The sequence below is a fragment of the Comamonas sp. Z1 genome (assembly GCF_008121555.1).
Classification (GTDB): Bacteria; Pseudomonadota; Gammaproteobacteria; order Burkholderiales; family Burkholderiaceae_C; genus Comamonas; species Comamonas thiooxydans.
The window spans coordinates 1-54,698 of record NZ_VOQT01000025.1; the positions used below are offsets into that span (position 1 = coordinate 1).

At 57.6% G+C, this 54,698-nt stretch carries 46 protein-coding genes and 2 pseudogenes; 25 read left to right on the forward strand and 23 right to left on the reverse strand.

The features are described from left to right. The 6 genes from FSY45_RS24975 to FSY45_RS25000 form a co-directional block, all read left to right on the forward strand. On the forward strand, positions 1-98 hold a 98-nt coding region (locus FSY45_RS24975; RefSeq protein ID WP_148748431.1), incomplete at its 5' end, for an IS3 family transposase. Between the two features lie 67 nt (positions 99-165). Then, on the forward strand, positions 166-1,077 hold the full coding sequence (locus FSY45_RS24980; RefSeq protein WP_046462324.1) for a LysR family transcriptional regulator: 912 nt from the start codon (positions 166-168) through the stop codon (positions 1,075-1,077). Positions 1,078-1,579: 502 nt separating this feature from the next. After that, positions 1,580-2,278, forward strand: a complete 699-nt coding sequence (locus tag FSY45_RS24985) for a hypothetical protein (protein WP_003070020.1) — start codon at positions 1,580-1,582, stop codon at positions 2,276-2,278. A 283-nt stretch (positions 2,279-2,561) separates the two neighbouring features. After that, positions 2,562-3,017 carry a hypothetical protein gene (locus FSY45_RS24990; RefSeq protein ID WP_046462325.1) on the forward strand — a complete coding sequence of 152 codons (456 nt, stop codon included), beginning with the start codon at positions 2,562-2,564 and terminating at the stop codon, positions 3,015-3,017. Between the two features lie 505 nt (positions 3,018-3,522). Then, positions 3,523-3,963, forward strand: a complete 441-nt coding sequence (locus FSY45_RS24995) for a hypothetical protein (protein ID WP_046462326.1) — start codon at positions 3,523-3,525, stop codon at positions 3,961-3,963. Positions 3,964-4,418: 455 nt separating this feature from the next. Continuing rightward, positions 4,419-4,955 (forward strand): AAA family ATPase, encoded by a 537-nt coding sequence (locus FSY45_RS25000; protein WP_046462327.1) that lies wholly within the window; start codon positions 4,419-4,421, stop codon positions 4,953-4,955. Between the two features lie 131 nt (positions 4,956-5,086). Here FSY45_RS25000 and FSY45_RS25005 read toward each other — a convergent pair whose 3' ends face one another. From FSY45_RS25005 to FSY45_RS25015, 3 genes are all read right to left on the reverse strand, one after another. Beyond that, the gene (locus FSY45_RS25005; RefSeq protein WP_223305750.1) at positions 5,087-5,512 is read right to left on the reverse strand and encodes a GNAT family N-acetyltransferase; all 426 of its coding nucleotides are present in this window, start codon (positions 5,510-5,512) and stop codon (positions 5,087-5,089) included. 93 nt (positions 5,513-5,605) lie between these two features. After that, the gene (locus tag FSY45_RS25010) at positions 5,606-6,643 is read right to left on the reverse strand and encodes an LLM class oxidoreductase (protein ID WP_046462329.1); all 1,038 of its coding nucleotides are present in this window, start codon (positions 6,641-6,643) and stop codon (positions 5,606-5,608) included. 23 nt (positions 6,644-6,666) lie between these two features. Continuing rightward, the gene (locus tag FSY45_RS25015) at positions 6,667-7,290 is read right to left on the reverse strand and encodes a glutathione S-transferase family protein (RefSeq protein ID WP_046462330.1); all 624 of its coding nucleotides are present in this window, start codon (positions 7,288-7,290) and stop codon (positions 6,667-6,669) included. Between the two features lie 118 nt (positions 7,291-7,408). Here FSY45_RS25015 and FSY45_RS25020 point away from each other — a divergent pair, with 118 nt between their 5' ends. The 3 genes from FSY45_RS25020 to FSY45_RS25030 all read left to right on the forward strand — a co-directional run bounded on the left by FSY45_RS25020 (position 7,409) and on the right by FSY45_RS25030 (position 10,770). Then, positions 7,409-8,293, forward strand: a complete 885-nt coding sequence (locus FSY45_RS25020; protein ID WP_046462331.1) for a LysR substrate-binding domain-containing protein — start codon at positions 7,409-7,411, stop codon at positions 8,291-8,293. An 879-nt stretch (positions 8,294-9,172) separates the two neighbouring features. Next, a complete protein-coding gene (locus FSY45_RS25025) occupies positions 9,173-9,844 on the forward strand; it encodes a response regulator transcription factor (RefSeq protein WP_052951111.1) in 672 nt (223 codons plus the stop codon). 44 nt (positions 9,845-9,888) lie between these two features. Next, complete coding sequence (locus FSY45_RS25030; RefSeq protein WP_046462333.1) at positions 9,889-10,770, forward strand: sensor histidine kinase; 882 nt, start codon at positions 9,889-9,891, stop codon at positions 10,768-10,770. 201 nt (positions 10,771-10,971) lie between these two features. Here the strand turns inward: FSY45_RS25030 and FSY45_RS25035 are convergent, their stop codons facing one another. Then, positions 10,972-11,619 (reverse strand): response regulator transcription factor, encoded by a 648-nt coding sequence (locus FSY45_RS25035; RefSeq protein ID WP_034363443.1) that lies wholly within the window; start codon positions 11,617-11,619, stop codon positions 10,972-10,974. Between the two features lie 430 nt (positions 11,620-12,049). Here FSY45_RS25035 and FSY45_RS25040 point away from each other — a divergent pair, with 430 nt between their 5' ends. The 3 genes from FSY45_RS25040 to FSY45_RS25050 all read left to right on the forward strand — a co-directional run bounded on the left by FSY45_RS25040 (position 12,050) and on the right by FSY45_RS25050 (position 16,295). Then, entirely contained in the window at positions 12,050-12,619 is a 570-nt protein-coding gene (locus FSY45_RS25040; protein WP_100086441.1) for a fimbrial protein, read from the forward strand. A 63-nt stretch (positions 12,620-12,682) separates the two neighbouring features. Beyond that, entirely contained in the window at positions 12,683-13,441 is a 759-nt protein-coding gene (locus tag FSY45_RS25045) for a molecular chaperone (RefSeq protein ID WP_052951109.1), read from the forward strand. Between the two features lie 136 nt (positions 13,442-13,577). Beyond that, positions 13,578-16,295, forward strand: coding sequence for a fimbria/pilus outer membrane usher protein (locus tag FSY45_RS25050; RefSeq protein ID WP_080944548.1), 2,718 nt, complete (start codon positions 13,578-13,580; stop codon positions 16,293-16,295). Positions 16,296-16,957: 662 nt separating this feature from the next. Here the strand turns inward: FSY45_RS25050 and fdhE are convergent. The 10 genes and pseudogenes from fdhE to FSY45_RS25095 all read right to left on the reverse strand — a co-directional run bounded on the left by fdhE (position 16,958) and on the right by FSY45_RS25095 (position 30,637). Continuing rightward, positions 16,958-17,917: a formate dehydrogenase accessory protein FdhE gene (fdhE, locus tag FSY45_RS25055; protein WP_046462334.1), complete on the reverse strand. Its 960-nt coding sequence runs from the start codon at positions 17,915-17,917 to the stop codon at positions 16,958-16,960. Beyond that, entirely contained in the window at positions 17,914-18,573 is a 660-nt protein-coding gene (locus FSY45_RS25060; RefSeq protein ID WP_046462335.1) for a formate dehydrogenase subunit gamma, read from the reverse strand. Before FSY45_RS25060 ends, fdhE begins: the two co-directional genes overlap by 4 nt. Beyond that, the gene (gene fdxH / locus FSY45_RS25065; protein ID WP_046462336.1) at positions 18,570-19,481 is read right to left on the reverse strand and encodes a formate dehydrogenase subunit beta; all 912 of its coding nucleotides are present in this window, start codon (positions 19,479-19,481) and stop codon (positions 18,570-18,572) included. The genes FSY45_RS25060 and fdxH overlap by 4 nt, the downstream gene beginning before the upstream one ends. A gap of 11 nt (positions 19,482-19,492) precedes the next feature. Next, positions 19,493-22,300, reverse strand: a pseudogene (gene fdnG, locus FSY45_RS25070) (formate dehydrogenase-N subunit alpha); the annotation flags it as partial. 55 nt (positions 22,301-22,355) lie between these two features. After that, positions 22,356-23,288 (reverse strand): IS5 family transposase, encoded by a 933-nt coding sequence (locus FSY45_RS25075; protein WP_046462337.1) that lies wholly within the window; start codon positions 23,286-23,288, stop codon positions 22,356-22,358. A gap of 144 nt (positions 23,289-23,432) precedes the next feature. Then, on the reverse strand, positions 23,433-24,956 hold the full coding sequence (locus FSY45_RS25080) for a VWA domain-containing protein (RefSeq protein ID WP_080944550.1): 1,524 nt from the start codon (positions 24,954-24,956) through the stop codon (positions 23,433-23,435). Then, the gene (locus FSY45_RS25085; RefSeq protein WP_080944551.1) at positions 24,953-26,593 is read right to left on the reverse strand and encodes an AAA family ATPase; all 1,641 of its coding nucleotides are present in this window, start codon (positions 26,591-26,593) and stop codon (positions 24,953-24,955) included. The genes FSY45_RS25080 and FSY45_RS25085 overlap by 4 nt, the downstream gene beginning before the upstream one ends. Positions 26,594-26,824: 231 nt before the next feature. Beyond that, positions 26,825-27,361, reverse strand: a complete 537-nt coding sequence (locus tag FSY45_RS25090) for a HEPN domain-containing protein (protein WP_046462338.1) — start codon at positions 27,359-27,361, stop codon at positions 26,825-26,827. A 300-nt stretch (positions 27,362-27,661) separates the two neighbouring features. Further along, a pseudogene (locus FSY45_RS28550) lies at positions 27,662-27,775 on the reverse strand (IS30 family transposase); the annotation flags it as partial. 48 nt (positions 27,776-27,823) lie between these two features. After that, complete coding sequence (locus tag FSY45_RS25095) at positions 27,824-30,637, reverse strand: transporter substrate-binding domain-containing protein (protein WP_223305751.1); 2,814 nt, start codon at positions 30,635-30,637, stop codon at positions 27,824-27,826. Between the two features lie 81 nt (positions 30,638-30,718). Between FSY45_RS25095 and FSY45_RS25100 the strand changes: the two genes are divergently transcribed. The 6 genes from FSY45_RS25100 (at position 30,719) to FSY45_RS25120 (ending at position 40,079) form a co-directional block, all read left to right on the forward strand. Next, a complete protein-coding gene (locus FSY45_RS25100; protein WP_131667145.1) occupies positions 30,719-31,018 on the forward strand; it encodes a hypothetical protein in 300 nt (99 codons plus the stop codon). A gap of 457 nt (positions 31,019-31,475) precedes the next feature. Next, positions 31,476-34,307 carry an ATP-binding protein gene (locus tag FSY45_RS25105; RefSeq protein WP_046462339.1) on the forward strand — a complete coding sequence of 944 codons (2,832 nt, stop codon included), beginning with the start codon at positions 31,476-31,478 and terminating at the stop codon, positions 34,305-34,307. 2 nt (positions 34,308-34,309) lie between these two features. Next, a complete protein-coding gene (locus FSY45_RS25110) occupies positions 34,310-35,527 on the forward strand; it encodes an EAL domain-containing protein (RefSeq protein ID WP_046462340.1) in 1,218 nt (405 codons plus the stop codon). 31 nt (positions 35,528-35,558) lie between these two features. Then, on the forward strand, positions 35,559-38,573 hold the full coding sequence (locus FSY45_RS25115) for a response regulator (protein WP_223305752.1): 3,015 nt from the start codon (positions 35,559-35,561) through the stop codon (positions 38,571-38,573). Then, a complete protein-coding gene (locus tag FSY45_RS28425; RefSeq protein WP_046462341.1) occupies positions 38,570-38,821 on the forward strand; it encodes an Hpt domain-containing protein in 252 nt (83 codons plus the stop codon). The genes FSY45_RS25115 and FSY45_RS28425 overlap by 4 nt, the downstream gene beginning before the upstream one ends. Before the next feature lie 310 nt (positions 38,822-39,131). Further along, positions 39,132-40,079, forward strand: coding sequence for a bifunctional helix-turn-helix transcriptional regulator/GNAT family N-acetyltransferase (locus tag FSY45_RS25120; protein WP_046462342.1), 948 nt, complete (start codon positions 39,132-39,134; stop codon positions 40,077-40,079). A gap of 244 nt (positions 40,080-40,323) precedes the next feature. Here the strand turns inward: FSY45_RS25120 and FSY45_RS25125 are convergent, their stop codons facing one another. Beyond that, positions 40,324-40,956: a LysE family translocator gene (locus FSY45_RS25125; protein WP_003062274.1), complete on the reverse strand. Its 633-nt coding sequence runs from the start codon at positions 40,954-40,956 to the stop codon at positions 40,324-40,326. Between the two features lie 81 nt (positions 40,957-41,037). Next, positions 41,038-41,976, reverse strand: a complete 939-nt coding sequence (locus tag FSY45_RS25130; protein ID WP_046462343.1) for a DMT family transporter — start codon at positions 41,974-41,976, stop codon at positions 41,038-41,040. 51 nt (positions 41,977-42,027) lie between these two features. Between FSY45_RS25130 and FSY45_RS25135 the strand changes: the two genes are divergently transcribed. Continuing rightward, positions 42,028-42,912, forward strand: coding sequence for a LysR family transcriptional regulator (locus FSY45_RS25135; protein ID WP_148748523.1), 885 nt, complete (start codon positions 42,028-42,030; stop codon positions 42,910-42,912). Positions 42,913-43,080: 168 nt separating this feature from the next. Here FSY45_RS25135 and FSY45_RS25140 read toward each other — a convergent pair whose 3' ends face one another. Beyond that, positions 43,081-43,314, reverse strand: a complete 234-nt coding sequence (locus tag FSY45_RS25140; RefSeq protein ID WP_003062279.1) for a hypothetical protein — start codon at positions 43,312-43,314, stop codon at positions 43,081-43,083. Positions 43,315-43,482: 168 nt separating this feature from the next. Between FSY45_RS25140 and FSY45_RS25145 the strand changes: the two genes are divergently transcribed. The 3 genes from FSY45_RS25145 (at position 43,483) to FSY45_RS25155 (ending at position 46,873) form a co-directional block, all read left to right on the forward strand. Further along, the gene (locus FSY45_RS25145; RefSeq protein ID WP_187427614.1) at positions 43,483-44,883 is read left to right on the forward strand and encodes a PLP-dependent aminotransferase family protein; all 1,401 of its coding nucleotides are present in this window, start codon (positions 43,483-43,485) and stop codon (positions 44,881-44,883) included. A 420-nt stretch (positions 44,884-45,303) separates the two neighbouring features. Beyond that, complete coding sequence (hchA, locus tag FSY45_RS25150; RefSeq protein ID WP_046462344.1) at positions 45,304-46,152, forward strand: glyoxalase III HchA; 849 nt, start codon at positions 45,304-45,306, stop codon at positions 46,150-46,152. Position 46,153: 1 nt separating this feature from the next. Further along, a complete protein-coding gene (locus tag FSY45_RS25155; protein WP_046462345.1) occupies positions 46,154-46,873 on the forward strand; it encodes a PA1136 family autoinducer-binding transcriptional regulator in 720 nt (239 codons plus the stop codon). A gap of 116 nt (positions 46,874-46,989) precedes the next feature. Here FSY45_RS25155 and blaOXA read toward each other — a convergent pair whose 3' ends face one another. From blaOXA to FSY45_RS25170, 3 genes are all read right to left on the reverse strand, one after another. After that, positions 46,990-47,790 (reverse strand): class D beta-lactamase, encoded by an 801-nt coding sequence (blaOXA, locus tag FSY45_RS25160; RefSeq protein ID WP_034361410.1) that lies wholly within the window; start codon positions 47,788-47,790, stop codon positions 46,990-46,992. 199 nt (positions 47,791-47,989) lie between these two features. Continuing rightward, complete coding sequence (locus FSY45_RS25165; RefSeq protein ID WP_034396586.1) at positions 47,990-48,406, reverse strand: VOC family protein; 417 nt, start codon at positions 48,404-48,406, stop codon at positions 47,990-47,992. Between the two features lie 271 nt (positions 48,407-48,677). Beyond that, the gene (locus FSY45_RS25170) at positions 48,678-49,199 is read right to left on the reverse strand and encodes a DMT family transporter (protein ID WP_003062292.1); all 522 of its coding nucleotides are present in this window, start codon (positions 49,197-49,199) and stop codon (positions 48,678-48,680) included. A gap of 96 nt (positions 49,200-49,295) precedes the next feature. On the opposite strand from FSY45_RS25170, the gene FSY45_RS25175 reads away from it, so the two are divergent. The 3 genes from FSY45_RS25175 to FSY45_RS25185 all read left to right on the forward strand — a co-directional run bounded on the left by FSY45_RS25175 (position 49,296) and on the right by FSY45_RS25185 (position 51,117). Next, positions 49,296-50,219 carry a LysR family transcriptional regulator gene (locus FSY45_RS25175; protein ID WP_046462346.1) on the forward strand — a complete coding sequence of 308 codons (924 nt, stop codon included), beginning with the start codon at positions 49,296-49,298 and terminating at the stop codon, positions 50,217-50,219. A gap of 75 nt (positions 50,220-50,294) precedes the next feature. Further along, a complete protein-coding gene (locus tag FSY45_RS25180; RefSeq protein ID WP_046462367.1) occupies positions 50,295-50,636 on the forward strand; it encodes a hypothetical protein in 342 nt (113 codons plus the stop codon). Between the two features lie 148 nt (positions 50,637-50,784). Further along, the gene (locus FSY45_RS25185) at positions 50,785-51,117 is read left to right on the forward strand and encodes a hypothetical protein (RefSeq protein ID WP_003062303.1); all 333 of its coding nucleotides are present in this window, start codon (positions 50,785-50,787) and stop codon (positions 51,115-51,117) included. A gap of 219 nt (positions 51,118-51,336) precedes the next feature. On the opposite strand, the gene FSY45_RS25190 is transcribed toward FSY45_RS25185, so the two are convergent. The 3 genes from FSY45_RS25190 to FSY45_RS25205 form a co-directional block, all read right to left on the reverse strand. Continuing rightward, on the reverse strand, positions 51,337-51,579 hold the full coding sequence (locus tag FSY45_RS25190; RefSeq protein ID WP_232096786.1) for a molybdopterin-binding protein: 243 nt from the start codon (positions 51,577-51,579) through the stop codon (positions 51,337-51,339). A 429-nt stretch (positions 51,580-52,008) separates the two neighbouring features. Further along, a complete protein-coding gene (locus FSY45_RS25200; protein ID WP_131667147.1) occupies positions 52,009-52,704 on the reverse strand; it encodes a hypothetical protein in 696 nt (231 codons plus the stop codon). 45 nt (positions 52,705-52,749) lie between these two features. After that, on the reverse strand, positions 52,750-53,037 hold the full coding sequence (locus FSY45_RS25205; protein WP_046462347.1) for a hypothetical protein: 288 nt from the start codon (positions 53,035-53,037) through the stop codon (positions 52,750-52,752). Positions 53,038-54,698: the final 1,661 nt, after the last annotated feature.

A 54,698-nucleotide genomic window follows, 5' to 3' on the forward strand; every position in this document is an offset into this window, starting at 1 on the left:
ATACTTACATTCGTTGGTACAACGAAAAACGTATCAAGGTATCTCTGGGACGTTTAAGCCCTGTGGAATACCGGAACAAACTTGGCCTAGCCGCATAAAACCAGTCCAAGTTTTTATCCGCACCTCCGGCGGGTCAGTTATGCGTGGAAATTAACACACTCTGCTTTGCGTCGTCTCGATCTCAATCTGCTGCTGGTCTTTGAAGCCCTGTTTCGCCACCGCAGTGTCGTTGCGGCAGCCGATGAGCTGGCCATCAGCCCTTCGGCGTGCAGCCATGCTCTGGCCCGACTGCGGGAGGCATTGGGTGACGAGCTGTTTTTTCGCACAGGCAGCAGCATGCAACCCACACCACGAGCCACCGAGATGGCGGAGGGAATTGCGCTGGCACTGCATACGCTTTCGGATCAGCTGGGCGACCCTGCAGCCTTCGCTCCTGGCAGCAGCACTCAGTCATTCACTTTCGCTGCGACCGACTTCACCACCTTTGCTTTGATGCCTGCGTTGATCTCCAGGATCGAGCATGAGGCTCCTCATGTGCGCCTGCGCGTGGTCCATTCGCGCCATCGGGATGCCTACAGCGACCTGGTGCAAGAAGGAGCCCATTTCGTCATGGGTTTTTCAGACGAATTCAGCCCCGTGCAAGAAGGCGTGGAGGTCTTGCAAGGACATACCGATGCCTATGTCGTCGTTGCACGCAAAGGTCATCCTCGCATCGGCAAGAGGCTCTCCATGCCGCAATATCTGGCGGAACGCCATGTCGTCGTGAAACCCTGGCAGGAAGAGAAAGGCGTCATAGACTCCGCTTTGAGCAAGGGCGGGTGGACTCGCGAGATTGCGATAGAGCTGCCCAGTGTCATGGCCGCGCCTTTTATCGTGGCGAATTCAGATTTGCTCATCACCCTGCCCCGCCTGGCGGCACTGCAGTTGGAGGCATCGGCAGCGATTGCGATCTTCAAAGCACCTTTTGAGGTGCCGTCATACACCCTGAACGTGTATTTTCAGCACCGGCATCTGAACAGTCCATGGCATCGCTGGATGCGCGCTCGTCTCGAGAGCGTATTGCGCCCAAAAGGGTGACTAAAGCGTGTGAGCGATTGACCGTTTTTGGGTCGAAAGCTGCTCTAGATTTCTGGCGGATCTCGGCCATGAGCAGACCTTTGAACGCTTTGTCTCCGCCGACTGCTAAAGGCCGGCTACAGCCGCTGAGATTTGGCAAGTCTGTGGCCGCTACCTCAGATACCAGACGTTGGCCTGCTACCTGGCCAGACGTCCGCTGTGCGCCTCAAACCGGAAACTGGCTGGACGCAGTGCACAAGACAATTGAACGACAGCTCTCGTGAACTGCGAACTGGTGCTGCCGACCCAGAGGAGACAGTCACCCTTCAACCGCAAAGCGGTCCATCGCTTGCCCAAGCCCATGGCATTCAGTGATGCTGACGGTTCCGTTAAATGGAAAACATGGGCGACGGTAACGGCCAAAACTATCCATAGATGCTGCCGGTCTTGGGATACTGTTGTTCTAGGGCTTGTTGTGTTTGCACTCCGCCATTCGGCCTAATTCAGGCTTTAAGATGAACTCATGGCATTTGATATTTACGCAGGAACTTTCGTTCGCTTCCATACCAGAGAATGGGAAAACGTCATTCAAGCTCAAGCTCGAATGGACGGCAATGAATACAGGATGATTTATGCAGGGGAAGATCAAGGCCCTCCTCGCAAAGAAGATGTTCTAGCGGCTGTAGATGCATGGAAAAGCGGCATCAATGCCGCACTCGCACCACATGGCCTGGGCCCTATCGAGTGGTCCGAAGAAGACACTCAACCGTACTATACAAACCGTCCATCTTGGGAAGGCTACTCGGCCATTCAACAGTGGGCAGCTCATTTGGAGAGGCCGAACCTCTCCGTCCCCTATCTTCTTCCTGAAAGCTACGCGAGTGGAACAGCCATGGCAAGCATCCTAGAAGACGATAAAAACCTCCATTTCAGATCCATTCTTCAAGGTGGTGTCTGGCTTCCTGGCGATTTCGAGTTCCTCTTTAAGTTTCCTGCGCTCACGGATGGTGAAATCATGATTGGTTCAACGGGTCGACTTCTTCGAGAACTCAACGAGCTAAAAGGTCGACCTCTGATATGGGATGAAGAGCTCTCTCTCCCTGTCGATAGAAAGAAGGATTCGATTGCCTTTCAGGAGGCCGCTGAATGGGCATTGCCAATCTTCACAAGTGTTATCGAGCGTGGACATGCTGCAAAAGTCCCCTTCATTCTGTCTTTCTAGAGATGCACTCTAACAATTCATTCGGGTTTCTCGCAGATCGGCCTTTGAACATTTCTGAACCTGAATACCTTTCAATGCTCACCAGGAGTTTGAAAACGTCTGGCAACAAGTGAGGGCATTTAGCGAATGCGCCTAAGTAACAGAAGAGCATCTGCTCCCAGCCGAACTGGTCATTCAACGCGGACGCCACGGCAGGCCATGCCTTCGGCATTCTCATGGCCTGCCGCGGTATCCTCCGCACTTCGTGCTCCGGCGCCGGTTAACTAGGGCATTAGACCTTGCAATGACTCTCTCAGAACTCGAAGACGGACTGCGATCAGCTCAGCTGTTCTCGGCGTGTGGCCAATTCCGCAGTGAGCCGGGCGCTATACGGCTCCAGTTGGCTATTGGCTGGGATTGGCTGCCAACCAGTCGCGACCAGCCAGACCCTATTCACGGCCTTAAGCAGCTAGATCAACTAGATGCAGCCGGCCTCAGGCCCGAGCGCCGGGCTGCCGAGATGTCTCTTGTAAAAGCCGTATTGGTGGGGCAGCGATCAGTCGAAAGCTATCCGGTGCTTATCGAGGGCCCTGATGACTACGCACAAGCTGCTCTTGCCGGCGCTCAATTCGCCGCACGCATGGCGGCCCGCGAGCTACTGCTAGAGCAGCCCGGCTTCTGGGTCAAGGTGGTGACGCTTTACATCGCCGGGTTCTGGCCATGCGGCATTCTTCCAAATCAAGATTTGGTTATTTACTAGGCCAGATCTAATAATTCATTCAAACCGAAGCCGATTTGCGGCTCGGCTTAATTAAGGCGTTGAATGTCTGCTTCTTGATTTCATCAGTGGCGGCTCATGGCCGAAGCCGGGCCAGTTGCTGGTGAGCGCAGCACCGCAAAGCTGAGCTTCGGGGCTGCATCTTGAGCGTCCGGTTCAGGACAGGCAGTCAACGAGTGCGGGCCGTCGTCAGTCGGCCAGGAGCAGCCGTTCGCGAAGGCTGCTTGGCCGACTGCTTCAAGCTGAGAGCCTACGTAGGGGTTTCAACATTGAATGTTGGCGGCGATCAACCGCTGAACTTGATGGACTCTGGCTGCAATCTCCAAGAATCGACATTCAAGGATTTCCGCAGCCCTTGTCGGAGACCACTCCGACCCGAGCCCTTGACGACGATTCACTGTGCCTTCAGGCAAAATCCAGATGATCGGGGCAAGCCTGGCGTCAGGTCTGCCAGGAAGCCTACCTTTTGAAGAATGGAACAACATCAATGGCACTGACGAAGAAGGGCGAGTTCTGGTACGGGACGACGTCCGGCGACACCCAAGCCGAGCTGCGCAGCTACAGCGTTGCGAATCGCCATGAGGCCGTCCGGTTTGCCTCGTCCAAATGCAATTGCGGATGCCGGACTTTTGCGCTGCAGACCGATGAAGAAGCTGGCGTGGCAATCCGCACCTGCAGCGACTGCGGGCAGAAGCACCTGATGGGCGACAGCGCGGACTACGTTGATGAGGCCGCCCCCGAGGCGCACGAGTGCGTGTGCGAGAACGAGGTGTTTGAGCTGGTGTCCGGCGTCTCCGTGTACGAGGGCACACATGACGTGCGCTGGTACTACATCGCTTGCCACTGCGTGGAATGCAATCTGGTTGGGGTCTTCGCAGACTGGAAGTGTGAAGCGGGTGATGCGGCGGCCTTCCTCGCCAAGGTATGAGCGCGCGCGCCGCAGAGATCCTGCTCGCAGGCTCGAGGGGCCGAGGTGTGTCATGAGGTGGTTGGTGGACTTTGCTGTATCAATGACGGCAATCGCTGCAAAGCGCTCCTCGACTGTCAAATCTTGAAATGCCGCATTAGATCGTTCCAAGACACTCACCCACCAGCCAGAAGCAGTCGCCGGACTAGAACCCAGCCGGAAACAGTGAGCGATCTGCAGCGGTCACAGCCTGGCCAGCAGCGGCGTACTGCGTGGTTTGCTGCGTGGTTCGCGTACATTGAAATTCGTCGTTTCCCTCACCTACGGTCAGCATGGCTGACTGTCATTGAGAACCGCCAACAAACCTTGATACGTCGTTGCGTCGCCTTGTCGTACTTCTGCACTGCCCTCGGCTTCGCGCCTCATCTCAAGCACAAGTCTTCGGTTTGCCCCGCTCTTAGCAACACAGGACTCAGATGCGCTATCTAGTGATCGGCACCAGTGGCTCGGGCAAATCCACCTTTGCAAAAAAACTGGCGCGCAAGATCCGGGCCTCATATATCGAACTGGATTCGCACTACTGGGGGTCAGACTGGCAAGCGGTGCCACCCGAGCAGTTCAGGCATTCAGTTGTTGAAGCTACTCAAGGAGCATGCTGGGTAGCCGACGGGAACTACAGTGCTGTTCGAGACCTGCTTTGGTCACGAGCCACACATGTCGTGTGGCTCAACTACAGTCGCTTCACCGTATTTTCTCGCCTGCTCCGGCGCACTCTTGGCCATGGCATCACCCGTAAGCGTCTGTCGCACGGGAACCGGGAGTCACTGCGGATGGCGTTTTTCTCGAAAGACTCAGTACTTCTCTGGTCGCTATCCACCTATGCAAAAAACCAGTCAAAGTTCGCCGCTCTGCGCGAGCATGGCGAGTTCGCGCATCTGCAATGGATTGAATTCTCCGAGCCTTCAGAGGCCTCGACGTTCCTCAAGGCGATCGCGACCTCACAGGAGCTCTGACACGGGTTCATCTCCACTGCCCTGCTTCAGCCCGGCATTTCAATGACCACCTTGTTGCCGCCCGGATGTCGGTTCGGTGCCTGACCGCGACGGCCGCAGTCAGGCCCGGACCAGACCGTCGAATATGCTCGCTATCGCTGCACATCGAGGTCGTAAGTGACCCAATCGGTCGCCGACGCAAGCTTGTCGTAGAGCTGGCGCGCCTGGGCATTGCTGCCAGCGGTAATCCAGCGCACCACGGGCCAGCCACGTTCCTGGGCTTTGGCAGCCACGCCCATGATCAAGCTGCGGCCTATGCCTGAGCCACGCCGGTCTTGAGCCACAAACAGGTCGTCGAGAAACCCGACGTCCTGCGCGATCAACGGGTCAGGGCATGCACGAAAATGCGCCAATCCCAGCAAATGGCGCTCCTCCGACTCTGCGACCAGCCCTTCCATCGGGTGGCGCGGATCCATCAGCCACGACCAGCTTCGATCCAGGATCGCATCGGTCATGGGCGACTGGTAGAAATGTGCGTACTGGCGATAGAGATCGCACCATGGCGTTCGATCACTCATTTCCAGGGGGCGAATTTTCACTGCATTCGGCATTGGGGCTCTCTTATCCATGGTTGCTCGGGCTTGGTCATTCCCGAGCCGGTTCTGTGTTTCTCACCAGACGGCGGACGCCGCCGACGGTCCTTCGTGCGAGGGAAAGTGCGGCAGCACCTCTCTGGCCAACTCCTCCAGCACCTCGGCTGGTGGGCGCTGTGAAAGCTGAATGCCAAGCGCGGCATGGTTCACCCCTGCCGCCTGCCACTCTTCAAGCAAGGCCATCAGCCCTTTTCGCCCGGTGCGCAGAACATAGCCGCCGTGCAAGGGGGTCCGAGGATAGCCGGGATCATCCACCAGATCGATCCACTCGTTCGTCATGTGCGGCCTGAACGCCCCTCCGGGGACAAGTTCACGCCAGGCCCGAATCTTCTCCGCCAGGTGCTGGGGCCCTCTAGGGGTATGGGTTGCATTGGGATAGGTCAGCCATCCATCCGCATGCTCGGCAATCCACTCCAGTGACTGCCCGGACGAGCCTGTCACCATCATCGGAATGCTTGCGGCTACAGGCTTGGGCAGGAACTCGGCACCTTCAAAACGTCCCAGCGGCGAGTCGATGTCCAGATGACCGGCATGCATGAGCTGGCGTATATAGGAGAGCGCCTGGGAAAAGCGCTCTGCCCGGGCACTGTGCTCCAGCCCGTAGGCCGGAAATTCCATCGGCCTGTCGCCAGAGGCCACCCCCATCACCAGACGGCCACCGGAAAGCTGGTCAATGGTCGTGGCGGCCTTGGCCAGATCAATCGGGTGACGCAAGGAGATGACGGCGCTGCCCGTTGCCAAGGCCACCTTTTTGGTTCGGGCCGCCAGGTAGGACAGATAGGTGAAAGGATCGAACACCTGCCCGGCATCTCCAAACGATGGATCGAGCAAAGGCACATCACGCACCCACACCGCTGCAAAGCCGTAGCTGTCGATCTCGGCAACCAGGTCCGACTGGCCGCGCAGCACCGACATATCGCCTCTGTAGCTGCGCAGCGGCAGAAAAATGCCCAGAGTCAACCTGTCCGGCGAAAACATGCGCCGGTAGCCGGGGTGTCCGAAAAACGCGGCGTAAGAGGAGCCGCTCGTGCGTTCAGAGAGTTTGGATGCTTTCATTTTTGGACTCGCGAGATCTTCATTCATGCGCCCGTTGCCGGTGCGGGCAGCGTGATGCCTTTGCGTACAGCCGCTCGAGCCGCAACCCGCTCGTGCCATGCACTGAGATGGCGGTGTTGACTGAAGTCGAAGTGGATGATTCGCGCGATGTGCATCCAGCCGAAATGGGCAATGTCTGCAATCGAGTAGTCATCGCCGGCCAGATACGGACGGCCCGCCAGCGCTTGATCCAGCACCGTGAACGCCTCCTGCGTCAGGCGCCGGTAACGCTCGATTGCCGGCGCAATCGGTTCATCCGCAAACAGCTCGAAGTGCACGCGCTGGCCCAGCAGCGGCCCCACGCTGGATGCATGGAACTGCAGCCACTTGATCGCCTCCCAGCGGGCTCGCGGATCTGCCGGCAACAGCTTTCCGGTCCTGTCGGCCAGATACAGAAGAATCGCCGCCGACTCGAACAGCACGACACCGGTCTCGCTGTCCTTGAGTACCGGAATACGGCCGTGGGGGTTCAGCGCAAGAAAGGCGGATTGACGGTGCTCGCCTTCATCGATGCGCACATGGTGCAGCTGGTAAGGCAGAGAAAGCTCTTCAAGCGCGATCGTCGCTTTGAAGCCATTGGGGGAACTGTCGGAGTAGAGATGCAACATTGAATTTGTAGATAATCTAAAACCATCGGAATCGCCGGCATCACAAATTCTCAGATGAAGACAGCCTCATATAAAGCGATCATTTCTTCCCAATAAATTTAGAAAATCTAAATCAGACATGAGCTATCCCTTGCAGGCATTGCGCACATTCGTAGAGGTTGGGCAGCGCAAAAGCGTCAAGGCCGCAGCGCAGGCCCTGCACGTCACCCCCGGCGCCGTAAGCCAGCAAATCCGCGTGCTGGAAGACCGCCTGGGAGTTGTCTTGCTCGAACGTGAACGCCTTGGCATGCGGCTGACCGAGGCAGGTGCAAGCGTGTACCCCAGGCTGCGTGAAGCGTTTCTTCAGATTGACCAGGCGATGCATGCCCTGGAACGCAGCAAGGGAGAGCGCAGCCTGACGGTCAGCACCGTCGCAACGTTTGCGGCATCGTGGCTGGTACCTCGGCTTGGGCGCTTCAAGCAATTGCACCCCGATATCGAAATCCGCGTGGAAGCAACGTCTGAGCTGGTAGACCTGCGACGTGACCGCGTGGATGTCGCCTTGCGCCATGGGCTGGGCGACTATCCCGGGCTTGAGGTCACCTGCCTCATGGCGCCGGTTCTGACGCCTGTCGCTTCACCCGAGTTTTTGAAGACCTGCCAGGGGGCAGTGATCAATGAGGCAGGCGATTGCCTTGACTACCCCCTGCTGCACGACGGTGACCGCGCAGATTGGCCGCTCTGGCTCAAGGCGCACGGGGTGGCCGACGACGCGCGTGCGCAGCGCGGCAGCGCATTTGAAGACGACTTCCTTCTCATCCGCGCGGCGGAAGCTGGACAGGGCCTGGCGCTGGTGCCGCAGGCATATGCCCAGGAAGAAATCGCGACAGGCCGACTCGTTCAGGTGCTGGACAAACCCTGGCCGGCAAGATTCGCCTACTACGCCGTGACCCGCCCTGGTGCGGCTGACCGCCCCGAAGTGCGCGCCTTCCTGGACTGGATTCGCGCAGAAGCGGCCCAGTAAGGCCGCAAGCAGAGACCCTGCTGCCCCTGCTGCCCCTGCAGGCTGCTCGAATTGAATCACCCGCCGCGCGAAGCTGCAGGCAGTACAGCAGTACGACAAGGCGAAGCAACGACGTATCAAGAGTTGTGTTCGCGGCTCCAAAGCAATACCGGGCGATGCAATAACCGCCACGGCAATCAGCGATTATTCATACCATTGTTGAATGGCAATTTCCCAAGCTACTGAAGGTATTTCGCCAATAGACCCGACATGCAACGGCAATGATTCGAAACGGCAACCCTCAAACCGTGAATATCGTCCAATCGCTCAAAACCAGATTATTTCCAGCATTGATTCCTCGAAATGGAAGGTCTGAGAATTATCTACCCTCTTTCCTTCCAATCGCTAAAGAATAAAAATTCGGCTTATCAAATATCAATTGAGATATTTCATCTCAAAAAATACTCAACTTATTTTCCAAGAAACATCACCAAGCAAATACGCTCAATTAATGACTTAAATATACCATCGATAGCCAAGACAACAATGCAAATAGCACAAAATTTACGACGATTTATTTCAATTTCATATAAATTTAAAAATTAAATCAATATAGTTAAGTCAATTAATTACGCCAACAACATGACTCAGTAAACACAACCTCAAGCAGCTACCCATTTCCCAGGATTCATTTTGTAAATTCAGTAAAAATTGACATTATTTGACATTTTCTATGGATTTCCCAATGAGCACTAATTAGTTTCCTAGAGTATTCAAGCCCCCTGGTCTTTTCGTCGGGAGCCATCTATGCCAGCCGTCCAGACTTCATCTTGCCCGCCCTTGTTTAGCAATCACAATGACCCGCCTCCATCGCTTAGCCACTCGATGTGGCCCGGGCACATGGTGGGCCAGCGAGAGCAGCCCGTTCGCGTCTTTCTGGTGGACGACGACAGCCATATCCGCAGAGTGATTGCCCAGGATCTGATGGGCGACTCAAGAACCCTTCTGGTTGGGCACGCCTGCAGCTTGCGTGAGGCACGCAAGAGCATTCAGCAGCACGACTTCGACGTTCTGATGATTGATCTCAACCTGGGCGACGGCGAAGGTCTGGATTTGCTTGAACTTGTCCAGGGAACACACCCCCATGTGCAAAGCATTATCGTCTCGGTAACTGAAAGAGATGAAAAGGTCTTTCAGGCTTTCGAGAAAGGTGCTGTAGGCTATTTGCTGAAAAACTCCTGGTTTGGCGACTACGCACAAGCTGTATTGCAAGTTGCCAATGGCGGTGCATCCATTACTCCATCTCTTGCCAAGAAAATCCTGTCGCTGGTCAGCAGATCACAGACTTATGTCGTTCCGGCGTCAAGCCTCACCAAGGAAGAGAAACTTTCTGAGCGAGAAATAGAAATACTGAAACTCATTGCCTGCGGCTACAGCTCTCCTGAAATATCCACGCAGCTCAAGATAAGCACATTGACCGTATCCACGCATGTAAAGAACATGTACCGAAAATTGCAAGCCAAGACAAGAGCTCATGCCGTGAAAGCCGCCTCTTTGCGTGGGTTGATATAAATTTGAAGGCATTTTCTATATCTACAGCCCGAGATGGCAAGCGTATGGAATCACTGAGAAATATCGGTTGGAGGGCAACAACCATTTTCCTTCAGACCATTACCATACTGAGCTGGTGTTTTCTCACACCACTGCGGGATCAGAATTGGTTTTTTGTCTTCAGTATTTTGGTGGCTTTGAGCGGATTGTTTATCTCGCTTCGCTACATTCCTCGAATCTATCGTCTCATCAAGGCCAGGCTGCGCGCCAGTGCCCAACCCTCAAAAGAAGTCCAGGAAGAGCGCAAGCGCATCGCGTCAGACCTGCACGACACCCTGGGCAGCCAGTTGGTAGAGGCCTTGAACCTGATGAACTCACAGCCCTCGGTTGAAGATGGCCCTGCCAGAAAAGTCCTTGAGCAATCGCTGCTGGACCTGCGCCTGATCGTCGACTCCATGGATGCGCAATCCGACAACCTGGCCATGCGCCTGGCGCGATTGCGCTACCGGCTGGAGCCCGCGCTTCAAAGAAAAGGCCTTGTACTGCACTGGCAGTTGACCGACCCTGAGCTCGTGGTCGGACAGCAGACGACGCTGCAGCTTCCCAAAGATCGCGTTGCGCATGAAATCCTGGCCGTCGTTCAGGCCGGCATAAGCAATGCCATCGAGCACGCCCATGCAACCGAGATGTGGCTGACCCTGGAGCCCTATCAACAAGGCGATCTGCAGAGCTTCGGCTGGGACTGGTATCTGAGCATAGAAGACAACGGCACGGGCTTCGATCTTCGGGCCGTGCTCAACAACCCCGGCAAATCCGGGCAAGGCGTCATCAACATGTTTCATCGAATGCGAAACATCGGCGGCGACCTTCACATCCAACCCCGTCATGGTGGAGGCACACTGGTACTGATGCGATGGCGGTCTGAACCGACCAGCCTTTGCCAGTGAAGCCTGAATTGAGCGGGCAGCGCAGAACGCCATCATCGGAAAGCTCTCCGCACACCATGAAAAGAGGCCCCTTGAAAGCCCTATGCAGGCCTGCGGAAGGCGTCTTGTCGTCGACAGAGATCCGGCGCCGGCGCTGGAGCAGCACCCAGAGTCGTGCCCACGTCATGCTCGATCGGGGGCACCAGGGCAAGCGATCTCATCTCATTGATGAAACACGCCGCTATTCAGGCAAAACGCCATCAGCTCCTGATTGGACTTCGCCTCGAGCTTGCGCATCGCGGTCATCTTCTGCGAGCTGACCGTCTTGATGCTGCGGTTCAGACGTTCGGCAATCTCGGCAAGGCTGCCTCCCCGCACGTAGTAGCGCAGGACTTCGAACTCGCGCGGAGTCAACGACTTGAAGCGCTCCTGCAGCATCTGATGCTGAAGCGAAACGTTGGTCTCCAGGAAGGATGGCGGGGTGTAGGTGTTGCCCAGCGACACCAGCCGTATGGCCTTGAAGACCTCGGTGGGGTCGTCCTGCTTGAAGACCACGCCCTTGACGCCGGCCTCATAGAGCGCCTTCACGATCATCGGGTTCGACAGCATCGTCAGCACGATGACCTTCAGGCCCTCGAACTGGCGCAGCAGATAGCCGATGAACTTGATGCCGTCGCCGTACTGCGGATCAGGCATGTGATAGTCAACGATGACGATGTCGGGAAGAGACTTCGTCAGCTCCGCCACAAGCTCCGTCGAAGAGCTGGCAGTGGCGGTCAGCGTGAGATGGATATTTTGCTTGAGCAGGTCGCCAAGCCCCATCAGCACCAGCGGGTGATCATCTGCCAGGACTATTCGTAGTTTCGTCATGCTTCTCTCAATTCGGCCTCGATTTTGCCCGCCAAAATCCCGGCTTATCGAGATGTGTCTCAAGACGGCATTAACTTTCAGGAGTGCGCTGCACGACCTCTTGAAGCTAATCAAGACTGATTAGAAAAGATATTCCCGAAACGCAATAGTTAAAAATCTACAACTGTCGGGTTGCGGGCAGCAGCCAGAAAACTCTTGACAAATATTGCGACCGGTCTCCCCCCGAAAGCTCCGAATTTCAAGATCGCACAAGGCGACTTTGAGAATTTTCTGAGACTTTCCAGGCTCCCATTTTCATATCCTTGCCAGGCACCTCAACAAAAGGTGCGCAAGCAAATCGCAATGCATTTGCATTCGATTTGAGGGAGTGTCCGCACCCGCACTCCAACGCCCGGAAACACTTTCTCAATCTTCAATCAAAGAGTCATTTATGAAAAAACTCGTTATGAGCCTGGCCGTCCTGTCTGCATTCGGTGCTGCGAGCATTGCTCAAGCCGCCCCGGCTGACGGAGCCAAAGGCATTATCAAGTTCACCGGCGTGATCAATGCAGATGCATGCCAGCTGACCAGCCCCAGCGGTACGGTTGCCGGCAAGACCCTGACCGTGAACCTGGACGAGGTCTCCTCCTCCGCGCTGGGCACCGAAGCCGCGCCTGCTACGTCCGGCACCGCCCTGACCGCTCAGGCGAAGGAACTGGATCTGGACGTGCAGTGCGCCACCGGCACCAAGGTGTCGATGACGATCACCCCGTCTGCCGTCTCCGGCCAGGGTATCGCCGTGGAAGGCGGTGCTGAGAACGTCCAGATCATGCTGACGCGCGACGGCAAGTCGCTGGACTTCACCACCGGCTCCGCCGATGTGGCTGCCAGCCCTGCGGTCGACGGCAAGTTCCGCATCCCCCTGAAGGCCTACTACACCCGTGTTGCGGGCAAGCAACTGGCCGACGTCAAGGTGGGTCCCGCCAACGCAACGGTCAACTACGTCCTGAAGTACGAGTAAATATCGGAATGCCGCGGCAAGCCGGTGAGCCGGCCGGGCCGCGGCTCAAAAAAAGAGATTGCAATGACATCTTTCGCCCAATTCCAACGCGTCTTTGTCGGCGGCTTTGCGGCAGTGAGCATGCTCTACGGAACTTGCGCACAAGCATCAATATCACTGAGTGCCACCCGGGTCATTGTGCAAGAGGGCAAGCAAGAGGCCTCCATCACGGTACGCAATAGCGGCACCCCGACTCTTGTCCAGGCATGGCTGGATTCGAATACGCCCGATGCTGCCGACAACCTTCCCTTCGCCGTCACACCGCCGCTTGCCAAGGTTGCTGCGCCCGGTCAGCAGCTCATGCGCGTGCTCTATGCCGGAGGCAACACCGGCCTTCCCGGCGACCGCGAGTCGGTCATGTGGTTGAACGTGCAGGAAATCCCGCAGGCAACGACCGGCAAGAACCAGCTCCAGATCGCGCTTCGGCAGCGGATCAAGGTATTTTTCCGCCCGACCGGAATCGTGGGCGCCGTAGCCGATGCGCCAGGCTCCTTGCGCTGGGCCCTTGTCCAGGACGCAGGAGGAAAGCAGGCGCTCAAGATAACCAACCCCAGCATGTACCACGTGTCGTTTGCCTACCTGGGTATTGCCGGCGGCAAGGAACTGCCTTCGCCCGCCATGATCGCTCCGGGCGAAACGCGCTTGCATAGCGTCGACGGCGTTGGGCCCAATACAAGCATCACCGTCAAGATCATCAATGACTTCGGCGGCGTTGACGCCTTTGACGTTCAACCGTCCGAGGAGTCCGCAAGGCCTTCTTCAGCAGTCAAGGCAGACCAGTAGCGGCGGGGCGCGCACCCTCTTCTGCGCCCTGCCTTCCACATCCCCGGGTTCGGACAAGCATTCCGCTGCACATCAGCGGATGGGGCTTTCTTGAGCCCTGTTTTTTGGAGCCGCCCGCCAATTTGCTCGCCCACCTATGCCGAACAATCACGAACTTCGTCGCGACGACCTCTCTCCTCATCCTGTTCTTCGCCGCTGGCTGGCTGGCGTGCTGTGCGCATCTCAGGCCGTTGGTGCAGCAGCGTGGGCAGAACAGGAAGCCGTGCACCAGGCACCAGGCGGGGCTGCGGCGCCCCTCAAAAAGCCGCAAGCGATACAGGTTGCTGCGCTGGACGCCCCGGTCGTCGTCGGCTACAACACGGCCTTCCTCTACGGAATGACGTCCACCACCGACATCAGGACACTGCTGGCCGGCTCTGGCGTTCCACCGGGCTTTCAACGCGTCGACTTCTATATCAACCAGATGCTTGTCGGCCGGCTGGATGTCGAGTTCTCGCTCAACCCCAAAAGCGACGAAATCGAACCGTGCATTACCGTGGCCATGCTGGAACAAGGCGGGGTTGATCTGGCCAAGCTCCCCAGCCCGCTGGAGCCAGGCGCCAGCTGTATGCGCCTGCAGGAAGTCATACCGGACGCAAGCGCTGCATACGATATGGCAAGCCTGCGCCTGAACGTGAGCGTGCCGCAGATCTACATGACATCGCTGCGCCGTGGCTATATCGACCCCTCTCTGTGGGAGACCGGCGCCGACGTTGCCTTTCTCAACTACAGCCTCAATGCACGCCGCAGCGAGTCGCAGCACGGCGACTCCCGGAGCGATCTCAGCGCCAGCGTCCGTTCAGGGGTCAACCTGGGTGAATGGCGCTTGCGCAACGATTCGTACCTGACTTCCGGAAGCCGCCGACCGACGGAATTCAGGAGCCAGAACACCTATCTGCAGCGCGGCTTCAACACCCTCAAAAGCCAAATGGTCGTGGGAGAGACATACACCTATTCGCCGTTGTTCGACAGCGTGCGCTTTCTCGGCATGCAACTGGCCTCCGATGAGGCCATGCGACCTGACGAGGAGCGAGGCTACGCGCCGGTAATCCGCGGCACGGCGGAAAGCAACGCGACCGTGGAAATCCGCCAGAAAGGCTATCTGATCTACACGACGACCGTTGCCCCCGGCCCGTTTGCAATCACTGACTTGCAGCCCTCCGGCACCAACGGAGACCTGGAGATCGCCGTCATCGAGGCCAGCGGAGCCCGGCGCATATTTCGGCAGGCATTCGCCAGCCCTCCGCTGATGGTCCGCGAAGGCCGGATCAAGTACGACATTGCTGCCGGCCAGGTGCGCCTGGATCGCCGCCAGCAGGAGCGGCCTGGTTTTGTCAGCGGATCGATGATCTACGGCCTGACGGCCAACACCAGCCTGGCTGCCGGTCTGCAGGCCTCGCCCGGCTATTTGTCGTATTCGCTGGGTGCGGGCCTGAACACGCCGCTTGGCGCGGTCTCCCTGGATGCCATCCACTCGCGCAGCAACGCAGGCGGCTTGTCCGCAAGCGGAGACCGTATCAACCTTCGCTATGCAAGATTTGTCGAGACGACCGGCTCCCATGTCTCCTTCAATGTGCAGCATGGCTTGCGCGAAGGGTTTCGCACACTCTCCGATCACGTGGAGCGAAACGGCGCGCTGGCCGGCTCGCGGCCCGGCCAGCACTGGAGCCTGGGGCAAGGCAGCCGCCAACGCCTGGACGGCTACCTCTCTCAACCTGTCGGCCGCGGCTATGTCTATCTGAACGGGTCCTATGGCAAGAACTGGAATGGAACCGCTTCGCGCAGCGTGTCGCTGGCGTACAGCAATACGATCGGCAAGCTGAACTACAACATCTCGTTCACGCAATCACGAAACCTGAACTCGTCATGGGCCAACGCTCACGCCCCTCGTCATGACAACACCTTGATGCTCACGCTCAGCATGCCCCTGGGCGGCCCGGGCAACTCCACGCACGCCTTCTCAACACTGAGTCGACAACGTGCCGGTACAAGTGCGCAGGCCGGCGTCTCCGGCACGCTGCCCTTCGAACGCAATGTCAGCTACACCGTGGCCGGCAACAGAGATGCGGACGGCCAGCGCGACGCCTCGATCGGCGTGGGCACCGCAACCTCATTCGGCCGCCTCAATGCCAGCTACACCCATGGCGACCGCTACCGTGCGAGCAATTTCTCGGCATCGGGGTCCGTCGTGGCCCACGCGGGTGGCGTCAACCTCGGCCAGGGCTTGGGCGAAACCTTCATGCTCGCCAAGATCGAGCCGCCGGTGCCGGGCGTGGCAATCTCGAGCTTCTCCGGCGTCGAGACAGGACGCAATGGCTATGCAGTCATCCCCAGCGCTACCCCTTTCCGCGGCAACTGGGTGACGCTCAGGACACAGGGACTCTCCAAGGACGTCGATATCACCAACGGCACGCAGATGGTGGTGCCCACACGGGGCGCAGCCGGGCTGGCCAGGTTCACGGCAGTGACCGGGCGCCGCGTGCAGTTCGAATTGCGCGGGGCCGACGGCCAGCCCCTGCCCTTTGGCGCGACTGTCGATGAACTGGACGGGACAAGGCTGGGGATTACCGACCCGCGCGGCCGTGCCCTGACCCTGCTGCCCACAGACCGCGAACACGGCGAGCTGGACGTACGCTGGGACAAGGCCACATGCCGCGTTGCCTATACGCTGCCGCCAAAGGTCGAAGGCGAGAACTACCAGCGCCACGCGCTTACCTGCTCGACACCCATCCCGCCCTCTCCCGAGCGCAAGGACCCCCGCTCCATTGCAGCAAGCGATGTACGGGCCAGGGGCCCCAAGGCTGACGCCTCATAACAGACGTCCAACAGGCCCAAAGGGCGGGAAGTGGTTCCCGCCCTTTTTTGTCCCGGCCAGGTAGCCAGATAGAGCGCTGAGCCCTCAAGGCATAGACGGCTGGAGCTGGCGGCAGCCAGAACGCTACCTTCGCCAGCAAGTTCCATATGCCGACACACGGAATGGATTGAGCCGGCCGCTCTGCAACGCTCAAACACCGTCGCGCCTTCATCGATACTTGCCTGACTTTTCGCGGCTCTCGACTCCTCGCCTTGCAATCTGGCTGGCGATGCCCCGTGATCTGATGGTCTGAGACAGGTACGGCGGCGCCAGCAGTCATGGCTGCGTATTCCGGTCGAACTGACCGCCTGTACCGGTTGTGGCTGACCAGGCTGCTGGTCGTTACCGACTGAGTTCGGCCAGAAGCAGCCGTTCGCGAAGACTGCTTGGCCGACTGCTTCAAGCTGATTGCTGCCGCACGCAGCAGAAATCCGAATGACTGCTGATGCTCAGAGCAGTCATTGCGTTGGGGGCTTCGTCACAAGTCTAATCATGGCTTAAAAACTGTCAGGTTGAGGATGGACGAACCAAGTCTGCCGACACAACCCATCGCAGAGTTATCTACAGATGGGCTGTTAGTCTCTCCTCAAGATAGCCAAGTTACTTGGAGGAGTCCGTGTTACCTAGCTTGGAACATTGAGTGCAGGCAACATCAATGGGTTGACCCCACTGCGTGCTAGCTCTTTTTCTTCCATTTCAGCATCAAGGGCAAGGCTAGCCAAATCGTCGGCTATGAGTTCAAGCTGGTGATCCAGCTGCTGGTAGAACGCTTTCAGGTAGGTGTGGCAGCCATTGCAGCTCTCTGCTTTGATTGGCGCTTTTTCGCTTTCCAAGCACCAGTAGTCCAAAGCACCCGTGCTGTCACAGTTGGTGCAGGTAGTGCGGACCACATGCCATTGGCATTCACACAAACTGCATTGCAGGTAGCGCAGACCAGCCTGAGCACCACCTTGTACTAGGCTGCCAGTAGGAACATGGCCGCACACGGGGCAGAGATGGTTGAGGTCACCCATTTCCGCCTGCCCAGACGCTGGCAACTGGCTGCTTAGCTGGCGCCAGTACATGGACAACGCACACCACAACAACTGTGCAATACCAGGCTCCGGCAATGATGCAACATCAGCCAGTTCTTCGCCACGCAACGCGGTGAGCAGGGCATCTGCCCACACTTCGCGCTGCTTGACGTCTGCAGACTGCAGACTTTGCAGTGCCTTTTGTACCGCGCTGGTATGCATGCGCGGCTGCTCGGTCAGTTGCACCAGAAACTGTTCCAGCAGTGCTTGCCAATGAACAGATCGCTTCCATTTGGCCGAGTTCAATGGCGCTTTCTTGCTCTGCTGCAAGGCAGCACCAAGATATTGGCTTTCCTCCTCTGGCAGAGGTAGAGCTTGCGCGGTGGTCTGTTGTGCGTTGACGAGGTCCGCTGCCCATAGCAGATAGTCCGCCATCGCATGATCCTGTGCAAGTGCTTGCAGACGGCTGGATCGCTGTGTGTAGGGAAGCTTGGCGGAGGGAAGTTGCAAGGCCGCGATCTCCCCCACTCCAGGTGAGCGTTCTGATTCAGGAACGATTTGAATACTCATCGTGTTCCTTTGATTTTTGCCTTGTTCTCAGCGTTTTTGTTGCTGATTTCTTGATGCCAACGGTCATGATGGGTACGTGCCCAAGCATGGCTTACGTAGCCCGTAACCATGCCACGGATGGAGCCTTTGACCCAGAAAGCCAGATAGATGTGGCCGATGATCAGTAAGATCAGTCCAACACCTGCAACCGCATGCAGCAGTAACGCAATGCGCAGCACAGGGATGGGGAACAGGTGAGCAAAGTAGGCACGCCAAATGGCCAGACCTGTGAGCAGCAGCACGCTGATCAGCGTCATGATTCCCCAAAACAGGAATTTTTGGCCTGCGTTGTACTTACCAATACGCAGTGGCTTGCTGTGATCGCCAGCAATGACGGACTTGACGTTGTCTGCCCAGATGCGGTCCTCCTTGACGAACAGGTTGTATTTCACAAACCGGACAAACAAATAGACCAGCGCCAGAAACACCACAATGCCAAAGAAGGGATGTAAGACCCGCGCCATCTGTGGGGTGCCGAAGACGCCATTGAGCCAGTTCAAGCTGGGAAACACCCAGGACAGCCCTGACATAGCGACAAGGAAGAAGCACACCACCATGGCCCAATGGCACAAACGGTCAGGTAAGGGGGTGCGCAAAATCATGCGGTCTTTTTTCATGCCTTCTCTCCCTTCGAGGTGGATGTGTGATCACCCTCCTCATCGTCATCGTCGACTTCGTTGGGGCCGGTGGTGATGTAGTGAGCGGCAGCTCCTGCCAAGGCAGTCACGAAGCCGAGTGCTGCTAGTGGCTTGAACCAGCCTTTCCAGCCCTGCACTACGCTGCTGATCTGGGGATCTTTGGGCAGCTTGTGGTAGAGCTCGGGCTGATCGGCGTGGTGCAGCACATACATCACATGGGTGCCGCCCACGCCTTGCGGGTTGTAGACGCCGGCGTTTTCAAAGCCCCGGGTCTTCATCTCTTCCACACGGCCTTCGGCCTTGAGCAGCATGTCGTCCTTGGTGCCAAAGCTGATAGCGCCGGTGGGGCAGGTCTTGACGCAGGCCGGCTCCTGACCCACGGCCACGCGGTCGGAACACAGCGTGCACTTGTAGGCCTTGTTGTCTTCCTTACTGATACGTGGCACATCGAAGGGGCAGCCGGCCACGCAGTAGCCACAGCCGATGCAATGCTCGGACTGAAAATCAACGATGCCGTTGGCGTACTGCACGATAGCGCCGGGTTGCGGGCAGGCCTTGAGGCAGCCTGGGTCTTCGCAGTGCATGCAGCCGTCCTTGCGGATCAGCCATTCCAGTTTGCCTTGTTCGTTGACATGCTCGTCAAAGCGCATCAGCGTCCAGCTCTGGGGCGAGAGGTCGCGTGGGTTGTCGTACACGCCGAAGTTCTCACCCACGTCGTCGCGCAGATCGTTCCATTCGCTGCAAGCGACCTGGCAGGCTTTGCAGCCAATGCAGATGCTTACATCGATCAGCTTGGCGACATCGTCTTTGTGGTCGCGTGCGCGGGCGGCGGGCGTGAGGTCGTTGGTGGCCGAGCGCCGCACAATATCTTGGGATTGCATAGTCATGGGTGCTCGCCTTATGCCTTTTCGATGTTGACCAAAAAGGCCTTGAACTCAGGGGTCTGGGCGTTGGCATCGCCAATGCCAGGGCTCAGCGTGTTGGCCAGATAGCCCTTACGCGTCGCCCCCTCATAGCCCCAGTGGCAAGGAATGCCGATCTGCTCGATTTCCTGTCCATTGACTTGCAGCGTCATCACGCGCTTGGTCACCACGGCCTTGCCCTTAATATGGCCGCGCTTGCTGGAAACACGGATCACATCGCCGGCTCGGATGCCTTTTTTCTCGGCCAGTTTTTCGGACAGCTCGATGAACTGCTCAGGCTGGACGATGGCGTTCAAGCGCGAATGCTTGGTCCAGTGGCGGAACATCTCGGTGATCGAGTAGGTGGTGGCCACATAAGGGAACTGCTCGCGCGAGCCCATGCGGGCGGCGTCGTCGGCAAACACGCGCGCCACCGGGCTCTTGCTGACTTTGGGATGCAGCGGGTTGGCCGCAATCGGGCTTTCGGTGGGCTCGTAATGCTCGGGGAAAGGGCCGTCGTTCATGCCCTTGAGCGAGAACAGGCGCCCCAAACCATCGGGTTGCATGATGAAGGGACTCACACCGCTGTTCGGTGCGGCCGTCAGCGGGTAGTCGGGCACATCCGAGCCGCCCCATTTCTTGCCGTCCCAATGCAGGATCTGGCGTTTGGGATCCCAGGGCTTGCCTGCCGGATCGGCCGAGGCGCGGTTGTACAGCACACGGCGGTTGGCCGGCCAGGCCCAGGCCCAGCCAGGGGTGTTGCCATGGCCAGTGTCGGTGTTGTCGCGGCGGGCCATCTGGTTGCCGGCTTCGGTCCATGAACCAGCAAAAATCCAGCAGTAGCTCGATGTCGTGCCGTCGTCTCGCAGCATGCCGAAGTCGGACAGCAGCGTACCCTTCTTGGCGATCAGCTTGCCCGTGTCGTCAAACAGGTCCGCCAGCGCATAGCCATTGGTCTCCTTGGCCACTTCCTCGGGGTGCGGATCGTAGGGGTTGTGGTAGTCCCAGCGCATGTTCATCAGCGGCGCGGGGTTGGCGCCACCTTCCTTGGCGTACAGCTCGCGCAGCTTCATGAAGATGCCGCCCAGGATGCGGCCGTCGTGGCGCGCCTCCGCCGGTGGTTCTTGGGCCGCCCAATGCCATTGCAGCCAACGGCCGGAGTTGACGATGGTGCCGTTTTCCTCGGCAAAGCAAGACGATGGCAGGCGGAACACCGTGGTCTGGATCTGGGCAGGATCGACGTCGTTGAACTCGCCGTGGTTCTTCCAGAAGGTGGAGGTCTCGGTCTGCAGCGGATCGATGACGACTAGGAACTTGAGCTTGGACAGCGCGTCGCGGATCTTTCCCGAGTCCGGCATGGCCGCCACGGGGTTGAAGCCCTGGGCGATATAGCCGTTGACCTTGCCGCGGTACATCAGGTCAAAGTAGGCCAGCATGTCGTAGCTGCGGTCCCATTTAGGCAGCCAGTCGTAGCCCCAGCTGTTGTCCTTGGTGGCGTGCTCACCGTACAGGTCCTTCATCAGGCTGACGAAGAACTTGGGCGTGTTTTTCCAGAAGTTCACCTGGCCGGGCAGATCGGCCTGCGGCGTGGACTCCTTCAGGTAGTCGTCCATGCTCTGCTGCGCGTCGGTTGGCAGATTCAGGTAACCCGGCAGGCGCGTGGAGAGCAGGCCCAGGTCGGTATAGCCCTGGATGTTGGAGTGGCCGCGCAGCGCATTCACTCCGCCGCCGGCCATGCCGATATTGCCCAGCAGCAGCTGGATCATGGCCGAGCCGCGAATGATCTGCGCCCCTGCCGTGTGGTGGGTCCAACCCAGGGCGTATAGGAAGGTCGCGGTGCGATCGGGTACGCAGGTGCTGGCCAGTTGCTCGCACACGTGCAAAAAGTCTTCGACCTTGGTGCCGGTGATGGTGTTGACCATCTCGGGCGTGTAGCGCTCCACATGCTTTTTCAAAAGCTGAAGCACGCAGCGCGGGTGTTGCAGCGTCAGGTCTTGTAGCGCATGGCCTTGGGCATCGCGCTCGTAGTTCCAGCTGGTTTTGTCATAGCTCTTTTTGCCTTCGTCGTAGCCGCTGAAAAGGCCTTCGTCAAAGCTGTAGTCCTCGCGCACGATCAGGCTGGCGTTGGTATAGGCCTTGACGTATTCGTGCTGGATCTTGTCGTTTTGCAGCAGGTAGTTGACGACGCCCATCAAAAAGGCGGCGTCCGAGCCTGCACGGATCGGCGCGTAAAAGTCCGCCACCGAGGCGGTGCGGTTAAAGCGCGGATCGACCACCATCAGGTGGGCTTTGTTGTGGATCTTGGCCTCGATGGCCCACTTGAAGCCCACGGGGTGGGCCTCAGCGGGGTTGCCGCCCATGACCAGAATCACGTTGGCGTTCTTGATGTCCACCCAGTGGTTGGTCATTGCACCGCGCCCAAACGAAGGCGCCAGGGCCGACACCGTGGGGCCGTGGCACAAGCGGGCCTGACAGTCAAAGCCCACCATGCCCAGCGCGCGCGCAAAGCGGAAGTCCAGCACGCCGGTTTCGTTGGATGCGGCCGAAGACGCCAGCATGCCGGAGGACAGCCAGCGGTTCACGGTCTGGCCCTTGTCGTTCTTCTCAATGAAGTTGGCGTCGCGGTCGTCCTTGAGCAGGCGAGCGATGCGCTCGTTGGCCTCATCCCAGCTGATGCGCTTCCACTCGTTGGTACCGGCTTCACGCACCTCTGGGTACTTGAGGCGCTGGTCGGAATGGATATAGTCCAGTGCGCCTGCACCCTTGGGACACAGAGAGCCGCGGCTCACCGGGTGGTCCGGGTCGCGGCGCTGTTGCATAAATCAGCCCCAGGCCAGACTTCCCCAACCCCAGGCGTGGCTACGCCACAGCCGCCGTCTGCGGACAGCCCAACTCTGTGAACCGATTGAGGATGGCAGCCCGAATGTGCAGTTCGTTGACCTGTCGCTCGAACGTGCGTGACATCACGCGTTCCCCCAGCCGTTTGATGCAATGCATCTTGGTTTCCACCAGGCTGCGCCGGTGGTAGCCACTCCAGCGTTTCCAGAGACCTCGCCCCAATCTTCTGCATGCGGCAATCGCCGCATTGCGGTGCGCAAAGGCATCGCCTTTGCGCACCCTGGCATTCTTTCTCGGGGGGATGATGGGTGTGGCATTGCGCTGCATGACGGCTGCGTGGACGGGCTGCGTGTCATAAGCCCCATCACCCGTCACAGTCAGCAGCGGTTCTTGGGCGGGAACCTGTGCGAGCAACTGAGGCAATACGGCAGCATCAGTGACATGGTTGGTGGTGACGCAGATGGCCCGCACCTGCAAGGTCTGAGCATCAATACCAATATGCAGCTTGCGCCATTGGCGTCGACGCTCTGGCCCGTGCTTTTTGCACTTCCACTCGCCTTCGCCCAGGAACTTGATGCCCGTGGAGTCAACCAGCAGATGCAAGCCCGCTGAACTGGGCCGGTATGCGACCTGCACATCCAGACTGCGCTGACGGCGACACAGCGTGCTGAAGTCGGGGACTGGCCACGGCAGACCAGACAAGGCCAGCACAGACTGAACAAAACCAGTGGTCTGGCGCAAGGCCAGTCCAAACAGGTTCTTGATGGTCAGGCAAAACTGGATGGCGGCATCGGAGAAATGCGGGCTGCGCCCGCGTTTGCCGCTGGCAGCGGCAAACCAGGACATGCCCTTGTCCAGCCAGATGCTCAGCGAGCCCCGCGCTTTGAGCGCTGCGTTGTATTGCTTCCAGTTGGTGGTGCGGTAGCGGGGCTTGGACTGCGGAGTCTGACTCATCGCCCGAGGCTACCCCACCCCAAACGACGATTTATGCAACAGCGCCGGCAGGATGCAGTCTTTCAAGACTCAAATGCCAATGACCACTGTTGTCAATATCGGACTTGAACTTTGGCTTAATTTCTTTTGCACGATAGATCCAAATTAATGCCCCCATCCACCAGCCGCAGCCCAATCTTGGAAAGTGTGTACAGGGTCGCACACTGCATGAAGTCCTGTGCACCCACGATTACCAATTTGTACACCGTGCAAGCGCACGCCATCTTCACGGGCACATTTGACGGCTGCCACTAAGCTAGGAGGTGCAGGCCATTCACCGTCACTGACAAATACAACATCAGCTTTTTTCCAGCTTTTCTCTTTGAGTCTCGCAAGCACTTGGGTCATTACACCCACCTCGTCATTACCGCCACCGAAAGAGAAGCCGAGAAATTTCAACAGCCTACCCACGCCTTCGGGTGACAGATCAAGCTCATGCTCAAGCACTTGGCCTGGGCCGCTATACGCGTATAGATAACACTTACGTTTTTCTTCGTGTGCCGTACGAAGTGCTTCAAGTACGATCGCTTTTGCCACTTGTTCTGGCAATCCATGCATCGAACCCGACGTGTCGACTATGGCTAATATGGGCCCCCGCTCTGGGCGAGGTCGCCTCCCATCTATTTCTTGCTGTTCCTCACGCTCTTGCAGAACTCGCTCAATCTCTGTGCCCTGAACTCGATAGGTTAGCAATGCACGTTCAGCACGGCGTGCATGCCATAGCATTCGCAGTTGTGGGTGGCCTAGCATTAGGGCTTCGACAGGTAGCATTCGCGTAATTTCGCCACTTCGTTCGAGTCCACGTATCTCTGCTGGAATTAAAGGAGTCTGCGCCTCACGGCGCTCCTCTTCTAGACGCCGCACCGGGATAAGTACTTTCTCTGCGACAGACACTCCGCCGTGCGGATCTTCTAAGCGTCCTAGAGTACGAACAATTTCACGTAATTGCGGTAGTTTTTCAATGAGTTCTCGAAGTCGCAATAGATCCATCCACCCAGTGTGACGGAGTACTCCACAAGACAAATCCCAGCCCCGCCCCATCATTTCACCCAAATCGCCAAATACATCAGCTATTTCGGTCCAAGCGCGAGTCCTCTCACTCCATGTGCTCAGCATGCTTCCGTCGGGATTTGGTTGCCGTTGCATAGCCTCTTGCATAGCCTGTGCACACAAGCGTCTTAAGGTTTCGTCGTCAAGTTCTATATGCAGCGAAGGGCGCTTCTTCTTGCGTTCTTTCTCGCTTTTTACTCTGAGGCAACGTTCAAGCTCTTCGAGTTCCCGCAAGCGCGTCGTGACTTCAGAACCAAAGGCGTCTGCTTGGCGCAAAAATGCAGAAATAATTTCTTTCATCAGGATTTCGACTAGTTCGGTCTGGTCCTTGCAAAAGCGAAGCAAACCTAACTCTGCGAGTGCTAGGCGTACCGGGGCAGCTATTCCAGCCTGGGGCCAAGTGTCTTCAGGTGGCAGAGCTCCTAGCAGCAAAGTATCGTGCCAAAGACGAGCACCTCTAACTCTCTCCGTCAGCGTTCCAATAGGCAAGGTGATGATTTCATCAAGCAAATACTCTGGGCAGTCATCAAGGAAAGCATAACTGCGCTCTAACGACGATGCATCAAAATCTATGCTCATAGAGCCGTTACTTCTTCATCGCTTGGGTTACTCTCATCCTCTTCAACGTCCTCCTCATCAGCCCCAAAGTTAACAAGCTCGACCTCGATCGGAAGAAGTGCAAAGCCCTCTTGAAGCCTTACGACTCTAGAGAGCAGTGTGTGCACGTCATTTTGTGTTTGTTTTAGCTTTTCGGCTGCAGGTCTTGCAAAATCTGCACTTACCCAAAGGTGAGAATTTATCTCAGCCTCCATTCCAAGAATATGCTGATCAAGCCGTTCTTGGTAATGAGTGACCTGTTTTTCGAGATAATTAATCTGAAGAATGCAGTCATCGATATAAGACTGCTTTTGGCGAGTTGGCTCCAAAACTTCAACCAGCTTGGCATCTTTCATAATCCAATTGCTACGGTCAGCCAAGTAAGCTCCACGCTTAGACCAACTTTCTATGTACTGGTAGTAGTTGTTCTCAATAACTTGCAATTGGTCTAGTTCTGAGACAGTGAAGCCACGACCTTGGTTAGTTCGATCCTGGATATGATTACGACCTCTTGATATCACATTCGCTGGTGCAAGATAGAGTAATTCTTCCCCGCGTTTTTCGTGTGCTAATCCACTAGTCTTATGGGTGCGTTTTCCATCTGAACTCTTATATAAGGGGCGGCCTTTCGCGTCACGCATTTGTGATCTGCTGCTTTGATCTGCCTTGAGCCTGCTCTCCCATGACACAATAATTCTTGTGAGCTTAGAAGGATCCATCGCAGCGCTCGCACCCACTCTCGCCGCATACCAGTGGTAAACTTTTTCACGGTCTTCAGGCTTATTCCACATGCAGTGTTGCAGCAGCCAGCAGTCCCAAACCGAAACGCTTGATCGTCCGTTTGTCAGAGCAGAGACCTGAAGCAACTTCACGATCTTTCGCCAGCGTCTATCCGAAACCTGTATTGATTCAGCGCTACACCATTCACGCAGTGCACATAGCAACGCTACAACATCAGCAGGAACTTCTATTTCCGCCGCTGCTACTTGAATTGCTGCCACGTCGACATCGGTGAGCTTGAGTTCTTCAGGTACGTCCGGAGTGCTATGGCCTCGCAAACCTAGTAAGCTGGAAAATGCATCCTTGGAAACAGGGCCGACGTGAAGACGCAGTAGAAATCGGTCAAATAGGGCATTTAGTTCTTCGCTCTCGGGCAACTCATTGCTCGCACCAATTACTGCTATGAGTGGCGTTTTCTCACGACGTGTGCCGTTATCGAACTCACGCTCGTTAAGGAGAGTTAGTAGTGAGTTAAGAATGGCACTGTTAGCCTTGAAGATTTCGTCGAGGAATGCGATTGAAGCAGTTGGCATATACGATGCTGTCAGACGTTCGTAGCGATCTTCCTCCAAACCCTTAATTGACAGCGGTCCGAACAACTCTTCGGGAACGGTAAACCGAGTCAGCAAGCGTTCAAAGTAGCTCGACGTAGCGAATGCCGTATGTAGTCTTCGAGCAATGAGGCTCTTCGCTGTTCCTGGGGGACCAACCAATAACAGGTGCTCTCCAGAGAGCGCTGCAAGTAATGAAAGCCTTATAGGCAAATCACGCTCGACCAGCTCTGTAAGCAAGGTGTCGCGCAACTTACGAAGTCGCTCGGTAACGTTCGAATTATTCATCTGATTTTCTCCTCTTGCTTTTCATTTTTATCTACATCACTGAAAGATGCTATCTCATCACTTTGATGGCTACATCCATGGTCACATGAATCAAAGAAAGACTGCTTTAAAACCAACAGTAGAGGGACGAAGTTTTTTGCTGATAGTCAGAAATCAAAGAAGTAGACCTCCCACGCGACCAAGTAAGAGACTTTGCTGTTAGCGCTCGCATTCAAACGAGCGGAACAAGTATTACTCTTCCTCGAGAGCGCGCTCTGTAGCCTCCACAAGGCCTTTCAGAAAACGAATAGCTTTTTCCAAATCATCACGTTTGACCAAATGTGGGGCAGGTGCACCAGCCGTTGCAGGTTTCGACCGATGAACTGCATCGCCGCGACGACTAATAAGCTCATCGAGAGTCTTCTTTGCTGTAACAATGTCGTAGTGCAGCCATTTCCACCCTGCCGTCACATCAACTTGTAAGTAGTCGACGAACAGCTTCTTCGTCTTTTCGGATGTTGGGTTATGGAAGCGCTTCAGCTCCTCGGTGAGTTTGTTATTCACAAAAGTCCCTATTGGACTCCCATTCACGGCCTTTAATCTAGCCCCAACTGCCTCCGTGGCTCGATCTTCTACATAAGTCTCCCATGCTGTGAGTGCCATGACAAGACCTGCACGCTTGAGCACCTCTGTTGATTCAGAGTGTTGCTTGTGAAGAGCGTCAAAATGCGCAAGAAGCATGCTCGCGTCTTCTATGGAGCTGAGGAAGGTTTTTGAAGCGCGGGACATGTGTAACTAGTGCTTTCTGACAACTGATGAAGGTTGCATCTAGTCTAAATTCAGTCGAACCGCGAACAGTGAACAGTTACGGATCTACAACAAGTAATGCAGTTTCCACTGCTACTCACCGTATAAAACGGGTACAAGCCAATGTAAGAAGATGGCAGGTGCTCTATTTCGCTCTCTCCACTGAAGGCAGTCACCAGTTTTCGATTGCCCTACATAGAAATGAGGTCACGTATGGCTGCTACGACGCAATAAGAAGTCATTCGCAATGAGCTAAACGGTAGGCCGCCATCGCTTGTGGATTCAACCGATGGATGCAACACATTCGTTAAACATCTCAGCCGGGGTTCTGTACCCCAAGGTCTTCCTGGGTCGCTCGTTTAATTTTCTTGCAATCGCATCCAATTCACCTTGCGAGCAATCCCCGTGACCGCACACCAAGCCATCAGACACACCCAAAATCGCTCAGCCTCTGACGAGAGCCGTGGACTCGCAAATCACTCTGGCCATGTCCTCTTCTCGGATGGGCTTGCAGAGCACCTCATCGGCGCCGGCAGCCATATAGCGCTGCCGTTCCGCGTCTTCGATGCTGGCGGTCAGTGCCACGATACGGCAGCGAGGTCGAGCCTCGCTGGTTTCACGTGCGCGTACTCGAGAGATCAACTCGGCACCATTCATATGGGGCATCTGGCCGTCCGTGACAATCAAGTCGAAATCCATCTCGCTGCACAGCTCCCAGGCCTGAACGCCGTCCTCGGCAACCTCGGGCACCACACCTTGATCGGACATCATGCCTTTGACGATCTCGCGATTCAGCGCATGGTCCTCTACAAGCAGCGCGCGCAGCAGCGACGCGCCATGGGCTGGCGCCCTGGCTGCCGGCCGGGGCATGGTGCGCGGCTTCGGCGGCGGCAAAGTCTGCGCCTCGACAATGGGCAGCGTAAGTTTCACCGTGAAGCGGGAGCCTCGTCCGTGTTCACTGCTGACCGATACGGTACCGCCCATATGGTTTACCAAACGGCGGGTGATATGCAGCCCGAGACCGCTGCCAAAGGCCTGCCCCTGCTGAGCCGATGCCACCTGTTCATAGGGCTCGAAGAGCCGAGCCTGATCCGCTGGCTCGATACCAATTCCGCTATCTTCGACCTCCAGGCAAAGGTTCAGCATTCCGCCCTCTGCGCTGCCAGTCGCCGTCAGGGCAATGCTCCCGCGAGCGGTGAACTTGACGGCGTTGCTGAGAAGATTGAACAGCACTTGCTTGAGGTGCAGCGGGTCGACCATCACCCATGCATCGACCTCAGGGGCGACCGACATCTCCAGGGTGAGCTGCTTGCGATAGGCCATGCCCCGGACCAGGACCGCCATGTCCTCGATCAAGGGCCTGAGCGCCACGGGCTTGGGGCTAGAGTGGATCAGGCCCGACTCGATCCGGTTGAGGTCCAGCACATTGTTGAGCAGCAGCAGCATGGTCTGCGCCGCATCCTGAGCTGCTGGCAGGCTGGCATCCTCGGCGGCCGCTCCCTGGCTTCGCTGCCGGGCCATGTCCAGCAGGCCGATGATCGCCGCAAGAGGCGTGCGAATCTCATGGGTCATGGTGGCGAGGAACTGGGTCTTGGCCTGATTGGCGGCTTCGGCACGCTGCTCCGCGCGCCTTGTCCGGCGGACCTGACGGGTCAGGTATATCCCCCAGATCAGCGAGATCGCGGCGGCCATGCCCAGTGCGGCCGCCACCCGCAAAAGCGCCTGTCGATGCTCGTTCCAGAACCCCCAGCCATCGGCCGGATGTCCGGGCTCCCAGTTGCGCACCAGCTCAGCCACGTCCTCAGGCGTGATTGAAAGCCGGGCTTTCTCCAGGATCGCAATCAGCTCGGGCTCCTGCGCCTGTACCGCCATGCTGACGCGGCGCGTGTAGTCGTCCAGAATGCCTATCGGCGCCAGCCGGTTGCCAAGATACCTGGCGTTGATGAAGCGCATCGCGTAGTCGCTGCCGACAACGGCATCGCTGCGCCCTTCCACAACGCTCTGCATGGCCTGCGTCATGTCCGGGAACGCGCGGATCTTCACGCCCGGATGGTCGCGTCGGATGACACTATCGAGAAAGTAGCCCTCGACGACGGCCACCCTCTTTCCATTCAGGTCTGCCAGATGGTGAATGCTCTGCCCGTCGTCCGTGATTCCCTGGGCTGCTCCTGCCGGGGCCATGACGATGACCGAGGTCCTCAGATAGGGGCTGAGCATTTCAAGCCCCTGCGGCGCCTCATCCGAGGGTGCGAAAACCGGGGTCAGCAGCGCCTGCCGCTGGCCCAGGATGGCATTGAGCTGCGAGTAGTTGCGAGCGCGAATGTAGTCAAACTTGAGCCCGGTGCGGCGACTGATGAGCTCCAGATAGTCGGGGCCTATGCCCTGGGCCTTCCCGTCGCTGGAGAACTGCCCCAGCGCCCCCAGCGAGCCATTCAAGACCACCGGAATACTCGGATGCGCGGCCAGCCAGCGATTCTCGGATGCAGTCAATGGAATACGGTCGTCGCCCAGGCGCAGTGGTCGTCCGCCGCTCCAGGAGTACAGGATGTCGTCGCCATATTCCGCCGCAACCTTCGGAATGGCCCGGTCGAGATAGTCGAGCAGCGTGTCGTCGCCCCTGCGGACCAGGAAGCCAAATCCACCGCTGTCCACGGGAACAAAGCCCTGGATCTTGAGATTCACCAGATAGTTGACGCTGATGAGGTAGTGGGCTGACGATGCATCGGCCAGGACGGCATCGACCTCGCCCAGACTCAGTGCCTCCAGCGCACGTTTGGGCGACACAAAGTTCAAGAGACGGCTGTTGGGATACACCTCGGCCGTCTGTGCAGCCGGCAGATATCCCGGGTTAACCGCCATTCTGGTTCCCTGGGTCTTCGCGTCGAAAGGGGCATCGATCCTGGAGACCAGCACAGGCTGGTCCGCAAGATAGGGGTGGGTGAGTTGCAAGCCTGCCAGCCTGGCTTCGCTGGGCGTGCCGCCGCCAAGTATGTCGATCTCGCCGCGCTGCAGAGCCTGCAAGGCTGCCTCGCGACTGCTGAACGGCTGCACGCGCACGGGAGACGCAAACAGCAGGCCCACATAGTCGGCCGTGATGCCGCGAAACCGGCCCGCATCAAAAATACCCAGGGGAGGATAGTCCGGCAGCGAAACACCCAGCGTGAGCTGGCCACGCTGGTCCAGCGTTTTGCGCTGCTCATCGCTCAGCCAACTGCGGGAGGCCGAAGTAATACGCGGTTCAAAATTGAAGACGCTCAACTCTGCCCGGCCTGGGGCCATGACTGCCAGCGACAGGATCAGGAGAACCAGGGAACACCGAATAAAGCGCATCGTCTTGGTATGTTTGTTTATCTCGCCATTCAACTGACTGATTACCTTGGCATTGCATGCGCGCCAGCCGAAAGCGGTCTTCGGCTCGACGAAATAAGGACTGACGGGGTTTCATGGTCAGCCCCCTGCTCTGCAGCCCTCACTGCGCCTGATCTTATCAAGCAGGCCGCCGATAAACGCCGGGACGGAATTTTCCGAATATTGCTCGGTTGGATGGATTCAAGCATCACTCCCAGCTCGATTTCTGCCTGGAAATTTCCTGAGGACTATAAAGCTGGTCAAGAAAATCGGGGCATGGAGATGACTTGAATTCATTGCTGCGCCTGATGGCCTAACTAATAAGCCTACTAAGCCGGCACTGCCCGTCATTCAACTACCAAGTGCCAAGTATTCAGTACCAAGTACTAAGTGCAATTACGCGTCCGGGCAACTGCGCCGACCTGAAAAGCAAGACTCTGCGTCACGGAGCAGGAATTCGGCAGCAGCGTCTTCCCTGCCCTGCTGCCACGCATGCAGCAAGCATGTGCTGCTTGCCGCATTACCGCCAATCACTACGGGACTATGGGCTGGGGTTGTTCCCCCGCGCGGCCAGCGACCAGGAGAGGCCGAAATCGCTCCTCTCATTGATTGGGCTGAGGTATGGGACTGAGATATTGGAGTGCGAGGGCAATCTGCAGCCCGATTCTCCCCTGCCCTGTTTTCAGAGAGCGATGTTTTAAGAATTTTCCTAGACCTGTGAAAGAGCCCGACTTCTATCATTCCTTGCATGATTTTGACCAACCCTCCCACCGAGAGGTTGAACACCACCGCGCTCGGCTTGCCTATGCTGCTGCTTCATCTGTTGGCTGTAGCGCTGCTGGCCTGCATCCTGTTTGGCACCGCGCTTTATCTGTATTGGGCATTCAGCGGGGAGGTTTCCAACTACCGACGACGCATGAATGCAGCCGCCTACAGCGCGCAGCTTTATTTTGACCAGCGCGAAGCCTTGCTCAAGTCGATCGCTGGATCGTCCGTGCGCAATACCAACCGCATGTCGCCCGAGCGTACCCCGCAAACATTTGGCGAAACACGCCAGATCAGTGTCACGCCGCTGCTGACGGACAAGAACAGCTATGACTGGGCCCTGGTTCTGACTCCGCACGATAGAGCCGACGTCAAGCAGGCCAGTGCCCGCATCATCTATTTGTCGCTGGAGCATTCCACGGCAAAGCGCCTGGGCGCAGATACGGCGGCAAGGCCCTCTCCGGTGTCGCCCGGCACCACGGCGTGGCTTACGGAAGCCCTGGCCGAACGCGCGCCTGCAATCGAGGCCGGCAGCCGTGCGCCCATAGTCTGGCTGCGCCCGCCAACAGATGAAATGGACAGGATCTTTCTGTTCACCCCGCTGGACGCAGCGCATCCTGAACAAACCTGGATCGGGTTGGAGGTCGACGGTGTCGCCTCGGTCATCGCTTCCGAATGCGCGAGCGATGGCGGTAGCTACGCGCTCTATGACACCAACAGCCGCATAACCCTGCACGGCGGCCCGCTGCCCATGATGGGCGATACGGTTGCAACGCAGCTGACCCAGGACTCTTTCGGAGTCCAGGGCGGCACCTGGTTTCCCGAGAATCTCGTGCTGGTCAAATCGGTGGGTGAAGCGCAGTGGAAGCTCGTCTACTACGTCCCGATGCGGGATGTCCTGACCCGTAGTGCCCACTCCTTCTGGATGGCAGGAGGCGTCGCAGCCGTGCTGGCCGCCATCGTCTTGCTGGCCGTGCGCCACATCAAGAGAAAGCTGGTGGCGCCGGCTTTGCGCCAGTACGCGGCTCTTGTCGACAGCCTGGCCCTGAACAACAAGATCATTGAAGTTGCCCCTGTCGGCCTGAGCCTGGTGCGCCGCTCAGATGGCAGGCTGCTTGTATCCAACGACGCCGCCAGGCGCCTGCTTGAGGAGCACGACAGCTGGCGCGAGGATATCCGCCAGGCCACGACCCGGGCAGGCAGCCGCGAGTGCGAGCTTCGCGACGGGCGCAGCGTCATTCTGACCTTCGCCTCCATGCCTTATCAGTCCGAGGACGTGGTCATCTGCGGCATCAGCGACATCACCGTGCAAAAGGAGGTCGAGCGGTCGCTGCGAAGCGCGAAGCTGGCCGCCGACCAGGTGAACGAAGCGAAAACGATGTTCTTCGCCACGCTCAGCCATGAGATCCGTACACCGCTGTACGGCATCGTGGGCACGATGGAGCTGCTGGCGCTGACAGGCTTGAACGTGCAGCAGCAGCAATACCTGAACACGATCCAGCAGTCCTCTGCGACGCTGCTGCGCACCATCAACGACACCCTGGACCTGTCGCGCATAGAGGCCGGCCGGCAAGAGCTGTACATCGCCGAGGTCTCGCCTGCGGAGCTGCTGGAGCGCGTCGTCGCGAACTTTGCGGCACGCGCGCAGGGCAAGGGACTGCTGATCTACGGGCTTTGCGACGTTGGGGTTCCCTCCTCGGTTCGTGCCGACTCCGCCCGCATACTGCAGGTTCTGAACAATCTGGTCGGCAATGCGGTGAAGTTCACCGAAGCAGGCCGGGTTGCCGTGCGCGTGAGCGCCGAGAATCTTCAGCCTGGGCGCATTCGCCTCAAGTTTCAGGTTGCGGATACGGGCGTCGGCATTCGGGCCGAAGCCCAGGCTCAGCTCTTCGAACCCTACTTCCGTGCCGACGCCAGCGCCAAGGAAGACATTTCCGGATCGGGGCTGGGCCTAGCCATCTGCCGGCGCCTTTCAGACCTGATGGGTGGAAGCCTGTCTGTTGTCAGTGAAAAAGGCCTGGGCACCAGCATTACGTTTGCCGTCACGCTGGATGTTGCCGCGTCAGAACCTGCCCCGCCGGTGGTACTGCGCAAGCGCGCGGTGTATGTCGACGGCGCAGCTCCGGAAGTGGTGGCAAACCTGTGCGAGTGGCTGAACTCATGGGGCGCTGTCGCGCTGCCGTACCGGAGCGATCTGAAGCTTCCGGCCTCGAAAGACGCCGTCTTCGTCCAGGCCTGGCCGCCGGCCCCGCCTGATCTGCCGTGGAAACACAAGAGGGTACGCGTCGTGGCACCCGGGTCCGGCCAGGAGTCCTTGGCCTCGACAAGCTCCAAGCTGAGCATCACCTGCACCACGAATCCGGTCAGCATCGGGCGCGCCGTCCGGATGGCACAGGATGGTATCGAGCGCCCGCTGAGCGCGAAGGTTCACGCCAAGCGGATATCGCTGGGATTGCGTGTGATGGTGGTGGAAGACAACATCATCAGCCAGATCATCCTGCGAGAGCAGCTGGAGCATCTGGGCTGCAAGGTAGTCACTGTCGTCAATGGACATGAGGCGCTGCGCCGCTGGAGCGCTCAGGAGTACGACGTCGTCATTACCGACCTGAATATGCCGCTGATGGGCGGCAACGAGCTGGTCCGCGCCTTGAGAAAGCTGGACTACCAGGGCGCCATTCTGGGCCTGACGGCAAGCACCGCGCCCGATGTCGCGCGCCGGGGTGTCGAGGCCGGCATGAACCAGGTGCTCCTCAAACCCTTGCCACTTCTCACCCTGGCGCAAACCTTGCACACCCTCGTAGAGGATTTGACCTGACCATGCTTTCCAAATACAAAGTTCTTGTCCTGGATGATCACGCCTTTCAATGTATCCGCCTGAAAGACATGCTGGAGGAAGCAGGCTTCGCTCACGTCGACGCGGAGCAAAGCGCCAGTGTTGCCCTGACGCGGATCAAGGAACAGGGCTACAACGTCGTCGTCATGGACGTCAACATGCCCCTGATGGATGGCGCCCAGTTCATCGATCAGCTTGCGCGCCAGGACTTGAATCCCGTCCTGGCCATTGTCACGGCATGCTCGCGCCGCATGGCCAACAGCATCAGCCTGATGGCAAAGGAGCGCGGCTTCGCCGTCATCGGCTCATTCGTGAAGCCTATCGTGCGCGAGCAGATCGACGAGATCGTCAGGAACCTGTTGCGCCGCCCCGCGGCAGAGCGCTCCAGCGCGGCCGCATGCGACGACAGGGTCCTGGACAAGGAGAGCATGGAGATTGCGCTTCGCGACGGCAGTATCCGGGCCTGGTTCCAGCCGAAGAAGTCGCTGCTGTCCGGGAGCATCGTGGGGGCGGAAGCCCTGGTTCGCTGGCAACACCGCGATTTCGGCCTGATGATGCCGGCCTCCTTCCTGAAATCTCTGCATGACTATGGACTGGACCACGCGTTGCTGATGCGCATGGTGGAAGATGGAGTCGATGCCTACAGGACATGGAGACGCCAGGGCTATCGGGTGCCGATATCGATCAACCTGCCGACATCGTTGCTGGATCAGCAGCAGTTGCCGGACGAGCTCCACGCTATAGTCACCAATTGCGGCGTGCCGACAGAGGATGTCACTTTCGAGCTGCTCGAAGACGACATGAGCATGGACGCCGGCCAGTTCTACATGGGTGCCAGCCGCCTGCGACTGCGTGGTTTTGGCCTGTCTCAGGATGATTTCGGCAAAGGGTACAGCTCCATGTACAACCTGATCTCCATCCCGTTCACCGAATTGAAGATTGACCGGGCCTTTGTCTATGGCGCCGCCAGCGACGAAGTGCTGGCTGCGGCACTTGCTTCATCGGTTCAGCTGGGCAAACAGCTGGGCCTGCTGGTGACTGCCGAGGGCGTCGAAACCATGGAGGATCTGCAATTCGTGCGGCAGCTTGGCTGCGACTGCGCCCAGGGATACCTGATCTCAGCCGCCATCGACGCGCCTGCATTCGGCGAGCTGCTGATTGACGAGCCCAAGCTGCATTTCCCTGACTCTGCGCCACATTGAAACCAGAGCGCGCGTCAAGCGTGCACCACCTATGACACGACAGAAGCATCAAAAAATGGTGATGCCCGCCTCCAGCCGCTTGAGAGCACTTTTTTTCGGCGTTTTTCCGGCTGCTCTTGTGCTGGCTGGTGCCGTGTATTGGCTCGGCCAGCATATCCTGCAGAACGAAAAGGACCAGCTTCAGGCGGACTTTTCATTCCTGATGGGCAACATCAACGCCCAGGAGCAGATGCTGCGCACACTGCGCATGCAAAGCCAGCAGGCCGAACGGGCCAGCCTTGCTTCACGCACTTCGGTCAGCTCGGCTGCGGGCACCGAGTCGCCCTCCTGGCGATTCTTCGATGGGCAACGCGCAGCGGCGTCCATGCCGTTCACCCTGCTCTGCCAGCGGGCCGAATTCTGCCCGGTAACGAACGGCGTCCACTCAGGGGCAGGCTCGTATCTTTCCGACTTCTATTCCACGTATTGGGCAAATCTGGCGTTCCCGGCCGCGCCCGTCTTTGTCGTATCGCCCGCCAGGCAGTTCAGCCTGAGCGTGCCAGCAGTTGCCGCAGATTCAAGCCATACGCCCCTGACGCGCCGAGTGTTGCTGAGCGTGGTTCAGGCGATCCAGCAGCATGCATCGAGCGAGAGTCCGCAAGGAGTCAGGCTAGATTCACCGATCGAGTGGCGACGGGATGCAGATCTCCCCGGCGCAATGATTGGGGTTCTTCCGGTATCCCTGCCTTTGGACGCAGACGATGCGCAGTCCGGCACATCAGGCAATGTCTATGCGGCGACGCTGTTCACGCGAGACCGAATCAGTGCATCGGAACGCCTCTCTTTCCAGCCTGCCTACGATGATTTCTGGTTGATGCGGCGCGACAGCGGCGTGCTGATAGGCGAGGGACGGCTTCCGGCTGCCGACGATATCGGCTTCAAGGCTTCGTCCGAAGGCTTGATTCTTCGGCTTACCGACAAAAATGGCGACTGGACTGCGGTCTACTTGCTCGGCTACAGCAGCTTCATCAAGAACCATGCTTGGCTGCCGGTGGGCGCCTTGACCACTTTGCTGCTGGTTCTGGCAGGCGGATTGGGGTTTAGGCGATGGTATCGGCTGCATGTCACCGATCCTGCCCAGGCCGCAGCCCAGAGCGAGCAGGAAATGGATGCATTCAATCTCACCCTGCTTGGCACCGTCCCGGTCGCGCTCTGCGTTCTGTACCGCTCGACCGGCAAGGTCGCCTTCAGCAATGAGCTCGCGGCGCAGTGGCTGGGCATAGGAGCCGACGCTGAATTGCACAACGCCCCGGGAGCCAATGGCCTGCTGCGGCAGATCATAGGCACCACGAAGCCGGGGAGCATCGAAAGCATTCAGGGTCTGGACGGCCGCCCCTTGCATGTGAGATTCGTGCCGACACGCTACAAGAGCCAGGACGTGGTGCTTTGCGTGTTCGCGGACGTCAGCGCACGAGCCGAGATGGAGCGCACCCAGGAACAGGCCAAGGTGCAGGCACAACGGGCCGTAGAGGCGAAATCGACCTTCCTGGCGTCAATGAGCCATGAGATACGCACGCCCTTGTACGGGTTGCTGGGCACGCTGGAGATTCTTGCCATGACACCACTCAGTGATGAACAGCGCCGGCATATCGATCACATCCAGAATTCATCGGGCATTCTGCAGCAGTTGATCAGCGACATCCTGGATGTCACCAAGATCGAGTCGGGGCAGCTTGCACTCGAGGCGGCAGCCTTCGATCCGGGCGAGCTGGTACAAAGTGCGGTCGCGTCCTGCGCGCCAGCCGGCGAGCAAAAAGGCCTGGTCATCTATAGCTGCGTGGACACCTCCGTACCGGCATGCGTCCACGGAGATGCAGCGCGCATACGCCAGATTCTCAGCAACCTGCTTGGCAACGCCATCAAGTTCACGAACGCCGGACATGTCATCACCCGGCTGCGCGCCGAATCCTTGCCGGACGAGAAGGTGCGGCTGAGCCTGCAGGTGGTGGACAGCGGACCGGGCATCGGCCCCGAAGAACGAAAACGTCTGTTCGAGCCTTTCTATCGGATCAACGGCGGCTCGCATACGGTTGGCGGCATGGGCATCGGCCTTGCCCTTTCCGCCAGGTTGGCCAGGCTCATGGACAGTGAACTCCATGTCACCAGCGAACCCGGCTTGGGCAGCAGTTTTTCCGTGGATCTCGTTCTTGAAAAGGGCAGCCCGCCTGCGAGCTCTGCTCCCCAGCTGCGAGATATCACGACCTATGTACGCAGCCCGCGCAAGGAGCTCAGCGAGAACCTGTGCCTGTGGCTGACACGCTGGGGGGCTCAGGCAAGCGCCCTCTCCCCGCATGCCCATCCCGAGAGCGAGTCGCCTGGCGTGCTCGTGGACGTCGTGCTTGATGATCGAGTCGATCTTGAGGAATGGACGGGCCCGCGGATCGTGGCCAGGGGATACGAGGACTTTGGCAGGCTCCCGCCGCAGGCAAACCGATACTCTGTGCGCAGCGTCGGATTCGCCATTCAATATCTGGTGAGCGGGGAGCTGGAGATTTCGCCGGAGCCCGCTCATCCGCCCTATCATCAGCTGAATCTGCATATTCTTGTTGCCGAGGACAATCCGATCAATCAGATCACGCTGCGCGACCAGCTTGAACAGCTTGGCTGCCAGGTAACCATTGCCCCCGACGGGGCAGACGCCCTCGCGCTATGGAGCATTAACAACTTCGATCTCCTGCTTACCGACCTGAACATGCCGCGCATGAATGGCTATGAGCTGGCAAGCACCCTGCGCGAGCGTGGCGTGTCCACGCCCATCATTGGAGTGACGGCGAATGCCATGAAGGAAGAAGAGACCCGATGCCGGGCTGCCGGTATGAACAGCTGGCTAGTGAAGCCTATCGATCTGCGATCGCTGTGGCTGCACTTGCGCGCGCATGCGAAAGCCAGCGCTGATGCAGCGCCGCAAGGCGGCTCGGACGCCCCATCGACAATCCCAGGGGCGACACTTCGGCGAGTGCTGCCGCGATCCCCAGGAAGTACCGCGAGGTCTTCATCCAGACAATGAGCCAGGACCTGAACACGCTCGAGGAGTCCGCCAGTGGGGACAATGCCCCGGCCATGCTCGCCGTGTTGCACAGGATCCGGGGAGGTCTTTCTGCTGTCGCGCTCAAGGACCTCCTTGCGCAAGCCGAATCCCTGGAAAATCAGATCAGGTCCAACGGACAAACTCCTGCGTCACGGGAAATGCTGACCCTGCTTGTCAAGGACATGCACGAAACCCTGGACATCGTCAGAAGCAGCATTTCCGCCTAGAAGGTACGCGGCGCCCCGCAAGCCAGCGCCAGCAGTCGAATCGCCTGAAACGACTGCGCTCTAAGCTGAGCCACACCGCCCCGACCCCTGACGTGACTACGCCGCCGCCTGCCGTTGTGCGCGGCCCGGCTCCGTGAATCGATGGGCAACGGCAGCCCGGATGTGCAACTCATTGAGCTGCCGGAATGGCTTACGTACAGGACCGGCCATGGACAGCCATCCACCCCTATCAGGCTTCAGCACAAATCAGTTGCACATCACAACTATATAGTTGTACATTGCAACCAATATTGATTGCTTGACACCACAGATGACCAACACCCTGTCTGAAATTGACTCGATTCGAGCCGACTCCCGCGCCCTGGTAAGAGAGCTCGGATTCATGCAGCCGACACTGGCCGCAACGGATTATTCGGCATCGGCTGTGCATGCATTGCTTGAAATCGACGCCCATGAAGGCATGACCTCGGTTCAGCTCGTGCAGCTTTTGGGGTTGGAGAAGTCAAGCGTCAGCCGAATGCTTGCGAAGCTGGTTGCAGCAGGAGAGATCAAGGAAGTGGCTGCTATCGATGATGGCCGTTTCAAGCTACTGCAGTTGACGGCCCAGGGGCGCAGCACGGTCAGGCAGATTCATTCCTATGGTCAGATGCAGGTGCAAGCTGCGTTTCAGCACCTCAATCGCTCCCAGCAACAGGCGGTTGCGCAGGGCTTGTCTGCATATGCAGGAGCGCTCAAAGCCCATCGCTTGAATATGGCAGAAAAGCAGCAAAGCCCAATCACCGTCAGCGCAGGATATCGCCCCGGACTGGTTGGACGTATTGCCGAAATGCATGCAGCGTTCTACTCGAAGCACTCCAATTTCGGGCAGTTCTTCGAGAGCCAGGTCGCAGCTGGAGCGGCAGAGTTCGCCGGACGGCTGCACGAGCCATGCAATAGGGTATGGACCGCCCTGCTCAATGACCGAATTGTTGGTTCGCTCGCGATTGACGGCCAGGACCTGGGTGACAACAGAGCCCATCTGCGATGGTTTATCTTGGACGATGGTTGTCGCGGTAGCGGTGTCGGCAGGCAGTTGATGACAGAGGCGATGACATTCTGCGATATACGTGGGTTCCGTGAAGTCCATCTGTGGACATTCAAAGGCTTGGACGCCGCCCGCAAGCTGTATGAGTCTTTTGGCTTCAAGCTGCAGAAGGAGGAGCAAGGAGCGCAGTGGGGAAGCACGGTGACCGAGCAGCAACTCGTTCGCTTGACTTGAAAATTCATTGCCTGTTTCAAGGACAGCTTCTGGCCGGCTGCAGCTGTCTTGAGTTTGCCGGGTCGTGCCAGCCGCCCCAAGGGCAAGGCGTGTAACGTTCGACGATGCTGAACGCCGATTGGCTGTTCAGCATCGCCATTGTCCATGGCGTCATCTTCCAGTGAACGCTTCTGAGATGTGCGAAGGGCCACAAATGGTCCATCTATGACTGTCGCCATACGTCCCAAGGTGGTTCGGCAAGGTGCTATTTCCTTGCTTCGGTCAACATACGTACGGCCAAGCCGGCGAGGACTGTTCCCATCAGCCATCGCTGGACCAGGATCCACGTCGGACGGCCGGAAAGAAATACTGCTATCGATCCTGCAAGCATGGCAATCGTGGCGTTCACACTGACGCTGATCACAATCTGGGTAAAGCCCAGAACCAGGGATTGCGAGAGCACGCTGCCATGTTCAGGGCTGATGAATTGAGGCAGCAGTGACAGATACATCACGGCGATCTTCGGGTTGAGAAGATTGGTCAGGAACCCCATCAGGAACAGCTTCTTTGGGCCGTCCTGCGGAAGGTTCTTGACTTCAAACGGAGAGCGGCCACCCGGCTTGACGGCTTGCCATGCCAGATAGATCAGGTACAGAGCCCCGCCAATGCGCAACGCATCGTAGGCATACGGTACCGCCATGACGATCGCCGTAATGCCCAGTGCCGCACACATCATGTAGAACACGAAGCCGAGAGCAACTCCCCCCAGGGAGATAAGACCGGCGGTACGTCCCTGGCATATCGATCGGGAAATCAAATAAACCATGTTCGGTCCTGGAGTGAGGACCATTCCAAGGGAAACAAGGCCGAAGGCAAGCCAATTCTCAAAGCCAGGCATGATGGTTTCTCAAGTGCTGTTGCATTTGAATATATCAGTCGAGGTCTGCTCCTGGCCGAAAGCAGCAGCACTCGACCCGAATCAGGCAGTCGCAGAGTGAGAGGCTCTCTCCAGCCGCATGCGCCCTATATTCATCAACAACATGCCGAAGATGGCCGTAGCGCCGCCACCCAGCAGCGAGTTGGTGATGGGCTCTCCGAGCCAGACGCTGGACAGCAGCATGCCAAACAGCGGCACCAGTGACATATACGCGGCTGCGGCGCCAGCACCCAGCTCCTGGACGCCCTTCAAGTACCAGGCGTAAGCCAATGCCGTAGCGCCCAGGGCCAGCGCCACAACGCTGTACCAGGCGACGGCAGGGGCTTTTGCCAGGCCAGTCCAGGCGGACGAGCCCTCCAGAGCAATGCTGGCCATAAGAAGCAGTGCAGCGCCAATGAGTGCGGTTGCCGTCGTCGTGGTCAGCGCATCCACGCGGGTCAGAACGATGCGTCCTATCAGGGTATAGGCAACCCAGCATGCGGCGCAGCCAAGCAGCAGCCATTCTCCCACGCCGGACGAGGAAGACACCAGCTCCCCCAAAGCGCCGCCGCTCAGCGCATACAGGGCGCCCGTCACGGCCAGCCCCAAGCCCAGGCACATGACGGCGTTCACGCGTTCACGAAACAGCAGCGCTGCGAACAGCATGGTCAGTACCGGGTTGAGCGCCACCACCATGGCCGCCTTGCCCGCGGGCACGGTCTTGAGTGCCTGCAAGAAGAACACGGAGTAGCCCAGCACGCCTACGGCAGAAGCGCAGGCCAGGCCCCCCCATTGGCGAGGCCCCAGAACACGCAATGCACCCATGCGCCCGCTACGGTATAGCCACAGCACCAGCAGGAGACCAGCCAGAAAGAAGCGCAGGCTGGCCGCTGCCAGCGGAGGCATGGTTTGCGCGACGATGCGTCCCCAGGGCCAGGAGGCGCCCCACAGGGCAGCCATGCCAATCAATCCCAAATGGGTGGAAGTTCGTAATGTGTTCATGAGACGTTACTATCTGATAATCAGCATTCATCGTCGAATGAGTAAAAGCTCATGACATTCACACAACTCGAAGTCTTTGCAGCGCTCGCCCGGGTCGGCAGCTTCTCTCGCGCAGCGGGTGTGCTGGGTATTTCCCAGAGCGGCGTCAGCCATGCCATCAAGCAGTTGGAGACAGAGCTGGGTGTCTCACTTTTCAAGCGCGAAGGGGCTGCGGCAACACTGACCGAAGTGGGCGCCAGGCTACTGAGCCGCGCCAATGACATTCTTCAGCAAAAAGAGGCATTGCAGCAGGAAGCCGATGCGGAGCATGGCATTGCCCGAGGCACCTTGCGCATTGCATCTTTTGGCGCCACCTCGTCGCTGCGTCTGCTGCCGAAGCTCCTGGCACGCTTTCAGCAGAAGCACCCCCTGGTCGAGGTGCACATCGAGGAAGCCATGGACGACACAGTCGTTCAGTGGCTGCTGGAGCGGCGTGTGGAACTGGGCTTTGTCGTCTTGCCCGACGAGCGCTTCGACACCCTGACCCTGGCTGAAGACGAGCTGGTGGCGGTGCTGCCTGCTGCGCACCCCCTTGCGTCCCAATCGGCCATTGCTGCCATGGGCTTTCATGGACTGCCCTTTATCCGTACCAGCGCAGGCTCAGGCCCCCATATCGATGCTTTTTTGGCCAGCCAGGGCGCCTCACCCAGAACTCTGTTCAAGTTTGAGCAGCTCACCTCGATGATGGGCTTTGTCGCGCAAGGCGAGGCAGTCACCATTGCCGCACGTCTGGCTCTGCCCGAGCCCCCGGCAGGTGTTGTCTACCGCCCGTTAAAGCCCCGTTGTCGCCGGAAAATCGCGTTGGCCGCGCTGAGCTTTGACAAGCTCTCGCCCGCTGCTTTGGCATTTGTCGAGCTGGCCCGGAAAAGCAGGGCCAGCCTGGCGGTTGAGCAATGAGCGACCTCGTCATCCGAAGCAAGTGGTCTCCCGAATGCCTGGAGCCAAAGGTCGTCTGCAAAGGCCACGCAAGGCAGATTGCCATCTTCGATAAGGCAACCAGTTATGGCCGTGCGATGAATGCAAGGCTCATTGCATTGCTGGATATCGGCCGACCAGCCTTTGCCGTCATGGCAGGCTCAAGTCCATGCCGAGCATTCTGGCAAGGCCGAAAGTGAACAGCAGAACAAACAGCAGCCCCAGCATGAAGGCGGCAGCCACCTTGCCGCCCGTGCGCAGCAGCGCGCGCCTGTCCATTCCCTTCTTTCCTTGGTCGTAATGCCACTTGATGGCGAAGAACATGCACGCGCCGAAGATGAGAACCTTGAACGTAACAAAGATTACAGGGACCCAATCGATCATTTTGAGAATTTCCAGCTATGACTTGACACTGTCTACCGTGAGGAACACCGCCTCCCGAAGGAGAGAGGCGAAAACGTCGGCGATTGCCATACAAGAATGGGATCGCCACACGCTCTGAGGCATATTACTTAAAAGCAATTTCCATACATTGAGACAAAATGTCTGCGTATGAAAACCATACAAGATGACAGTTTGCCAGTTTGGCTGCCGCGATTGGCCGTGCATGGCGGGCCACGCTTCTTGCAGATTGCGGATGCCTTGCAGGCGGCAATGGCAGACGGTTCGCTGAAGCCGGGTGATCGTCTGCCTCCGCAGCGCCAGCTGGCAGCACAGCTGAACCTCGACCTGACGACGGTCACGCGCGCATACGACGAAGCCGGACGCCGCCATCTGCTGGAGGGCCGCGGCGCGCGAGGTACTTATGTCGCGGCACCGAGAATTGAACTGACCTCGGTCCTCGACCTGAGCATGAACACTCCTCCCCCACCCGCTGGCGTGGACTTCGACGACCTGCTGAAACAAGGCCTTTCTCAGGTAATGATGGGGGCAGACACCGCATTGCTGATGACTTACCACCTGGGCGGAGGAAGCGACTCCGACCGTAAGGCAGGAGCCAGATGGCTGGAGCCGATGTTTGGATCCCTGGATTCAGCGCAGGTTGTTGTCTGTCCGGGCGCGCAAGCCGCAATTGCCGCATTGATCCTGGCGCTGACGAAGCCTGGCGATGTGATATTGACAGAGCCAGCAAGTTATCCGGGCCTGCGTACTGCTGCGACCCAGTTCGGCCGGCGCATCGTTGCGGTGGAAGCGGACCAGCATGGGATGGTGCCCGAGATGCTGGAGCAGGCCTGCCATCAGCACCAGCCTGGGCTGCTCTACCTCAACCCTACATTGCAGAACCCGACCGCCATCACCATTCCGGAGCGCCGGCGCAAGGAGCTCGCCAACATCGCCAAGCGCTGCAATGTACGCATTGTCGAAGATGACCCCTACTGGCTGCTTGCCGATGCACCGCCACCACCTACTGCCACGTTTGCCCAGGAACAGGTGTCCTACATCTCGACCCTGTCGAAGTGCCTGACGCCCGGCTTGCGTGTCGCCTTCGTGCTCATACGTGACCCGCATGAACGCGAACGCTTCCTGGTCGCGCTCAGGTCATTTGCGCTGATGGTCGCTCCTCTGACGGCCGCACTGGCCACACAGTGGATCCTTGACGGTTCGGCAGCTGCTTTGATGGAAGGCGTACGCAAGGAGGCGCGTCTGCGCCACTGGATGGCCAGGGATATTCTTGCGGGGAGGTACAGCGGCACTGGAGACGGCCTGCATGTATGGCTCGAGTTGCCAGGGTATTGGAACTCCTCACAGCTTGCGCGTGCGGCCGACAACGAGGGCATCGCCGTCACGCCGGCGGAGGCATTCGCAACCAGCGCCACCGGCAGCGGCTCCGTCAATGCCATTCGCATCTCGCTGGGCAGCATCAAGGACCGTGGACGCTTGCAGACGGGCCTTCAAAGGCTGTCGCATCTGCTTGCACGAAGGCCAGAGCCGTTCAGCGCTGCGGTGGTTTAAGTACCCGGGAAAGACGGCGCACCATTCAGGAGCACCCTCAATGCGTTCGCATCCAGGCCGGCTCAACCCTCGACTGCGCCGGCTTTTTTCGCAAAGGGCTCATACGGCCGCGACATATGGTCGTTCTAGGTTGAGCGGATGGACTGCAGCTTTCCGTTTGTAACAAGCACTCTGGCAATCCGGTGCTGCCGACATTGCCCTATTACACCATCATCACAAGGCCGGCCAGCCTTGATCAGACTGGGAAGGAGAGCCATGCACGACAGGCGCTGCATGTGATGAGTTCGCGATTCTGCACATTTGCTTTGCAAGTGCACGCCGCCGACTTCGCCCGACCCGCGTTGACGGAAATCCCTCATTGCCACAGGTTTCTTGCCGCCGCATTGTTGTGCCCTCCGCAAACTACCCAAGAGGTGCCCCATGGCTGAACCATCGACTTCCACCAAGCAACCGCAACCCGATCCGGCCGAACTCAATGCGTTCTTCCCCTCCCCCTACTCGCTCAGTCAGTTCACGTCGCCCAAGTCCGACCTGAGCGGGGCCGACTACGCGAAAACCTATCAAGGCAGCAAGAAGATCCTGATGATCGGCGCAGACGAGCGCTACCTGCTGACCGATAACGGCAGCTTTTTCTCCACCGGCAACCACCCGGTCGAGACGCTTCTGCCCATGTACCACCTGGACAAGGCGGGCTTCGCATTCGATGTGGCAACGGTGTCGGGAAATCCCGTCAAGTTCGAGTTCTGGGCAATGCCTTCCGAAGACGAGACGGTCAAGGGCTTCTTCAACAAGTACCACTCGCAATTCAAGGAGCCGCTGCGCCTGTCGACGGTGCTTGAGCAGGGGCTGGAGCAGTACGCCGCCATCTTCGTTCCCGGCGGGCATGGCGCGCTGATCGGCATCCCCGACAGCCGTGACGTAGGTGCGGTACTGGAATGGGCTGCGGCCAACAACCGGTTCGTCATCTCCCTGTGCCACGGACCTGCTGCCTTCCTAGCGGTTGGCGACAGCGACATCTACCGAGGCTACAAGATCTGCGCCTTCCCCGACGCACTTGATGCGCAGACCCCGGCCATCGGCTACATGCCGGGTCACCTGACCTGGAAGTTCGGCGAAAGGCTCAAGACCCTGGGTTTCGAGATCGTCAACGACGGCATCTCGGGTGCCGTGCACCGGGACCGCCAGCTGATCACCGGCGACAGCCCTCTGGCTGGCAATGCGCTTGGCAAGCTCGCGGCCGAAACCTTGCTCAAGGAAGTCACGGCCTGAGATGAGCACTGCAATCGCGCAGGCGGCATTGCACGGAGCCCTCGCCATCGAGGGCGCCCGCAGCCTTGCCGCAATCCAGGATACGGTGCGTGCTGTCGGCGCGCCGCTGGGGTACGACCGTTTTGTGCTGTTTTCGGCTTCCAGCGCTCGGGACAATGCGGTGGAGCGCATCTACTGGATCGAAGGCGACTGGTTCGGCACGGGCGCGCCTGTCGATGCTGAAACCTACGTGCGGCACTGCCCGGTGACGCGCCATATCCTGGAGACGAACCAGCCCTTCTTCTGGACCAAGACGAACGGCGCTCAGGGCGAGCGTTACAGCGTCGTCCGCGCGCCGCAGGGCCCGGGTATCCACGGTCTGCAAGTGCCTGTATTCGGCCTCCTGGGGCTGGAAGACGCGATGAGCCTGGGCGGCGAGCGCATCGATGCCTCGCCGCAGGCCCGGCTGGCGCTGGAGCTGATCGCCCAAACCGCATTCCGCACGGCACGCAGGCTGCTGGAGTTGCCCGCGCAAGAAGAGCTCGGCCCCCTATCCGATCGCGAACGTGAGGTGCTCGCATGGACTGCCGCCGGCCGGCGGCAGACGGAGATTGCCGCAACCCTCGGCCTGTCCGAACGCACTGTGGAAAACCACCTGCGCCGCATCCGCAAGCGCCTGGGCGTTGCCACGACGGCGCAGGCCATTCGCATGGCGATCCGCAACGGAGAGATCGTCGCCTGACTATCCATGTCGGCTCACATCTCAAGTATCCCTTTGGAACATGCAAACGGGGGCAGGAACCGGCCGCAGGAGCTCTTCAAGACATGGCTCTGCCGGCTTCTGCTCGCGGTTCAGGTCTATGCTGAAGTGGGTAGCGCTTTAATGGAGCGCAGAACATTGCGTGTGATGCTTTGCCGTTTGGCAAGGTCGGCAAGTCTGTTGGGCGTGTCCATGTTCAAGGCGAAGAAGACGGGGCCGCTGGGCCACTCTACCCAGCCCACCCACCAGCCGATTTTTCCGGTCCAGCCCGTTTTTGCACGCAGTATCCAGTCAGGCCCTGCTTCATTGACCATCACGTCCTTCACAAGCCGCTGGTGCTCGACCTGGAAAGGCAGTTGATTGCGGTAAAGCCGTTGCAAGAAAGCAATCTGCTCGAAGGATGAGATGGCGAGGTCGCCCTCAACCCAGAATGGCTTGTCGCCAGTGGCGACCGCATTGCCATACCCAATCTTTCGCATATAGGCGCTCTCGCGTGCATCGCCGAGTTCCTTGGCGAAGCGCTCATACACCCAGACGGTGGAGTTCCTCATCGCGGAGCGCAGATTCTGGTCCACGTTCCAGGCCTCCACAGGTCGTTTCACACCATCCCATTGAATGAGCTGAAATTCGTCACGCAGCAGCCCTGCATCAAGCGCAAACAGGCTGTGCGGAATCTTGAAGGTAGAGGCTGGCGAGTAACGCCGAGCGGAACGCGACACGTTGTAAACGTGGGTAGTTTCAGAGTTATCGCGTGCATCGAGAACAACGATGCTGCCTTGCGCATCGGCTTCTGTGAAAAACCGAGACCACTCGGCCATTTCTTGAGGCTGGGGGCCTGCCGCCGTCACTTGAGCAAACCCTGCGGCCAGGGCGGATAAGACCAGACTACGTCGATTCATGCGGCTAGTTTAAGGGGCAAACGAACCGCCCTGAGTTGACCGAGACAGGAGCGGTGACACCTTGCCGTGATGGGGAGCGTCCCTTGCGGGCCGGACAGCGGCAGCCGCAATCGCTTGAATCCACAGCCAGAGGCTGTCTTTCGAGCAACCAGGTCGGGCATAGCGAGCACTCCGGGAGTACGGACTGCCGCCTGAGTTGTCAATCGGCGCTCGCAGGCCCTTTAAGTTCAAGCTGATTGCCGTCCGGGTCTTTGCAGTAAATGGACAGGCCCATGCCGTCAGCGCCAAAGCGTCGCACCGCCCCATCCGCCTCAAGACCATGGCCAGCCAAATGGGCGAGGATGGCTTGCTCATCAAAAGGCTCGATACGCAGGCAGAAATGATCGACATTTCTGCGCTCGCTTGAAGCCGCAGCTCCGCCCGCACGGCCTAAAGGGCCCTCAACATCCACCAAGTCAATCATGGATGCACCAGCTCGCAGATGAACCATACCCAGATCCTCGCGACGCTTCACCAAGGTACAGCCCAGGACCGCTTGGTAAAAGCGGATGCTGCGCTCCAGGTCGGTGACGCGCAACACGATGTGATCAATGTGCTGAATACTGAATTTGCTCATGGCGATCTCCTGCTCCAGGCATGCACACTCCTAATCGTATGCACTTGGTGTGATGAAACCCCAGACGTTCGGCGAGCGTCAGGGACATTCTTCTTGATCGGAAGGCCCGTGCTTGCTTGATCTTGTCAAACGCAGTTACGGCATGAGGCCGTCAATGTCCAACCAAGGGCTCGCATTGAGCATTTCGGCGTGAGGCGCTGATTTCCATTTCCTTTCGAGAAGGGTTCAGCGCACTGGCGCCGCGCCAGTGGGGCCGTCACTATTTTTGTGCTCAAGCCAAGCCCACGCCGGAGGTGGCGGGGATCGCAGCGGCGGCCGGCCTGGCTGCTCCTGCTCCCTGGATCAGGAACACCCCGCCAAGAATCAGGAGCACACCCAGCACACGCATGACGTTGATGGGCTTGGGCTCCAGCCCCATGACACCGAAGTGATCGATCAATACCGCCACGACCATCTGTCCTGCGACCACGGCAACCAGAAATCCGCCGGCACCCAGTTTGGGTATCAGGGCTGCAGCACTGGCGACGTAAACAGCTCCCAGGACACCGCCGATCCACAACCACCAGGGTCCGTGAAACGCATTGCTGAAATTCGGCATGGGGGCTTTGACCAGAATCAGCATGGGCACCATCACGGCCAGGCTGATCACCAGCGATGTGGCAGCCCCCCAGAAAGGGTGACCAAGAGCACGGCCTACGTTGGCATTTGCAGCGGCCTGAAAAGGCAGGATGGCCCCCGCCAGCAAGGCCATGCCCAGTGAGGCGACCGTCATCAATGCCATCTTGCTGTTCATATCTGCCACTCCTTCAAACGTCTAAGCAATGTCTGAATGGTCTTGCATACGGATTAATTATGGAAATCGTTTATATGCACGTGTACTATTCTTCGCATGGATGATCTGCGCCGTATCGACCTCAATCTGCTGCTGGCACTTCACGCGTTGCTGACCGAGAAGCACGTGACCAGGGCTGCCATGCGCCTGCACAAGAGCCAACCGGCAGTGAGTCATTCGCTAGCTCAGCTGCGCGAGCATTTCAATGACCCATTGCTGGTGCGCAAGCAGGGAAAGCTGGAGCTGACGGCCCGAGGCAATGCACTGCTGCAACCACTCTCGGAGGCTTTGGGTAGCCTCAATACTCTGCTGGGAACACCTCAGTTCGATCCACTGCAGGCACAACGACGATTCAGGCTGTCACTGTCCGACTATGCGGCTCGTCTGGTACTTCCGAACCTGATGCGATACGTCCGCAAACATGCGCCCGGCTTTGACTTCGCCATCAGTCAGGCCAGCCGTGATGCCATGCTGGTACAGCTAGCCGATGGTGAACTGGATCTGGCTCTGGGGATCTTTCCCGATCTTGCACAAGACATCCAGGTCGAAACACTGTTTGAAGAGGATTTCATCTGTCTCGCAGACAAGGCCGTCAGTCCGGAAAAAGGAGGACTGTCGCTAGAGGAATGGCTGGCGCGCCCTCATGTCATGCTGGCATTGAGGCCGGATGCGAACGACGAGATCGAGCGCGCACTCGCCGCCAAGGGACTCAAAAGGAGGATTGCGGTGGCCTTGCCACACTGGAGCGCTGCGGTTGAATTGCTGCCAGGTACCGATCTGGTTCTGACGATTGCCCGTCGTGCTGTCGGACCGCTACGCTCATTCAAGAATCTGCGGCAGTTTGCGCCTCCACGCCAATTGCGACTACCGAAAATGGCATACCAACAGGCCTGGCATGCGCGAAAGCACAATGATCCTGCGCTGGCCTGGCTCAGGCTTGCTGTGATGAACAGCTGCAAACCGAATGCTGGCCAGCAGTGAGTTGCCACAAGTCGCGACTTTTGCGGTAATTTTTCTTCAGTCTCCAGGACTCTGCCGATGACTGCGCATGTAACGATGAACGCCAAACAATTTGTTGAAAACTGGGTCAAGCTCAGGTCAGAACTTCTTTTGTCTTTCATGAATGCTCATGAGGAGTCGGAGGTCGCAGCGCGGATCGCAGCCCTAGAGCTCACGCCCAAGCAGCACGAGCAACTTCGAGCGATTCTGGATTCGGTACTGAGAGACACCATGTATACCTTGCTGCTGGGACTTGATGGCGCCGCGAGTATTGGAGGTGAGCAACAAACGTATACGCTTCATGATGAGAGCGGCAATCTCATCTCTGATTGCGGTGAGCTGGAAGCAGCTGCATGGGAAGCCTTTCACGGGCAGGATCAGGCACCTGAGGGCGATTGACAAACCATGCCCAGCAGCTGGTCTTCGTCGTTTGCAGTCCTGAATTCATTAGGGAAGTAGGCGTAACTACGCGCTCTTGGTGCTTGCATCTCTTCAATGCGCTCGACTATGCTGGTTACATTGAGTCACGCAGCGCTAGGAGGGAACTTTGCCAAGCATTGAAGTTTTTGAAAAGCTCACTGGTCGCAAATTTTCGAATGCAGAGCTCTTGCATACAAAGGTGCTTGCCTTCCCCGAAGAGGGAAAAAAGAGAGTTGTCTATGGACTGCTGGCCGAGGCTATCGACATTGACTACTCTCAAAAGTCACTTTCTGAGCTTGGCGAGCAAATAAGGCTGGCCCTGTCCCACATTGAGCGCCTTGCACCCAAAGCCTTCGTTGGTCAGAACATTCGTCTGTACGAGGGCGGCAACCACCTGGACATCATCAATGATGGGGTTGGGAGCATGGGCTGGTTGATTGTGGAAGACCACCTGACTTGATTGGACCTCAATGCCCCGGAATTCAGAAGCGCAGCAATCCCTTGTCCGGCTTCTGATGCCTGTTGGCTGTCTGCGCAAACATCGCCGTGCTATCCGCTGCGCCGGTCTGGAGGTCGTTGCTTGCGAAAGAAGCTTTTAACTTAGCGCATCCAACTGATCTGAACTGGCTGAATCAGAAAGGCTCCCTTAGGAGCCTCTTTGCTTAGACAGAAGAGCTGTTCAATCCACAGCGACCATCACCGACGACGCTTTAATGACGGCATATGCGTTGTCGCCCTCTTTCAACCCCAGGGACTGGGCCGACGTCGAGGTGATAGAGGACGTGACTCTCACACCAGGGGCAACTTCTAGTGTCAGTTCCGTGCTGACCGGGCCCGTGACAATCGAGATAACCTTGCCTTGCAAGACATTGCGAGCACTGATTTTCATAGTATCTGTATCTGAAGAAATGACGACGGACAAGAGCATATATTCAGCGACTTGATGGCTGTAGAAGCTCTGCCATATAGAGGTCCTATCAGCCGCTGTATGACTGCAATGGGCCGAGCAACGACGGCCGCAATCGCTTGTCGGCTGCGGACATTCGCCAGCATGGTGTGAATAAAGGAATGTGGTCGGTCAAACAGCTTGTCGATCTCGTGCAAAGTATCGCCAGCTTTCCAGCAATCACACATCAGGACCTTCTGAAATTCCGTGTAGTAAATCCGCGATCTTTGCACTCCTTGCACCAGAGGCCGTCATTGTGTTGAATTGACCAGTTGAACCACAACCTAAAGTCGACATTGGAACAGGCGACAGAATCCAGTCATCAGTCGTCTCAACGTTACGTCTGGGTTCCGAGCGAATCTCGCCCGAAACGGGTTTATGCCACAGCATCTATATTTTCCGTATCTACTTTCTAAGTTCTTGCAGTCTTGAAATAGTGCTACTCTGAATCAAGTTCCAGCTACGAAGAAATTCCTTTTTATAGTTAAGAGTGATTCTTGATTGGAATTGTTCTATCTCAAAGAAATGTGTGCATATAGCTTGGTCACCGCGAGAATTTCCACAACGGATAAGTGCACTAACCTTACCATCTTTATCATTTTTAACGTAAATATCAAAATCTCGCATCAGCGATTTTTTTACCACAGAAGAATCAATAGTCAATGAGAAGTGCCGCAGTTCATAGATGGAATCAACCTCCCTATAATAATAATTAGGATCTCTATTAATTTCCTGAAAACTTCTCTTAAGAAAATGGCCATCTCCATAATATTCACCAGCTGTTAACGTAACTCTAATTACAGAATTTAGTGACTCTGAATTTTTCAATAAAGTAAAATTAGGATGGCTTATCCCAAAGCCGAGACTACGAAAATTCGAGCCCCAACTCCTAACCCTCTCTCCTTTTTTTCCATAGCCCCAACCAGGATCACCGTTATACTCAACATTCCTTACATAATTATGGGGAAACTCAAATTTCACATTATTTAAGCTACCAATAAAATTCTTTGAATTTTCATTTTTATCTAACGCAAAAGTCAGCCCATGTGACGTCAATATTAGAAATGTAGTGGCAGCAGTACATATAAGTATATTATTCATAATTAAATATTTATGATGCAACTCATCAAGCAGAAGACCTAAACATCATTTCAAAATGATGAGCGCATTGATGATGATTTCCAATATGCAACCATATATTAATATTGGTCTCATATAACGATCTTGAAATCGTCTAGGCGCGGCCAATACTGCAAAGAATGCGGCGATCAATGCAAACATGCTAATCAAAATAGCGCCAAGAAAATCCTGAAGTGTTGCAAACGAGCGCAGAGCGTTAATCATCAAAGCAGCGGAGACTGCACTTACTACTAGGAAAATGATTCGCATCCACCATTGATGTTCTTTCGCGACGAGTCGATCGTCATCAGCCATGGCAGATCGCGCTCGTTCTACAGGTGCAGGAGGAATTCTGGGCATGACTCGCGGTCTTCACATCTCGGAGCTGTGTGAACTCTGGTGCTCCCACAAAAGGCCTACTACTCCCGATAGAAACACGACCAGCACAGCTGGCCATAACGGAGGCTCACTTGGCAATGCGAATAGGTAGATCAACGCGACGCTACAAAATCCGCCGATTACGCTGACATACATGCGCCCATGGCTCCAATCGTTGAGGAAAACGAAGGCAGCAGCGAGCATCGTTTGCAAGAATTTCCACATTTGGTCATGCTAACAGCGAAGGCCTCTTCTTGGCCAACTCCAAAGACTCTGCTCGATTCACCGCGGCCGCTCAAGGCCATACCCTTTGCCTGTCTCTCAGCACCAAGTAGCCCACTAAAGCCAAGCATGAGCCTACTAGCAAGTAAATCGCTCCCGCAGCCAAGGCCCCAAATGCCGGGGTAAAAAGCTCGGCAAGCAAGAGTGAGATTCCACATATTGCCTTGCAGCTGGCTCCTTCGACATGGATCGCACTGCGAATCAAAATGGCGCTTCCATTCGCAATACCGAACACACCAAGAATCAAGATAAACCAACCAAAGACCATAGCCTCCCGACGCATTTCTGACCTTCAAAGAGTGTGTTGGATGACCTATCGCGTCCAAGTGTAACTGCTCAGCCTGATTGAAAGAATTCTGACCGACAACTGTGGCAGCGCACGATCCCAAAGGGGCACTGGCCAGTTAAGGTAGAGCCCACTTATTGAGAGCTCTGCCCAATTTCGTAGGGATTGAGGCAATAATTACGCTACCGCTATAACAACTGAGGCTTCGGATGTCGCCATTCTGGCTCTTTGCGCTCGCCGTGTTTTTTGGCTACTTGGCCTACGACGCATTTCAGTTTCACCGTTCGGCGAGTCATCGGGTTTGGGCAGCTCCCCCAGCGTCAGGCAGAGCTGTGGGCGCCGACCCTTTGTCGGTACGAGAACAAGGGACTTCGCGCTCTCATAAGTACACCGGGACTGAAGGCATTCCAGGATTGCACTGGGTGTTCCTGGCGATGGCTTTGGCATGTGCCGCAGCGGGCGTATATTTTTTGATATTCAATTAAGTCCATTGCATTGCTTGACCGAAAATTTAAATTGGTCGATTTAAATATGCGTACAGTGCGTAGGTCGCCATTAACAAAAACAACAGCATCAATGCCTCCAATGCAATTATCCCCACCCAAAATCGTACAGGCTCATCTGCTCTGTAGGTGGTAGACGTCCGCGTCCGTATAACGCCGTTCCTAATCGAAAAAATCGGATAAATGATTGCAATGGCCAAAAAACATATCCAGCCAAGCGCAGCGACACAAGTCGCAAGGGTTCCTCGGCCAAGGAAACCAACGAAGACAGGTGAAAGCAGTCCAAACGTAAGACACGCTGCGAGTGGAGTAAAGTTTTTTTGAACGTCAGTGCGCATACACCTCACCAGATTTGGACGAAAAATCAAACGCGCTTGTCACCCGAATCGAAAGACTCTAGCTGTCGGGTCCCGGACGATTGGCTGCTTAAAAACAAGCGTCCGTTGCTGCATGGCCGAGAGGTACTGCAAGCAGTTCTGGCAACATGGCAATCCCGTGCCAAGGAGTTGCCATGCTGATCAGCCTTC

Coding starts and splice junctions, on each gene's coding strand:
- FSY45_RS24985 (WP_003070020.1), top strand. CDS start 1,580: ATGGCATTTGATATTTACGCAGGAACTTTCGTTCGCTTCCATACCAGA.
- FSY45_RS24990 (WP_046462325.1), top strand. CDS start 2,562: ATGACTCTCTCAGAACTCGAAGACGGACTGCGATCAGCTCAGCTGTTC.
- FSY45_RS24995 (WP_046462326.1), top strand. CDS start 3,523: ATGGCACTGACGAAGAAGGGCGAGTTCTGGTACGGGACGACGTCCGGC.
- FSY45_RS25000 (WP_046462327.1), top strand. CDS start 4,419: ATGCGCTATCTAGTGATCGGCACCAGTGGCTCGGGCAAATCCACCTTT.
- FSY45_RS25005 (WP_223305750.1), bottom strand. CDS start 5,512: ATGAGTGATCGAACGCCATGGTGCGATCTCTATCGCCAGTACGCACAT.
- FSY45_RS25010 (WP_046462329.1), bottom strand. CDS start 6,643: ATGAAAGCATCCAAACTCTCTGAACGCACGAGCGGCTCCTCTTACGCC.
- FSY45_RS25015 (WP_046462330.1), bottom strand. CDS start 7,290: ATGTTGCATCTCTACTCCGACAGTTCCCCCAATGGCTTCAAAGCGACG.
- FSY45_RS25020 (WP_046462331.1), top strand. CDS start 7,409: ATGAGCTATCCCTTGCAGGCATTGCGCACATTCGTAGAGGTTGGGCAG.
- FSY45_RS25025 (WP_052951111.1), top strand. CDS start 9,173: ATGGTGGGCCAGCGAGAGCAGCCCGTTCGCGTCTTTCTGGTGGACGAC.
- FSY45_RS25030 (WP_046462333.1), top strand. CDS start 9,889: ATGGAATCACTGAGAAATATCGGTTGGAGGGCAACAACCATTTTCCTT.
- FSY45_RS25035 (WP_034363443.1), bottom strand. CDS start 11,619: ATGACGAAACTACGAATAGTCCTGGCAGATGATCACCCGCTGGTGCTG.
- FSY45_RS25040 (WP_100086441.1), top strand. CDS start 12,050: ATGAAAAAACTCGTTATGAGCCTGGCCGTCCTGTCTGCATTCGGTGCT.
- FSY45_RS25045 (WP_052951109.1), top strand. CDS start 12,683: ATGACATCTTTCGCCCAATTCCAACGCGTCTTTGTCGGCGGCTTTGCG.
- FSY45_RS25050 (WP_080944548.1), top strand. CDS start 13,578: ATGCCGAACAATCACGAACTTCGTCGCGACGACCTCTCTCCTCATCCT.
- fdhE (WP_046462334.1), bottom strand. CDS start 17,917: ATGAGTATTCAAATCGTTCCTGAATCAGAACGCTCACCTGGAGTGGGG.
- FSY45_RS25060 (WP_046462335.1), bottom strand. CDS start 18,573: ATGAAAAAAGACCGCATGATTTTGCGCACCCCCTTACCTGACCGTTTG.
- fdxH (WP_046462336.1), bottom strand. CDS start 19,481: ATGACTATGCAATCCCAAGATATTGTGCGGCGCTCGGCCACCAACGAC.
- FSY45_RS25075 (WP_046462337.1), bottom strand. CDS start 23,288: ATGAGTCAGACTCCGCAGTCCAAGCCCCGCTACCGCACCACCAACTGG.
- FSY45_RS25080 (WP_080944550.1), bottom strand. CDS start 24,956: ATGAGCATAGATTTTGATGCATCGTCGTTAGAGCGCAGTTATGCTTTC.
- FSY45_RS25085 (WP_080944551.1), bottom strand. CDS start 26,593: ATGAATAATTCGAACGTTACCGAGCGACTTCGTAAGTTGCGCGACACC.
- FSY45_RS25090 (WP_046462338.1), bottom strand. CDS start 27,361: ATGTCCCGCGCTTCAAAAACCTTCCTCAGCTCCATAGAAGACGCGAGC.
- FSY45_RS25100 (WP_131667145.1), top strand. CDS start 30,719: ATGTTTGTTTATCTCGCCATTCAACTGACTGATTACCTTGGCATTGCA.
- FSY45_RS25105 (WP_046462339.1), top strand. CDS start 31,476: ATGATTTTGACCAACCCTCCCACCGAGAGGTTGAACACCACCGCGCTC.
- FSY45_RS25110 (WP_046462340.1), top strand. CDS start 34,310: ATGCTTTCCAAATACAAAGTTCTTGTCCTGGATGATCACGCCTTTCAA.
- FSY45_RS25115 (WP_223305752.1), top strand. CDS start 35,559: ATGACACGACAGAAGCATCAAAAAATGGTGATGCCCGCCTCCAGCCGC.
- FSY45_RS28425 (WP_046462341.1), top strand. CDS start 38,570: ATGAGCCAGGACCTGAACACGCTCGAGGAGTCCGCCAGTGGGGACAAT.
- FSY45_RS25120 (WP_046462342.1), top strand. CDS start 39,132: ATGACCAACACCCTGTCTGAAATTGACTCGATTCGAGCCGACTCCCGC.
- FSY45_RS25125 (WP_003062274.1), bottom strand. CDS start 40,956: ATGCCTGGCTTTGAGAATTGGCTTGCCTTCGGCCTTGTTTCCCTTGGA.
- FSY45_RS25130 (WP_046462343.1), bottom strand. CDS start 41,976: ATGAACACATTACGAACTTCCACCCATTTGGGATTGATTGGCATGGCT.
- FSY45_RS25135 (WP_148748523.1), top strand. CDS start 42,028: ATGACATTCACACAACTCGAAGTCTTTGCAGCGCTCGCCCGGGTCGGC.
- FSY45_RS25140 (WP_003062279.1), bottom strand. CDS start 43,314: ATGATCGATTGGGTCCCTGTAATCTTTGTTACGTTCAAGGTTCTCATC.
- FSY45_RS25145 (WP_187427614.1), top strand. CDS start 43,483: ATGAAAACCATACAAGATGACAGTTTGCCAGTTTGGCTGCCGCGATTG.
- hchA (WP_046462344.1), top strand. CDS start 45,304: ATGGCTGAACCATCGACTTCCACCAAGCAACCGCAACCCGATCCGGCC.
- FSY45_RS25155 (WP_046462345.1), top strand. CDS start 46,154: ATGAGCACTGCAATCGCGCAGGCGGCATTGCACGGAGCCCTCGCCATC.
- blaOXA (WP_034361410.1), bottom strand. CDS start 47,790: ATGAATCGACGTAGTCTGGTCTTATCCGCCCTGGCCGCAGGGTTTGCT.
- FSY45_RS25165 (WP_034396586.1), bottom strand. CDS start 48,406: ATGAGCAAATTCAGTATTCAGCACATTGATCACATCGTGTTGCGCGTC.
- FSY45_RS25170 (WP_003062292.1), bottom strand. CDS start 49,199: ATGAACAGCAAGATGGCATTGATGACGGTCGCCTCACTGGGCATGGCC.
- FSY45_RS25175 (WP_046462346.1), top strand. CDS start 49,296: ATGGATGATCTGCGCCGTATCGACCTCAATCTGCTGCTGGCACTTCAC.
- FSY45_RS25180 (WP_046462367.1), top strand. CDS start 50,295: ATGAACGCCAAACAATTTGTTGAAAACTGGGTCAAGCTCAGGTCAGAA.
- FSY45_RS25200 (WP_131667147.1), bottom strand. CDS start 52,704: ATGAATAATATACTTATATGTACTGCTGCCACTACATTTCTAATATTG.
- FSY45_RS25205 (WP_046462347.1), bottom strand. CDS start 53,037: ATGGCTGATGACGATCGACTCGTCGCGAAAGAACATCAATGGTGGATG.